This is a genomic window from Halomonas sp. GXIMD04776, assembly GCF_049808615.1.
In the GTDB taxonomy this organism is placed as follows: Bacteria; Pseudomonadota; Gammaproteobacteria; order Pseudomonadales; family Halomonadaceae; genus Modicisalibacter.
The window spans coordinates 1-57,047 of the sequence record NZ_JBNCAN010000026.1 but is presented as its reverse complement, the minus strand read 5'-3'; the positions used below and the strand labels follow the sequence as shown (position 1 = coordinate 57,047).

The following is a 57,047-nucleotide window of genomic DNA, read 5'->3' as shown; positions in this document are numbered from 1 at the left end:
CCTGAATTCTTGCCCGGCTGTCGTCGTGCACGTTTGATCGAACATGACGAGAATCATCTCATCGGTGAGCTGACACTGGGCAAGGCCGGTGTTGAGCAGAGTTTTACCACGCGCAACGATCTCTACGAGCCGGAGCGCATCGAGCTCTCTTTGGTCAATGGCCCGTTCAAGCATCTACGCGGGCGCTGGCTGTTCGTGCCCATGGGGCAACAGGCCTGCAAGGTCAGTCTCGAGATGAGCTTCGAGTTCTCCAATCGCTTATTGGGGATGGCGTTCGGCAAGCTTTTCAGTCAGATGGCCAAACAGCAGGTCGAAGCCTTTACCCGACGTGCCGATGTCGTCTATGGCCGATGATGGCTCCGCCTCCAGTGTTCCTGGCTGCAGCGAGACGCTAACCGTGGAGGTGGCTTTCGCCCTTCCTGAATACCAAAAGATCGTTACCCTTGCCGTTCCACACGGCACCACCGCTCGGGAAGCGGTAACACAGGCGCAAATGGAACAGTATTTTCCTGCACTGCCTCAAGAGACATTCAGCCAGGGCGCGTTGGGCGTTTTCGGCAAACGGTTACGTGACCCCGGCCGGTATGTGCTGCGGGCCGGTGATCGCATCGAAATTTACCGGCCGTTACGCATCGACCCCAAACAGGCTCGAATGAAGCGTGCGACACGACACGCCTCTGGCTCAACACGATGAGGAAAAGCTAGATTCGCTCTCCTCGTCTACCGGGCTCTTCGCCCGGATCGGTTGTCGGTGACATGTTGGGTAGCGGTTCGGCACCGGCAGGCTCGGCTCCTGGCCCTGGATCGAGATCCGGCGACATCTCCATGTCCGCGTTCATATCCCCTGATGTTTTGATGTCCACCAAGCGATCATTGGCGAAGGTCAGCGTCACTCGGCGCTGCTTTACGCCGGCATAGGCCTCATCCAGGCGGGACACGTACTCCCATTGATTCTGGTCAAAGGGTGTTCGTAGAAGCGGCATACCCATGACATAGACGACCTGTTCGCGGGTCATGCCAGGCTCGAGTTGCTGAACCATGTCCTGGGTGAATAGATTGCCCTGAGGCAAATCGCGTTTGTAGACACTGAAGTAGTTGCAGCCACTCATCAGAGCGAGGGCCGTGGAAAAGGCGACTATTTTGATAAGGTTTTGCATTTGGTTCCATTCTTCACTATCGTTTCTTGGGCCGATCATACCCGACACATCACTACACTGCGAAGAGCTATCATGGCCGACCAGAACCACGAACTACGCAGGGCAGGACTCAAGGTCACGTTGCCTCGTGTCAAGATCCTGCAAATCCTCGAGAGTTCCCCGGGTGACCACCTTAGCGCCGAAGATGTATACAAGGCGTTGCTGGATGCCGGTGAAGACGTGGGTCTGGCGACCGTCTATCGCGTGCTGACGCAGTTCGAGTCCGCCGGGTTGGTGGTGCGCCACAACTTCGATGGTGGGCATGCGGTCTTCGAAATGTCTCATGATGAACACCATGACCACATGGTCTGCCTGGAAAGTGGTCAAATCATCGAGTTCTTCGATGAGCAGATCGAGCGGCGTCAGCAGGAAATCGTCGATGAGCATGGCTATGAACTCGTTGATCATGCTCTGGTGCTCTATGTGCGTCCCAAGGGGTCGAGAGCCACGCGCCAGGAAGGTATCAAGAAGTCTTAGAAACTCTCCATGATCTACTGCGCTTGGCAATACAGCGTTGAAATTTGACTCTGAACGCTCATTTACACCAGTAAACTCTGTTTCTCCGGCAAATTTTGCCTTGTCTTGCCTTCGCTCGTTACGGTCCTGAATAGTTTCTTGTTATTTTTCGCCTCGAATATCGAAACGCCAGTCCCGACCGGGGCTGGCGTTTCAGTTTGTGGGTATCAATTTTGCGGGCATCAATGGTGAGCGTGCTGACTGGCGTCCAGCATTTCCCGGGCATGGGCCAGAGTACGATCCGAGAGATGCACGCCCCCCAGCATACGCGCCAGTTCCTTGACACGACCCGCCTCGTCGAGGGTGGCCATCTGCGTCAGAGTCATGTCCTCCGTGGCTTGTTTCTCGATATGCAGATGTTGATGCGCCTGAGCGGCCACCTGAGGAAGATGGGTCACGGTCATGACCTGACCGGACTGGCCTAAGCGGCGCAAGAGCTGACCCACGATCTCGGCGGTCGCGCCAGACACCCCTACATCCACTTCGTCAAAGACCAGTGTCGCGATGGTGCTATGGCTGGCAGCGACTACCTGTATCGCCAGGCTGATGCGCGACAGCTCCCCGCCGGAGGCGACCTTGGACAACGGTCGGGCCGGCTGGCCGGGGTTGGCGCTGATCAAGAAGCGTACCGTATCCAGGCCGCTGGGCTGTGGTGTGTCGTGGGACGTTACGTCGATGTCGAAATGTGCTTTGCCCATGGCCAAAAAGCCCAGTTGATCCTGAACTTCCTTGCCGAAGGCGATGGCTGCCTGACGCCGTTTTTCACTGATGGCCCGGGCCTTGGAGCGATAGGCATCCCGGTTGGCTTCGATCTCGGTGGTCAAGGCGTCTAGGTCATGCTCGTTGCCTTCCAGGGAATCGAGTTCGCTGCGCAGACGCTGCTGCAGTTCGACCAACTCCTCGGGCATGACATGGTGCTTGCGTGCGATGCGGTGCACTTCTCCGAGACGCGTTTCGACCTGGGCCAGGCGCTCGGGATCGAGTTCGGTATGATCGATGAAGTGGTGCAGTTCTCGAGCGGCCTCTTCGATCTGGATCTGTGCATCGTTGAGCATGCTGCGAGCCTCGGCCAATGGCCCGTGCTCCGCGCCTGGTAAGCCTTCAATGCGTGCCAGAGCCTGATGAAGTAGCGTCAATGCGCCACCTTCGTCGTGATCGCAGCAGTCTACGGCGAGCCGGGTTTCGCGCAGGGTCTCCTCGGCGTGGGCCAGAACTGCCTGCTCCTGTTCCAGGGTCCCGAGTTCATCCTCGGCAAGTGCCAGTTGATCCAGCTCCTCGACCTGGTAGCGCAGCAGCTGGCGACGAGCCTGAATCTCGTCGCCACTGTCGGCCAGGCGCTTTAACCGGCGCCTCAATTCTTGCCAATGACGGAAGATGGCGCCGAGCTCGGCAACGGCTTCACCTTGGTTGGCGAAATCATCGAGCAGGCGCAGGTGAGTCTCTTCCTGCAGTAGGGCCTGGTGGGCATGCTGACCATGAATCTCGATCAGATGTTCGCCCAGGGACTTGAGATCCCCCACCGTGCAGGGCTGGCCGTTGATCCAGGCCTTGGAACGACCATTGGCGGCAAGAGCCCGGCGCAGCAGACAGTCGTCTGCAGGTAGTTCCCGCGCTTCAAGCCAGGCCTTGGCGGCGGGCAGTCTGTCAATATCGAAACGTGCACTGAGATCGGCGCGTTTGGTGCCATGACGCACGCTGCACGCATCGGCACGCTCTCCCAGACACAGCCCCAGTGCGCCGAGCAGGATCGATTTCCCGGCGCCGGTTTCGCCGGTGATGGCGGTCATGCCGTCGTGCAGATCGAGATCGAGACGCTCGACAATGGCAAAATCGCGGATTGCAAGCTGTACGAGCATGGTCACCTCCGTGAAATGGGCGAGAACGCGCTCAGGTGATATCTGTGTGTTTATACAGTATCCGTTATCCTTTCTTCAATCCTTCGTTGTCAACGCAGGATTCCAACGCAACGTCATGCCTTGAGATTGCCTGTGTTACCCCCATATAGGGTGCAAATCATCCACCCTTACGGCCGAGGGGCCGTTCAGTGATGTCAGGAGAGCGACATGGCCAAAGATCCACAGACGCCAATCGATGAGGAAATGCAACGTGCCGAGCGGGATGCCGAGCCGCAGGACGATCCCATCGAAGGACAACTCGATGATGCCGATGCCGGCGAGGAGGTTCTGGCGGAAGAGGAAACGCTGAGTGGCGCCGAGTTCATCGAGGACCCCGAGGCCGATGCCTTGGCGGCAAGGGTTGAGGAACTCGAACAATCCCTCGCCGAGGCCAAGGATCAGGCAATGCGAGCCGCGGCGGAGTCTCAGAATGTGCGTCGCCGTGCCGAGCAGGACGTGGATAAGGCACGCAAGTTCGCGCTGGAAAAGTTCGTCAAGGAACTGCTGCCGGTGGTCGACAGCCTTGAAAAGGCACTCGAGGCCATGGGTGACGATGCCAGCGAGGCGCACCGGGAAGGAGTCTCGATGACGCTGAAGCTACAGCTCGATGTTCTGGCCAAGTTCGGCGTCGAGGCCGTCGATCCGCAGGGCGAGCCTTTCGATCCGCAGTATCACGAGGCCATGACCATGGTACCCAACGGTGATCTTGAGCCCAACACCGTAATGGAGGTGATCCAGAAAGGCTATGTGCTCAATGGGCGCTTGGTCCGTCCAGCCATGGTGGTGGTCAGCAAGCCCGTGAAATAAATGATTTGACGATCAATACGATCTTGCCCCTTGAAAGGTGCGTTCGAGCCCCCCAGATAGACGACAAAGCAGGTTGGCAAGACATTACAGATCGCCACAAGCCATAAATAGTCAAGCAACGATTTTTAGAGGTATTGATATGGGACGCATAATTGGTATCGATCTTGGGACGACTAACTCCTGTGTTGCCGTACTGGACGGTGACAAGCCTAAGGTTATTGAAAACGCTGAAGGTGCGCGCACCACACCCTCCATCATCGCCTACACCGACGATGGGGAGACGCTGGTAGGCCAGGCGGCCAAGCGTCAGGCAGTCACTAACCCGACGAACACGCTGTATGCTATCAAGCGCCTGATCGGCCGTCGTTTCCAGGACGATGTCGTGCAAAAGGACATCAAGATGGTGCCCTACACCATCGCCAGCGCCGACAACGGCGATGCCTGGGTCGAGGTCAAGGGCAAGAAGATGGCACCGCCGCAGGTCAGCGCGGAAGTGCTCAAGAAAATGAAGAAGACCGCCGAGGATTACCTGGGTGAAACCGTCACCGAGGCAGTCATCACCGTGCCGGCCTACTTCAATGACTCTCAGCGCCAGGCCACCAAGGATGCCGGTCGCATCGCCGGTCTCGAGGTCAAGCGTATCATCAACGAACCGACGGCAGCGGCGCTGGCCTACGGCATGGACAAGTCTCGCGGCGACAAGACCATCGCCGTCTACGACTTGGGCGGTGGTACCTTCGATATCTCCATTATCGAAGTCGCCGACGTCGATGGCGAAACCCAGTTCGAGGTGTTGGCCACCAATGGCGATACCTTCCTGGGTGGTGAAGACTTCGATCTCATGCTGATCAACTATCTGGTGGATCAGTTCAAGTCCGACAGCGGCATCGACCTGTCCGGTGACAACCTGGCCATGCAGCGCCTCAAGGAAGCCGCCGAGAAGGCCAAGATCGAGCTGTCCAGCGCCCAGCAGACCGACGTCAACCTGCCCTACATCACGGCGGACAACACCGGTCCCAAGCACCTGAACGTCAAGATCACGCGCGCCAAGCTCGAGGCGCTGGTCGAGGATCTGGTCAAGCGCTCGTTGGGGCCGTGCAAGACCGCCCTGGCCGATGCCGGTCTTTCCAACTCCGACATCGATGACGTCATCCTGGTCGGTGGCCAGACGCGCATGCCGATGGTGCAGTCCAAGGTGGCCGAGTTCTTCGGCAAGGAAGCGCGCAAGGATGTTAACCCGGATGAAGCCGTGGCCGTGGGTGCCGCTATTCAGGGCGGTGTGCTGGGTGGCGACGTCAAGGATGTGCTGCTGCTCGACGTCACCCCGCTGACGTTGGGTATCGAAACCCTGGGTGGCGTGATGACGCCGCTGATCGAGAAGAACACTACCATCCCGACCAAGAAGACCCAGACCTTCTCGACCGCGGATGACAATCAGACGGCCGTGACCATTCACGTACTGCAGGGCGAACGCAAGCAGTCCGGGCAGAACAAGTCGCTGGGTCGCTTCGATCTTGCCGACATTCCGCCGGCGCCGCGCGGGGTGCCGCAGATCGAGGTCGCCTTCGATCTCGACGCCAACGGCATCCTCAATGTGTCCGCCAAGGACAAGGCCACCGGCAAGGAGCAGTCCATCGTCATCAAGGCCTCCAGCGGCCTGACCGACGAAGAGATCGAACAGATGGTCCAGGATGCCGAGGCGCATGCCGATGAGGACAAGAAGTTCGAGGAGCTGGTGCAGTTGCGCAACCAGGCGGATGGCATGATCCATGCGGCGCGCAAGACCCTCGACGAGGCCGGTGACAAGGCTACCGACGAGGATAAGCAGAAGATCGAGACTGCCATCTCCGAGCTGGAAGAAGCGCTCAAGGGCGATGATCAGCAGGCCATCCAGACCAAGCTGGATGCGCTGACAGAAGCCTCTGGCAGCCTGGCCCAGAAGATGTACGCCGAGCAGGCCGAGACCGCTCAAGGTGGCGACGAACAGGCCGCGGGCACCAAGCAGGAAGACGATGTGGTTGACGCCGAGTATGAAGAAGTCAACGACGACCAGAAGAAACAGTAACCACGACGTCTGACACGGACGGCGGCGGCGCGGGGGCATGACTCCCGCGTTGTCGTTTCCGTCGATTCGACACGGAGGCGGACGGATCCATGTCCAAGCGTGACTACTACGAAGTGCTGGGTATCAAGCGCGAAGCCGATCAGAAAGAGATCAAGAAGGCGTATCGGCGCTTGGCCCAGAAGTACCATCCGGATCGTAATCCGGATGACGGCTCCGCGGCAGAGAAGTTCCGCGAGGTGTCCGAGGCCTATGAAGTCCTCGCCGACGACGAGAAGCGTGCAGCTTATGATCAGTTCGGTCATGCCGGTGTCGACGGCCAGGCCGGCGGCTTCGGTGGCGGTGGTTTCGGCGGCGCCGGAGCCGGTGGCTTCAGCGACATCTTTGGTGATGTCTTTGGCGACATCTTCGGCGGTGGAGGTGGACGACGTAATCCCAATGCACCGCAGCGGGGTTCCGATCTACGCTACAATCTCGAGCTCGATCTCGAGGACGCCGTCGCCGGCACCACCGTGGACATTCGCGTGCCGCGACATGTCCCCTGTGGACACTGTGACGGCGGTGGTGCCGAGCCGGGCTCCAGCAAGGAAACCTGCCCGACCTGTCATGGCATGGGCCAGGTGCGTATGCAGCAAGGCTTCTTCGCCGTGCAGCAGACTTGCCCGACCTGTCATGGTGGCGGTGAGTCGATCAAGGTGCCGTGCCGCGAATGCCATGGCGAAGGCCGGGTACGCGAGACCCGTACGCTGTCGGTGAAGATTCCTTCCGGTGTGGATACCGGCGATCGCATCCGTCTCAATAACGAAGGTGAAAGCGGCATGAACGGTGGCCCTCCGGGCGATCTTTATGTTCAGGTCGCCATCAAGCCGCACCCGATCTTCGAACGCGATGGCCGTCATCTGCATTGCGAGATGCCGATCAACTTCATCGATGCGGCGCTGGGCGGCGAGGTGGAAGTGCCGACCCTGGAAGGCCGGGTCAAGCTCAAGATTCCCGCCGAGACCCAGACCGGCAAGCTGTTCCGGCTGCGTGGCAAGGGAGTCAAGCCGGTGCGTGGCGGACCGCCAGGTGATTTGCTGTGCAAGGTGGTGCTCGAGACCCCCGTGCATCTGACCGAGCATCAGAAGGACCTGCTGCGCCAATTCCAGGATAGTCTGGGCAATAGCAACCACCATTCGCCGAAGAAGGATGGCTGGTTCGATGGCGTGAAGCGCTTCTTTGAGGACATGAAGTCGTAGAACACGACCACCCTCGAACGATCAAAGCCTCACCGTTTTCCGAACGGTGAGGCTTTTTGATCATGCGTCGTGGTTGGCGTATTGATGCTGCGTCTGTTTGCCTCGCCAGCGCGTCAGGCCCCAGATCAATGCCGCTTGCACGATCAACCCGATTCCCAGCAACAGAAAAGGTGAGTCGAGCACCAGCGTCAGGCAGTACAGCGTGGCCGCAATGGATGCGGGAACGATGGCATAGGGGATTTGCGTGCGCACGTGAGCGATATGGTCGGAGCCGGCAAAGATCGACGACATGACCGTGGTATCCGAGATGGGCGAGCAATGATCGCCAAAAATGGCACCGGAGAAAATCGCGCCGATGACGATCTGTACCATTGTCATATCGCCCATGGTATAGGCCAGCGGTACGCCTACCGGGGTGAGGATGGCCATGGTGCCCCAGGAGCTACCGGTGGCGAACGAGATCACCATGGCGATGGCAAAGATGAGGATCGGCAATAGCGCCGGGGATAGCCAGTCGCGAGTGGCTTCGACGATGTGCTCGCCGGCGTTCATGGCGTCGGTGACGGTACCGATGGTCCAGGCGAGAATGATGATCACCAGGGCCGGAAGCATGATGCGAAAACCCGCCAGCAGGGTGTTTTCGCATTCTTCCAGCGACATGCGTTGCCATAGGGCGATGCCCAGTCCCGTCATGGTCATGGCAAAAGCGGCCCAGGTCAGGGCAACGGCCACATCGGTGTCGGCGATGGCGTCCATCAACGGTTTGCCTTCTTCCATGCCGCCTCCGGTATACCAGAGTGCCCAGCCGCTCACCCCGATCAATACCACCAGCGGCAGCAGGAAGTGCCATAAATGGCCGTCCTGGGTATGCGGTTCGCCGAGCTCTCCCTCGACGCTCAACAGTGGCGTGTCACCGGGCGCTACCAGCTCACCGCTTTCCTGGGCACGCCGTTCTGCCTTGCGCATGGGACCGAAATCACCCATCAAGATGATCATCGGCACCGAGGCCAGGCATAACAAGGCGTAGAAATTCCACGGGATGGATTGCAAGAAGACCCAATAAGGCTTCTCCGTCGTCAGGCTCAACGATACGAAGGCCGCGGCGATCAGCGAGACCTGGTACCCGATCCAGTCGGATATAGGGCCCAGGGTCGCCATGGGCGATGAGGTGGAATCCAGCACCCAGGCCAACTTTTCCCGGGAGACTTTCTGGCGCGCGGTGAGATCGCGGGACGCGTTACCCACGATTACCGAATTCACGTAGTCGTTGAAGAAGATGAGGATGCCCAGCGCCCAGGTCAGAAGCAGCGAGCCCCTGGATGTCGAGACTCGATTACCCAGCCAGCGAGCGACGGCATGAGAACCGCCAATCTTGAACATGAAGGCAGCGCCGGCACCGAGCAGCGAGGTCAATACCAGAAAGCGGGCATTCCATTCATCGGTCATGACCTCGGCGAACCAGGTAAAGGTCTGGCCGATGGCCGCTATCGGGTTGCCGGTGACGAACCAGCCGCCGATCCAGATGCTCAAGAATAGCGACAGATTGACACGCCGCGTCACTAGCGCGAATACCACCGCGGTCAACGGCGGTACCAGGGCGATCAAGGCTTCCATGGAATACTCCTTGTCATTGTTGTGATAACGCTGCTGTAGCCGCTCACCAGGCCTAAATGGTGGCTCCAAAACGGCATGGGGGATGAGCAAGGCGTACTATGCTTGGCGAGCGTCATGTTACATGCCTTAGACTGTAGGCTATTTATTGCCATCCGAGCTAACGCTCGGGTAGATCGCTACTCAAGAGAGGTCGGGAATGTCACGCGAGACCATTGTTCTAGGTGCCGGCATGGTCGGTGTCTGCATCGCTTATCATCTGGCCAAGCGGGGACGCTCGGTGGTGCTGGTGGATCGCAAGGCACCGGGGCAAGAAACTTCCTTCGGCAATGCCGGCTTGATACAGCGCGAAGCGGTACAGCCCCATCCTTTCCCTCGAGATCTGCCGAGTCTGTGGCGTTTGCTTCCTAACCGCAGCATCGATATTCGTTACCGTCTGCGCGGCATGCTGGCTGCTGCCGGGCCGCTGATGCAGTACTGGCGTTATTCCGCGCCCAGCAGTTATGCGCGTATCGTGCCGGAATATGCGTCCTTGATCATGCACTGCACCGACGAGCACGCCAAGATGATCGAGGCGGCCGGGGCCGAAGCACTGATCAAAAAGGACGGCTGGTTCGAAGGATTTCGTACGCGCCAGGTGTTGGATGAGCAGCAGGCGGTTGCCAGCGAGATGAGAGAGCGGTTTGGGGTAGAGTTCCAGACGCTCGATCAGACGGTGCTCAAGGCCGAGGAGCCCTTTGTTTCCAATGCGCTGGCTGGAGCCATTCATTGGACCAACGCCTGGTCGGTGATCGATCCCGGTGCCTTGGTACAGGCCTATGCCCAGGCGTTTGAGGCGCTGGGCGGGCGCATCGAACAGGCCGAGGCGAAAAGCTTTTCCCAGACCGGTGCCAGTTGGAACCTGGCAACCAGCAAGGGCAATCTGGAAGCGGAAGAGCTGGTGGTAGCGATGGGGCCCTGGTCGGCCAAATGGCTGCAACAGCTGGATTATCGGCTGCCGCTGTTCCCCATGCGTGGTTACCATATGCACTATACCGTGCGCGATGATGCCAAGCTCAATCACTGGCTGATGGACTTTGAAACCGGGTATCTGTTGACGCCGATGCGCGCTGGTATTCGCCTGACCACTGGTGCGGAAATGGACATTCTGGAAGCACCGCCGCATTCGGGCCAGCTAAAGGATGCGGAGGCCGAGGCCCGTAAGATATTTCCCTTGGGTGAGCGATTGGATGATGCACCCTGGAAAGGAGCGCGCCCCTGCATGCCGGACATGAAGCCGGTCATCGGGCCCGCGCCGAACCACTCTGGGCTGTGGTTCGCTTTCGGTCACGGCCATCAGGGTTTTACCCTGGGGCCGACCACTGGGCGTCTACTGGGGGAGATGATGGACGATGAGACGCCTCTGGTCGATATGCAGCCGTTTCGCGCCGATCGCTTCAATTGATACAGGGCGTCAATCATCCTCGGGGGAAGGCAGCTCGAAACAGCTCAGTAGCGTTTCCTGCACTAGGCGGAAGTTGTCGTCACTGACCATGAGATAGCGATTGCCGCCAAGGTGGGTCAGCCCTTCGAAGTTGTCCAGCCGCCAGCCATCACCGCTGGAAAGCTGTGCCAGGGTGTTCACTTCGATCTGGGCATTGCTGCCCAGTTGTACGCGACGCAGGCTGATGACCAACGGCGCCGGTGGCGCGAAGGCGCGCTCCAGGGCCAAGAGATCGTTGCCGTAGGTTTCAAGGGCGGTGAGGGCATTGCCGATTGGCTCGAGTAGCGGATACGTCCACTCGGCGCCGGTATCCAGGGAGAATAGCCGAGTGGTGCCGTCGCGGGTGCCGGTAGGCGCACGTTCCAGCCCAACGATCACTCCCTCGCGAGGGTGGTGACCCATGGCTTCGGCGCCGGTGTCAGATCTGGCATCGCGCAGCCCCTTGGGCTTGAGTGGCTTGCCCACGGACTTGCCATTGGGATAGAAGCGCTGAAAGCGATGGTCGCGTTCGAAGCCGATCAACAGCATGGTATCGCCGCGAACGCCATTGTCGCCGCGCTCTGCGATCATGGATTCCGCATCGGCTGCATCCTCGTTCAACGCCCGTCCTTGCCGGTCGCGCAGCACGTAAGTCTTGAGGGGGTCGAGCCCGATCAGTTCGCCGGCCGAGAAACGCAGCCGTACCCGATGCAGCCAGCCACGATCCGAAATCATGTAAAGCAGAGATTCATCTTCGTCCCAGGCCAAGTCGGAAAGCCCACCCACGGGTGAGTCGTCCTGCCATTTTCCGGGTAATCTTAGCGTGCCACACCAGGTGAGGTTATCCGGGACATTGGTGGTGTTTTCTGTCATCAACCGAGTTTGACGCGCTTCCCGGGCGCAACCACTGGCCAATGCCAGACAGATGAACAGGCTCGGTACGATCAGCAGGCGGAACATGAGCTCTCCTTGGCGACATGGGTTCCTTTCAAAAGCCTACGCCATTGTCGTGCCGGCTGCATAACAGACGAATCTGAAGCGCTTTGCTATGCTGGCGCCAATGTCGATCATCAAGCAGGAGCGCGCATGTCTTCCAACACACCCCGCATCGCCATCGTCGGCGTGGCCGGCCGTATGGGTCGTACCCTGGTCGCCGCCGTGGAACAGGATGCTCAGGCTCGGCTTGCCGCCGGAATCGTCGCGCCGGGAAGCTCGCTGAAGGAGGCGGATGTCGGCGAGCTGGCTGGATTGGGTAAACTAGGCATCCAGGCCGTGGACTCACTGACAAGCGTGGTGGATGAGTTCGACGTGCTGATCGATTTTACCACGCCTCGCGTTACCCTCGACAATCTGGCGTTCTGTGCCGAGCATGGTAAACGCATGGTGATCGGCACCACCGGCCTTGGCGACGACGAGCTGATCGAACTGGACGGTCATTGCGATCGGGTGCCCCTGGTGTTTGCCCCCAACATGAGTGTCGGGGTGAACCTGACTCTCAAGCTCCTGAAAACTGCGGCCCAGGCGCTGGGTGATGAAGGCTATGATATCGAGGTGATCGAGGCGCACCATCGCCACAAGGTCGATGCGCCCTCCGGTACCGCTCTGAAGATGGGCGAGGTGGTCGCCGACTCCCTGAACCGTAACCTCAAGGAGCACGGTGTCTTCGAGCGCGTCGGCCAGTGTGGTCCTCGTTCTGATAAGGAGATCGGCTTTGCCACGGTGCGCGCCGGGGATATTGTCGGTGAGCACACGGTGCTGTTCGCCACCGAGGGCGAGCGCATCGAGATTACCCACAAGGCGTCGAGCCGCATGACCTTCGCCAAGGGGGCGGTGCGCGCGGCGCGCTGGGTGAGCGAACAGCCGGCAGGGCGCTACGACATGCAGGATGTGCTGGGTTTGACGTGACAGAAGAGTTCGCTGAGGGAGGAGGGTAGTACCCACCCGCTGAATCCTGTAGTATTTCGCCAATTTGGCCGGACAACCGGGAGTCGGCAGCGCTTTTGAGGAGCCGGCTTTTGAGGAGTTAATAGGGCCATGGTGCCGAGCGAATACAATCAAGCGGGATGAAACCAGTCTGCATCGGGTTTCGTCCCGCTTTTTTACGACCTGAATGCCTTGGCGAGGCCCTGGCCAAAGGCCCAACGGGATCAAATAAAGTGGAGGACGTTGCGTTGAACAGACCCGCGATACTGGCCCTGGAAGATGGCAGCGTATTTCATGGCAGCGCCATTGGCGCCGATGGGCAAGCCACGGGTGAGGTGGTGTTCAATACCGCCATGACCGGTTATCAGGAGATCCTCACCGACCCTTCCTACACCCGCCAGATCGTTACCCTGACCTATCCCCATATCGGCAATACCGGTGTGAATCGCGAGGATGTCGAGTCCGATCACATTCGTGCCGCCGGGCTGGTGATTCGTGACTTACCCTTGATGGCCAGCAACTTTCGTAGCCAGCAGCGCCTGGACGACTATCTGCGAGAACATGGTGTGCTGGGAATCGCCGATATCGATACCCGTCGCCTGACTCGCATCCTGCGCGACAAGGGCGCTCAAAACGGCGCCATCCTGGCCGGGCCAGATGCCGAGGGCGACGATGCGGTCGAGCGAGCTCTTGCAGCGGCCCGCGCATTCCCGGGCCTGGCCGGCATGGATCTGGCCAAGGTCGTCTCTTGTGAAGCGTCCTATGAGTGGAGCCAAGGCGACTGGACGCTGGGCAAGGGGTATGCGGAGGCTGCGACAAGCGATTCCTTCTATCATGTCGTCGCCTTCGATTACGGCATCAAGCACAATATCCTGCGTCTGCTGGTATCGCGCGGCTGCCGCCTGACGGTGGTGCCGGCGCAAACATCGGCTGCCGAGGTCCTGGCGCTGCGACCGGATGGCATCTTTCTCTCCAACGGTCCCGGTGATCCGGAGCCCTGCGACTACGCCATCACGGCGATTCGTGAAATGCTCGAGAGCGGCATTCCACTGTTCGGCATCTGCCTGGGGCATCAGTTGTTGGCGCTAGCCTCCGGGGGACGTACGGTGAAGATGAACCACGGTCATCATGGTGCCAACCATCCGGTACAGGATCTCGACAGCGGTCAGGTGATGATCACCAGCCAGAATCATGGCTTTGCCGTCGATGAAACCAGCCTGCCGCCCACATTGCGCACCACCCATCGTTCGCTGTTCGACGGTACCCTGCAGGGTATCGAGCGCACCGACTGCCCGGCCTTCAGTTTCCAGGGGCACCCGGAGGCGAGTCCTGGGCCGCGAGATATGGCACCGCTATTCGATCGTTTCGTTGCCATGCTGAGCGCGCGTCGATAATCCCATCGAACCTGCTCGCACCATCGCTAGTCACCTTATTCAGTGGGAACCGTCATGCCCAAACGTACCGACATACAAAGCATTCTGATCATCGGCGCCGGCCCCATCGTCATCGGGCAAGCCTGCGAGTTCGACTATTCCGGCGCCCAGGCCTGCAAGGCCCTGCGCGAGGAAGGCTACCGGGTCATTCTGGTCAACTCCAATCCGGCCACCATCATGACCGATCCTGTGATGGCAGATGCCACCTACATCGAGCCGATCACCTGGCAGGTGGTGGAAAAGATCATCGAGGCCGAGCGGCCCGACGCCATTTTGCCCACCATGGGCGGCCAGACCGCGCTGAACTGTGCGCTGAATCTCGAAAAGCATGGTGTGCTGACCAAGTACGGTGTGGAGATGATCGGCGCCGACGCGGACGCCATCAACAAGGCCGAGGATCGAGACCTGTTCGATAAGGCGATGAGGAATATCGGTCTGGAGTGCCCGAAGGCCAAGGTCGCCCATACCATGGAGGAAGCCTGGGAGATTCAGGGTGAGCTGGGCTTTCCGGTGATCATCCGCCCCTCCTACACCATGGGCGGCTCCGGCGGTGGTGTCGCCTACAACAAGGAAGAGTTCGAGGAGATCTGTGGGCGCGGCTTCGAGCTTTCCAGCAATCATGAACTCCTGATCGACGAGTCGCTGCTGGGCTGGAAGGAGTACGAGATGGAGGTCGTTCGGGATAAAAACGACAACTGCATCATCGTTTGCGCCATCGAGAACTTCGATCCCATGGGCGTTCATACCGGTGACTCCATCACCGTGGCGCCGGCCCAGACGCTGACCGACAAGGAATACCAGATCATGCGCGACGCCTCTCTGGCGGTGCTGCGCGAGATCGGCGTCGAGACCGGTGGGTCCAACGTGCAGTTCGGCGTCGACCCCGACACCGGACGCATGGTGGTCATCGAGATGAACCCTCGTGTATCGCGCTCCTCGGCGCTTGCCTCCAAGGCCACCGGCTTTCCGATCGCCAAGATTGCCGCCAAGCTGGCGGTGGGCTATACCCTGGACGAGCTGCAGAACGACATCACCGGCGGCAAGACCCCCGCGTCCTTCGAGCCGTCCATCGATTACGTGGTCACCAAGATTCCGCGCTTCACCTTCGAGAAGTTTCCCCAGGCCAACGATCGACTGACCACCCAGATGAAGTCGGTGGGCGAGGTGATGGCCATCGGACGGACCTTTCAGGAATCCTTGCAGAAAGCGCTGCGCGGCATGGAGGCCGGCAACGACGGCCTAGACCCCAAGATCACTGAGTTCAACGAGGCCAGCTTGGGGCTGATCAAGGGCGAGCTGCAGGCTGCCGGCGCCGAACGTATCTTCTTCATCGCCGATGCGCTACGCGCCGACATGAGCGTGGATGAAATATTCGCCCTGACCAACATCGATCGCTGGTACCTGGTGCAAATCGAGGAGCTGGTGCGTATCGAGCAGGATCTTGCCCAGCGCTCCTTGGGCGAGCTAGATGCGCGTGCGTTATTCGCCTTGAAGCGTAAGGGCTTCGGTGATGCTCGACTGGCCCGACTGCTGGGGGTTTCCGAGCAGGAGTTTCGCCACACGCGTCAGAAGCACGGCATTCGTCCAGTCTACAAGCGCGTCGATACCTGCGCTGCCGAGTTCGTCTCGCACACCGCCTACATGTACTCCACCTATGAAGAGGAGTGCGAAGCCGATGTCAGCGACCGCCAGAAGATCATGGTGCTGGGCGGCGGGCCCAACCGCATCGGCCAGGGTATCGAGTTCGATTACTGCTGCGTGCATGCGGCCCTGGCGATGCGCGAGGATGGTTACGAGACCATCATGGTCAACTGCAACCCGGAGACCGTGTCCACCGATTACGACACCTCTGATCGTCTCTATTTCGAGCCGGTGACCCTGGAGGACGTGCTGGAGATCGCCGACAAGGAACAACCCGTCGGCGTGATCGTGCAGTTCGGCGGCCAGACACCGCTGAAGCTGGCCCGGGATCTGGAGGCTGCCGGAGTGCCAATCATCGGCACCACCCCGGACGCCATCGACCGGGCAGAAGATCGCGAACGCTTCCAGCAGATGATCGACAAGCTGGGGCTGAAGCAGCCACCCAATGCCACCGCGCGCAGCTTCGAGGAGGCCTTTGCCAAAGCCGAGACGATCGGCTATCCGCTGGTGGTGCGTCCCTCCTATGTGTTGGGCGGGCGAGCCATGGAGATCGTTTACGATGCCTCGGAACTCGAGGGCTACATGACCCATGCGGTCAAGGTCTCCAACGACTCGCCGGTGCTACTCGATCATTTCCTCAATGCCGCGATCGAGATCGACATCGACGCCGTCTCCGACGGCCAGCAGGTGGTGATCGGCGGCATCATGCAGCACATCGAGCAGGCCGGGGTGCATTCCGGCGACTCTGCCTGCTCGCTGCCACCATACTCGCTGCCCGCGGAGGTTCAGGACGCGATGCGCGATCAGGTCAAGCGCATGGCGCTCGAGCTCAACGTGGTCGGGCTGATGAACGTGCAGCTGGCCTGGCAAGATGATGAGATCTATGTGATCGAGGTCAATCCCCGTGCTTCTCGCACCGTGCCCTTCGTTTCCAAGTGTATCGGCACGTCGCTGGCACAGATCGCTGCCCGCTGCATGGCGGGCACGACCCTTGCCGACCAGGGATTCACCCGAGAGCTGATTCCAAACTACTACAGCGTCAAGGAAGCGGTATTCCCGTTCAACAAGTTCCCCAGTGTCGATCCCATCCTGTCACCGGAGATGAAATCCACCGGTGAAGTGATGGGCAGCGGCGCCACCTTCGCCGAAGCCTTCTACAAAGCCCAGTTGGGTGGCGGCGATGCGATTCCACCGCTGACCGGCGAACGCCAGGCGTTCCTGTCCGTGCGCGAACCGGACAAGGCCAGTATTATCGAGGTGGCAGAATCTTTGCTAGCATTAGGCTTTACCCTTTGCGCCACCCGCGGTACCGCCCGCGCCCTTGAAGCCGCCGGACTCCCCGTGGAGACGGTCAACAAGGTCTTCGAAGGGCGTCCGCATATCGTCGATCTTCTCAAGAACGATGAGGTGGCCTATATCGTCAACACAACCGAAGGCCGTCAGGCAATCAGCGATTCTTCGGTGATTCGCCGCACCGCCCTATCTCGCAAGGTGCCTTACGCAACGACGCTGGCAGGCGCGCGTGCCGTTTGCATGGCGCTCGAATATGGCAATGAAATAACGGTGCGGCGACTTCAGGAACTGCATGCAGGAGCAACATCATGAACAAGGTCCCGATGACCGTGCTGGGTGAACAGCGTCTGCGGGAAGAACTGAGTCGGCTCAAGAGTGAAGCGCGTCCCCGGGTGATCAATGCCATCGCCGAGGCGCGGGAGCATGGCGACCTGAAAGAGAACGCCGAATATCATGCTGCTCGCGAAGAGCAGGGCTTCATCGAAGGTCGTATCACGGAAATCGAATCGAAGCTGTCTGCGTCCCAGGTCATCGATGTGACCAAGATGCCCAAGACCGGCAAGGTCATCTTCGGCGTCACCGTAGAACTGATCAATCTCGACAACGATGAAGAGGTGCGTTACCAGATCGTCGGCGAAGACGAGGCCGACATCAAATCGGGCAAGATCTCGGTCACCTCGCCCATCGCCCGGGCACTTATCGGCAAGGAGGAGGGCGACGTAGTGCTGGTGCGTACGCCAGGAGGCGAGGTGGAGTACGAGATTGGCGACGTAGAGTACGTTTGAATGGGAGTAACGGTTGCGTCCCGGTCAATGCGCTACCAAGGGCGTCGTGGACGTATCCGTCGAGGTGGCGATCGTTCAATGGCGACCGTGGTGCTGCTTGGCTCGGGCGATGTTGGAGAGCTTGGGATTGGCCTTGGGATTATGGCGATAAAGCAACGCCATCTTGCCAATGGTTTGCACGACGTCGGCTGAGGTACCCTGAGCAATGGCGTCGATCAACTGTTGACGAGTATCGCGCTCGGCCAACGCCAGCTTGATCTTGATCAGCTCGTGATCCTTCAGGGCACGTTCCAGCTCGGCAATCACATTCTCGTTGAGACCATTCTCGGCAACCGTGACCACGGGGTCGAGATGATGGCCGATGCCGCGCATTGCTTTCTTTTGTGCCTGTGACAAGCTCATGATATCGTGCCTTGAGTTCGTAAGTGCGTGGTGCAGGAATAGATCCGTTGAGTGACGGCATGTCGCAATATGGTACGGTGAAAGCCATGTCCTGCAAAGCAGCAAAGCCTCCCCGAAATATAATGGACAAGAGAGTGGACCTTGTCAGGGAGCACTGCAGAACCATCACCCTTTTATTTTCTTGATGCTCCAGGTGGTCCAGTGACGCGCTCCATTTCCAAGACGTCCAAGAGCAGTGCTGGCTGGCTCAAGGAGCATTTCGATGACCCCTACGTTCAGCGTGCCCGGCAAGAGGGGTATCGCTCTCGAGCAAGCTACAAGCTACTCGAGATCGATGAGCGGGATCGGCTTTTCAGAGCGGGCATGACAGTGATCGATCTGGGGGCGGCGCCGGGCGGCTGGAGCCAGGTAGCGGCAGATAAGGTAGGCGCACAAGGCCGAGTGATCGCCTCGGACATTCTTGAGATGGACGCCTTGGCCGGAGTTGATTTCGTGCAGGGTGATTTCACTGAGGATCATGCGCTGGCGGCCATCTTGGATGTGCTCGATGGACGTCCGGTGGATTTGCTCATTTCCGATATGGCGCCCAACATGAGCGGTATGGCAGCGATCGATCAGCCTCAGGCAATGTATCTTGCAGAACTGGCGTTGGATTTAGTGCGACAAGTCCTTTCACCTGGCGGAAACCTGCTGATCAAGGTGTTCCAAGGCGAGGGGTTCGACGATTACCTGAAGACGCTACGACATGATTTTGCCAAGGTGGTCACGCGTAAACCGGATTCTTCTCGGGCGCGATCGCGGGAAGTCTATCTTCTAGCGAAAGGTTACAAGGGCTGAGCTTGCAATCACGATTGAACGACCCCATCTGACATGGTGTCGTAATGTTTGTAACGTTTGGCAGACGAATTGATGCAACGAGGGTATTGCCTTGAATGACATGGCGAAGAACCTGATTCTGTGGTTGGTCATTGCAGCGGTGTTGCTGACAGTGTTCAACAATTTCAGTGTCGACACCGCACCGCAGACGATGAACTATTCCCAGTTCGTTCAGCAGGTGCAGAACGGGCAGGTACGGTCGGTCACCATCGATGGCTATACGGTGACCGGGGAGCGTGAGGACGGTTCGCAATTTCAGACCATCCGACCAGCCGCTCAGGATCCCAAGCTGATGGACGACCTATTGGCCAATGACGTCAATGTGGTCGGCAAGAAGCCCGAGGAGCAGAGTCTCTGGACGCGCCTGTTGATTGCCAGTTTCCCGATTCTGATCATCCTGGCCATTTTCCTGTTCTTCATGCGTCAGATGCAGGGGGGTGGTGCCGGCAAGGGTGGTCCAATGAGCTTTGGCAAGTCCAAGGCCAAGCTCCTGACCCAGGATCAGATCAAGACGACCTTCACAGACGTTGCAGGGTGTGACGAGGCCAAGGAAGAAGTCGAAGAGTTGGTGGACTTTCTCAAGGACCCCAGCAAGTTTCAGCGTCTAGGCGGCCAAATACCTCGGGGCGTTCTGATGGTGGGTCCGCCAGGTACCGGTAAGACATTGTTGGCCAAGGCTATTTCTGGCGAGGCCAAGGTGCCTTTCTTCACGATTTCGGGCTCGGATTTCGTCGAGATGTTCGTGGGCGTCGGTGCTTCGCGGGTGCGCGACATGTTTGAGCAGGCCAAGAAGCAGGCGCCCTGCATCATCTTCATCGACGAGATCGACGCCGTGGGTCGCCATCGTGGCTCCGGCATGGGCGGCGGTCATGATGAGCGCGAACAGACCCTTAACCAGTTGCTGGTCGAAATGGATGGCTTCGAGGCTAACGATGGCATCATCGTGATTGCCGCGACCAACCGCCCCGATGTGCTCGATCCGGCCTTGCTGCGTCCTGGCCGCTTCGATCGTCAGGTCACCGTGCCGCTGCCCGATATTCGCGGTCGCGAGCATATTCTCGGCGTTCACCTGCGCAAGGTGCCGCTGGGTGAAGACGTCAAGCCGAGCGTCATTGCGCGCGGCACGCCGGGCTTCTCCGGGGCGGACCTGGCCAACCTGGTCAACGAGGCCGCTCTATTTGCGGCACGGCGCAACCGTCGCCTGGTGGGCATGGAAGAGCTCGAGCTGGCCAAGGACAAGATCATGATGGGCGCCGAGCGCAAGTCCATGGTCATGACCGAAAAGGAAAAGCTCAACACGGCCTACCATGAGTCGGGACATGCCATTATCGGTCTCTTGATGCCGGAGCATGATCCGGTCTACAAGGTCACCATCATTCCTCGTGGGCGCGCACTGGGCGTCACCATGTTCCTGCCGGAGGAGGACCGTTACAGTCTTTCGCGCCAGCAAATCATCAGCCAGATCTGCTCGTTGTTCGGAGGACGTATCGCCGAGGAAATGACGCTGGGGCCGAACGGTGTGACTACCGGCGCTTCCAACGACATCAAGCGTGCCACTGAACTCGCCCACAGCATGGTGGCCAAGTGGGGACTATCTTCCGAAATGGGGCCGCTGATGTACGATGAAGATGAATCGCATCAGTTCCTGGGTGGCCCGGGCGGTAACAGCGGCAAGTTCAATTCCCCGGAGACCACGACCAAGCTCGACAAGGAAGTGCGCCGCATCATCGATGAGTGCTATGCCCAGGCCAAGCAGCTTCTCGAGGACAATCGCGACAAGCTCGACACCATGGCCGAAGCCTTGATGCAGTATGAAACCATCGATGCACAGCAGCTCAAGGATATCATCGAAGGACGCAAGCCGCGTCCGCCCAAGGATTGGGATGGTGGCGATTCGGGCAGCGGTTCCGCTGTTGCCGACGATAAATCGCCGGCCGCGGGCTCTCAAGACAACGATCCCGATGCCGATAGTGACGAAGAAGACGGGCCACGGCGGCGTCCCTCCGATCCTCTGGGCGGTCCCGCCGGCCACTGACATTCTTTTCAGTCGCCGATGAACACGGAAGGCGCCTCTGGGCGCCTTTCGTCATATTCGACATGCCCTGTCTGGAATCGCGTAATGACAACAACTGCCAATATCTTGCACTGTGGGCGTCATCGTCTTGATCTCTCCTATCCCCGAGTGATGGGTATCCTCAATGTCACTCCCGACTCCTTTTCCGACGGTGGGTGCCACGTTGCTCTTGATGACGCCCTGCACCACGCAGAGAAGATGCTGGCCGAGGGCGCCGCGGTTATCGACGTGGGCGGGGAGTCCACTCGACCGGGGGCTTCGCCCGTATCGGTTCAGCAGGAAATGGACCGAGTGATGCCTGTCGTTGAGCGCCTTGTAGGCGAACTGGACGCGCTGGTATCCGTGGATACCAGCACTCCGGAGGTAATGCAGGAAGTGTCTGCCCAGGGGGCGGGAATGATCAATGATGTGCGCGCACTGCGGCGCCCGGGCGCGCTCGCGGCGGCTGCGCACTGTGGCTTGCCGGTATGCCTGATGCACATGCTGGGCGAGCCGGCTGACATGCAGCAAGCCCCGCATTACGATGAGCCGGTAGAGCAGGCGGTGCTGCACTTTCTCGCGGAACGCGTGGCGGTTTGTGAGGCCGCGGGGGTACGCCGCGAGCGATTGCTGCTGGATCCCGGGTTCGGTTTCGCCAAGACGGTCGAGCACAATCTTCGACTGCTCAATCGCATGGCGACATTGAAGGAGCTTGGATTACCGTTGATGGTCGGGATGTCGCGCAAGAGTATGATAGGCAAGGTTCTTGGACGAGCCGTCGAAGAGCGTTTGCCGGGGGGGCTGGCGCTGACATCGCTGGCAGTCGAACGCGGCGCGAGGCTGCTGCGTGTGCATGATGTCGGTCCTAGTGTGGACGCAATCAATATGACCTGGAACGTGCTACAGGAAGGCACTGAGCTATGACAAGACGTTATTTTGGTACCGATGGTATTCGTGGCACTGTCGGTGAGTATCCGATCACCGCGGATTTCATGCTTAAGCTGGGCTGGGCCATGGGGCGCGTGCTGAATAAGCAAAACGGTCGTGCCAAGGTGCTGATCGGCAAGGACACACGTATCTCGGGCTATATGTTCGAGTCGGCCCTCGAGGCCGGTTTGTCTGCAGCCGGGGTGGATGTCTCATTGCTGGGGCCGATGCCCACGCCGGGGATCGCCTATCTGACGCGCACGCTGCGGGCTGATGCCGGCATCGTGATTTCGGCCTCGCACAACGCTTTTCAGGATAACGGCATCAAGTTCTTTTCTGCCGAGGGTACCAAGCTGCCGGATGAGGTAGAGGCGCGCATCGAGGAAGAGATCGAGAAGCCCTTGGAAACCGTGCCGGCAGATCGTTTGGGTAAGGCTACTCGCATCGACGATGCTGCCGGTCGTTACATCGAGTTCTGCAAATCCACCGTTCCGCATCGCTTGACCCTGCACGGGCTAAAGATCGTGCTGGACTGTGCTCATGGTGCGACTTATCACATCGCCCCCAGCGTCTTTCGCGAACTGGGTGCCAAGGTTAGTCTGCTGGGTGCGGACCCTGATGGCTTGAACATCAATCAGCAAGTAGGCTCCACCTATCCCGCGTCGCTGCGCGCGGCAGTCATCGAGCGTGGTGCCGATCTAGGAATCGCCTTCGATGGCGATGGTGATCGTGTAGTGCTGGTCGATGCCGATGGTCAGGAAATCGATGGCGACGATATCATCTACATGATTGCCAAGGATCGCCACGACCGTGGCGAGTTGGATGGGGGCGTCGTAGGCACACTGATGAGTAACTTCGGCCTGGCCGCCGCCCTGGAGGCGTTGGATGTCCCTTTTGAGCGCGCCAAGGTCGGCGATCGCTATGTGATGGAGCGACTCGCGGCCAATGACTGGCATCTGGGAGGAGAGTCGTCAGGGCATATCGTCTGTGGTCACGTTCAGACCACCGGGGATGGTATCGTATCGGCCCTGCAGGTGTTGGCGATCATGGTCAACCGGAATTGCTCTCTAGCGCAGCTCAGGGGTTTCGAGAAGGCGCCCCAGGCGCTGATCAATGTGCGTCTGACCCCGGGAACCGACAAGAAGGCGCTGCTCGAGAGCGATCGCCTGCGCGAGACGGTTGCAGACGTCGAGGCGGAGCTTGGCGATGAGGGGCGAGTGCTGTTGCGGGCATCAGGTACCGAGCCATTAATCCGGGTGATGGTCGAGGGGCGTCCTCATCTTGATGTCGTGGCCTTGGCGCGGCGTATCGCGACGGATGTCGAGACGCTGATGGCGTAAACACGAGCGGCGTCGGTTGTCTTGATTGGATGACTCCTATACCATTTCGCACCACTTCGAGAAAGGGGGCGCCCATGCGCATGCCGTTGATTGCCGGCAATTGGAAAATGAACGGTTCGTTGGCACTAGTCGATGAGTTCGGCCAACGCTGTGCCAATGTCGATATGCCGCCTTCAGTAGAAGTGGTTGTATTACCCCCAGCACCCTATCTGGCGGCGGCTCAGGCAGCGTTCGAAAAGACCGCGCTGCAAGTAGGAGCGCAAACGCTGAATCCCGAGCCGGGAGGCGCTTACACCGGTGAGGTCAGCGCCGCGATGCTGGCAGAGTTCGGAGTGGGTTATGTGCTGGTCGGTCACTCGGAGCGGCGCTCGCTCTATCACGAAGATGATGAGGCGGTGTCGGCACGGGCGCGGGCGGCCCTTGATGCAGGATTGAGCCCGATCTTGTGTGTGGGCGAAACGCTCGAAGAGCGTGACGCCGGGGATAGCGAAGCAGTGGTATTGAGCCAGGTAAAGGCCGTATTCGATACGCTCGATGCCCGGCAACGTGAACGCATGGTCATTGCCTATGAGCCGGTATGGGCGATCGGTACCGGAAGAACTGCCACGCCAGAGCAGGCACAGGCGGTTCACGCGGCCATTCGTGCTTGTCTTGTCGATTATGACAAGGGGCTGGCCACGGTGCTGCGTCTACTTTATGGCGGCAGCATGAAGCGCGAAAATGCCGCTGAGCTGCTTGCCCAGCCGGACATTGACGGCGGCCTGATAGGGGGCGCCTCGCTCAAGGTCGACGATTTTCTAGCCATTTGTCAGTCAGCAGGTTAAATAATGCAAGTTGCCATTCTCATCATCCATGTGATGATTGCCCTCGCCTTGGTTGCCCTCATTCTGTTGCAACAGGGCAAGGGAGCCGACGCTGGTGCGTCTTTCGGTGGTGGTGCTTCTCAGACCGTCTTTGGTTCCCGGGGCAGTGGAAGCTTTCTAGCCAAGCTGACGGGTGTGTTGGCGGCAGCCTTTTTTGCCACTTCGCTGGCACTTGCATATTTTGCCTCTCAGGCAGGAGAGGCGCCGGAGCAAGGTATCCCGGATGCGGAGCTGATCGAGCAACGCAATGCCGCCCCCACGCTTGACGATGGACCCCAAAATACGGATAATGCTGCGCCAGCGCTAGGGGATGGCCAAGAGCAGTAATGTTCCTGTCACGCCCTTAGTGTCGGACGAAAAGCATATCGTCCGATTCGTTCACCCCCTGTTGCCGAAGTGGTGGAATTGGTAGACACGCTATCTTGAGGGGGTAGTGACCTTATGGTCGTGGGGGTTCAAGTCCCCCCTTCGGCACCAAATAGTGTTCGTCTTTGTTTCAGGGGCGGAATGGCATATGCTTGATTGATTCCATCAAGCGATCGCCCTTCCTTGACCGAGGGGTGAGCAAGTTTTTATACTTGTTAGCCTATGTTGCGGGGTGGAGCAGTCTGGTAGCTCGTCGGGCTCATAACCCGAAGGTCGTCGGTTCAAATCCGGCCCCCGCTACCAAGTTTCTTGTGCAAGGCCCCTTCTTTTGAAGGGGCTTTTTGTTAGTGGTTTGCTTCTCGAGGCTAACATCAGTCAGCCACCTAGCTTTCCTTTCACTCCTGGTCAGGTGCCTGATGCAACTGTTGTAGGAGCTTTTGTTTGTGGCAATCAAAGATGCCGTGCTGAAGGCGCTCATTGAACCGACGATAACGGCCATGGGTTTTGAGCTCTGGGGCGTCGAGCGCACTGCTCAAGGCAAACACTCACGTGTGGTGGTGTACATCGACAGTCCTCAGGGAGTCACCGTCGACCATTGCGCGGACGTGAGCCGTCAAGTCAGTGCGATTCTGGATGTCGAGGATCCCATTCCCGGTCAGTATCGGCTGGAAGTGTCGTCTCCCGGGATGGATCGTCCACTGTTCACCCTTGAGCAGTTCGAGCGCTACAAGGGCAACAATGTGGCGTTGCGCCTGCGGGCGCCCTATGACGGCCGGCGCAAGTTCAAGGGGTTGCTGGCAGGTATCGAGAATGACGAGGTATTGCTGCATCTCGAGGGAGAAGAGTACTGCTTTCCCATTGACGGGATCGAGCAGGCGCGGATTGTTCCGCAGTTCGATACCTGAGGACTGGTTTTCTGGCGAGGCTTTAGCATGAGTAAAGAGATTCTGCTGGTTGTTGATGCGATCTCGAATGAGAAGGGCGTGCCCCGCGACGTCATCTTCGAGGCAGTCGAGGCGGCGCTGGCAAGTGCATCACGCAAGCGCTTTGAAGGTGAGGAAGCAAGCGTCCGAGTCAAGATCGATCGCATGACGGGTGACTATGAAACGTTTCGTCGTTGGGTGGTCATCGAGGACGACGAGTTCGAGAACCCCGATGCCGAAATCAAGCAGTCCTATGCAGAGCGCCGTGATCCTCCTCTGACCTTGGGCGATGTGGTAGAAGAGCGCATCGAGAACGCCGAGTTCGGGCGCATCGCCGCTCAGACCGCCAAACAGGTCATCGTACAGAAGGTGCGCGAGGCAGAGCGCGCTCAAGTCGTGCGTCAATACGCCGAGCGTGAAGGCGAGCCGGTGGCGGGCATCGTCAAGAAGACCACCCGGGACGGACTGATCATCGATTTGGGCGACAACGCCGAAGCTTTTCTGCCGCGTAGCGAGATGATCCCGGGCGAGCGCTATCGTATGAACGAGCGTGTGCGCGCCCTGCTATGGAAGGTCGAGCCGGAAGCCCGCGGTGCCCAATTGATTCTTACCCGGACGCGTCCAGACCTGATTATCGAACTGTTCAAGATCGAAGTGCCTGAGATCGCCGAGCAGCTCATCGAAATCAAGGGCGCAGCCCGGGATCCGGGGTCTCGGGCCAAGATCGCGGTCAAGACCAACGATCGACGCATTGATCCGGTGGGTGCTTGTGTGGGGATGCGAGGCTCCCGGGTCCAGGCGGTTTCCAACGAGCTGCAGAATGAGCGCGTGGATATCATCCTGTGGGATGATAATCCCGCTCAATTGGTCATCAACGCCATGGCGCCGGCGGAAGTAGCCTCAATCCTCGTCGACGAAGATGCGCATTCCATGGATGTTGCTGTCGCTGAAGACAATCTGGCGCAGGCCATCGGTCGCAGCGGGCAGAACGTACGTCTGGCCAGTGAGTTGACCGGCTGGGCGCTCAATGTGATGACCGAAGACGAAGCCGAAGGCAAGCGTGAACAGGAGGTCGACAGTCTGGTCGAGTACTTCATCAATCATCTGGAGATCGATGAAGAGCTGGCACGCATACTGGTTGAAGAGGGCTTTACCTCTCTAGAAGAGTTGGCTTATGTGCCTCTCGAGGAAATGCTGGAAATAGAAGAATTCGATGAAGACCTGGTAGAAGAACTACGCTCGCGAGCCAAGGACGAGCTGCTGAATCTGGCGATTGCTTCCGAAGAGGTTCTCGACGGCGCTCAACCTGCCGACGATCTGCTGGAAATGGAAGGGATGGATCGCCACCTGGCCTTTATTCTGGCCAGCCGCGGTATCGTCACGATGGAAGACCTTGCCGAGCAGGCCGTGGATGATCTGAAGGACATCGAGGGCATTGACGAAGAGCGCGCCGCGTCACTGATAATGACCGCCCGTGCGCCCTGGTTCGCAAGCGAAAGTAACTAGGTCACGGGCTCAGGAGGGTCGTAATGTCAGAAATGACAGTGAAGGATTTTGCAGTCAAGGTGGGTCGAGATACGTCCCGTCTACTGGAGCAGATGAAGGAAGCCGGTCTTCCGCATCAGGGCGAGAGTGATGCCGTGTCCGAAGAGGACAAGCAACGTCTGCTGGACCATTTGACCAAGAGTCATGGTGGCGGTCCCGGAGCCAAGAACCGCATCACTTTGACACGCAAGACGAAGAGCCGGATCAAGACTGGTGAAGGGCGCGGTAAGACCATCGAAGTTCAGGTGCGCAAGAAACGTACTTACGTCAAGCGTGCGGAAGAAGAGGTCGCCGAGCAGCCTGCCGAGCAGGAGCAGGGACCGCGTCAACTGGTCGGTGACATGGCGAATGCGAGTCAGGCTCGCGCTGCCGAGGCCGAGCAGGCGGAACGCGCTCAGATGGAGCAGGCAGAAGAAGCCAAGACTCCCGCTGCTCAGGAGGCGCCGGCTACGCCCGCTCCCCAAGAGACTGCCTCACAGGCTCCCTCACAGGATGAGGCACCTGTGCAAGCGCCTCAGTACGACATTCCCAGTGAACCGGTGCTTCCTGACAGTGATGACGAGCCGGTGGTCGAGGCGCCGCCCAAGGAGCCGCGCAGCGATAACCGTCGTGCACAGAAGAAGGCACCGGCCAAGAAGGGGCGCGATACCAGCCGTGATGAAGATCGCGAGGAGCGCAGCGAACGCCGTCGTGGAAGTGGCAAGAAGGTCAAGCGTGCCGAGCGTCGCGGTAGCCGCCGTAGCAGTGGCCAGAGCGGCGGCAAACACTCTTTCCAGAAGCCGACCCAGCCGATCGTGCGCGAGGTAGCAATCCCCGAGTCGATCAGTGTTGCGGAACTGGCGGACAAGATGGCGATCAAGGCCAACGAAGTCATCAAGGCCATGTTCACCATGGGGGCGGCAGTTACCATCAACCAGACCATCGACCAGGACACTGCGGCGATCGTCGTCGAGGAAATGGGGCATACGCCCAAGCTGGTCAAGGACGACGCGCTGGAGACCGAGGTGCTCGAGGGTATCTCCTACGAAGGTGACGAGATTACACGCTCACCCGTGGTCACGGTCATGGGGCACGTCGATCACGGCAAGACGTCGCTGCTCGACTTCATTCGCCGTACCAAGGTGGCGACTGGTGAGGCCGGCGGCATTACCCAGCACATCGGCGCCTATCATGTCGAAGACAAGCATGGCGGTGTCACCTTCCTGGATACGCCGGGTCACGCGGCCTTTACCGCCATGCGTGCTCGCGGTGCGCAGGCAACCGACGTGGTCATCCTGGTGGTTGCGGCGGACGATGGTGTGATGCCGCAGACCGTCGAGGCGATTGAACACGCCAAGGCGGCTGAGGTACCGCTGGTCGTCGCGGTCAACAAGATCGACAAGCCGGGCGCCGATCCGGATCGGGTCAAGAACGAGCTGTCCCAGCGCGGCGTCATCTCCGAAGAGTGGGGGGGCGATACGCAGTTCGTGCACGTCTCTGCCAAGACCGGCGAAGGCATCGACGCCTTGCTGGAGGCCGTACTGTTGGTCTCCGAGGTCCTGGAGCTCAAGGCCGTGCCGGAAGCGCCGGGCAAAGGTGTCGTGGTCGAATCGCGTCTCGACAAGGGGCGTGGTCCCGTGGCCACCGTGTTGGTGCAGAACGGTACCTTGCGGCGTGGCGATATCGTACTGGCCGGGCTGCATTACGGTCGTGTACGGGCGTTGACCAATGAACTCGGCCAGCAGGTCGAGTCAGTGGGGCCGGCCATGCCGGTGGAAATTCAGGGCCTCGACGGCACGCCGGAAGCCGGTGAAGACTTCATGGTACTGGCCGACGACAAGAAGGCGCGAGAGATCGCCAACTTCCGTCAGGGCAAGTATCGCGAAGTGCGTCTGGCACGCCAGCAGAAGGCCAAGCTGGAGAACATGTTCAGCCAGATGGGGCAGGACGAGGTGGCCAAGGTCAACATCGTGCTCAAGGCCGACGTACAAGGCTCGCTGGAGGCGATTCGTGGGGCTCTCGAAGAGCTCTCCACCGACGAAGTTCAGGTGGCTGTGGTCTCCTCCGGGGTCGGCGGTATCACCGGTACCGATGCCAACTTGGCGTTGGCGAGTGATGCCATCGTGGTCGGCTTCAACGTGCGTGCCGATGCCGCCGCCCGAGAAATCATCGAGCGCGAGGGGCTGGATCTACGTTATTACAGCGTCATCTACCAGCTCATCGATGAGGTCAAGCAGGCCATGAGCGGCATGTTGGCACCGGAATGGCGCGAGGATATCGTCGGTATCGCCGAGGTGCGCGATGTGTTCAAGGCACCCAAGATCGGTGCTGTGGCGGGCTGTATGGTCGTTGAAGGCACCGTGCATCGCCACAAGAAGATCCGCGTACTGCGCGAGAACGTGGTCATCTATGAAGGCGAGCTGGAATCGCTGCGGCGCTTCAAGGACGATGTCAACGAGGTGCGCAACGGCATGGAGTGCGGCATCGGCGTCAAGAATTACAACGACGTCCAGGTCGGCGACAAAATCGAGGTCTTCGATCAGGTGAAGGTCGAGCGCAGCCTATAAGGTCGCGAAGGGGAATAAATGCGCGAATTCAAGCGTACCGATCGGGTGGCCGACCAGCTTCAGCAGGAGCTGGCGGTGCTCATCCAGCGCGAGGTCAAGGACCCGCGCCTGGGTATGGTGACCGTGAGTGGGGTCGAGGTCAGTCGTGATCTTGGTTACGCCGAGGTGTACATCACTCTGTTGGGTGACAACGATCCTGGGCGCGTTCAGGAAAACCTGGCGGTACTCAAACATGCCGCCGGTTTCCTGCGCAGTCAGATCGCTCGACGCATCAAACTACGTCATGTCCCGGAACTGCGTTTTCATTACGATGAAAGCGTGGTGCGCGGCCACGCGCTTTCCTCATTGATCGATCAGGCCGTCGAGTCGGATCGTGTTCACCACGAAGATGATGCCCAGAGTCGTGAACGACCGCCGGGAGAAGAGAAGCACTGATGGCGCGTCGTCGTCGCGGACTATCGGTAGATGGCGTGCTGTTGCTTGATAAGCCCCAAGGGATGTCGAGCAATCAGGCGCTGCAGCGGGCTCGTCGATTGTTTCAGGCGCAAAAGGCGGGACACACCGGGACGCTGGATCCGATGGCCACGGGGCTCCTGCCGGTGTGCTTCGGTGAAGCGACCAAGTTCTCATCCTATCTGCTGGATGCGGACAAATGTTATCGAGCCTATGTGCGTCTCGGCGAGATCACCGATACCGGTGATGCGGATGGTGAGGTGATCGAGCGCCATCCAATCGTACCGCTCACCGAAGACGATATCGAAAAAGCACTGTCGGCATTTCGTGGTGAAATCGATCAAATACCGCCCATGTATTCGGCCCTCAAGCACCAAGGGCGGCCTCTGTATGAACTGGCACGTCAAGGCAAGACGATTGCGCGTGCGCCGCGCCGCGTGACGGTTTATGATATGCGGCTTCTCGCGCGCGATGCCACGGGTTTCGAGCTTGAAGTGGCTTGCAGCAAGGGCACCTACATACGGACTCTGGCCGAGGATATCGGCCAAGCGCTAGGGTGTGGCGCGCATATCACCGCGCTACGGCGATTGCGAACAGGGCCCTTCGACGCCGACGATATGGTCTCGTTGGAGGTGCTGGAGTCAACGAGTGATTCAGCAGGGCGTGAAGAGTGGTTGCTGAAAATGGACGCCTTGGTGGAACACTTGCCAAGGTTGGACGTCGAAGATGGCGCGGCGAGGCGTTTGATGCTGGGTCAACGGGTACAAATGAGCACCGAAGGACTGTCGACAAATAGCCTGGCGCGCTTGTATCGTGACGACACCTTTTTGGGGTTGGTCACAATCCTCGTGGCGGGAGAGGTAACCCCCCGTCGACTGGTGGCTACCACGCAATGAGCGCGAGTAGCCTTGTTGCTAACCGATAGCGACGCCTCATGGAGACTGCAAATATGCGTGGTCTCCGACATTTATCATCTCAGGCATATTGCTTACTGGAGACACAGATGGCATTGACCACTGAAAAGAAGGCTGAAATCGTCAACGAATACGGCCGTGGTGAGAACGATACCGGATCCCCGGAAGTGCAGGTAGCACTGCTGAGCGCCAACATCGATGGCCTGCAGTCCCATTTCAAGTCCAACAAGCAGGATCATCATTCCCGTCGTGGTCTGATCCGCATGGTCAATCAGCGCCGTAAGCTGCTTGACTACCTCAAGCGCAAGGATCTGGAGCGTTATCAGACATTGATCCAGCGTCTGGGCCTGCGTCGCTGAGGAAAAGGGAATTCTTTTTCCTGCGCAAGCAAGAGATACAACGAAACGGGTGGCCCGAGGGCTGCCCGTTTCGCGTTTTTGAACGGCGGATGATTAACCCGTGCTCCCATTGGACTGCTAGAATAGTCGCCGAGTCAAAACGACCCACATGAAATCGACAAGGTAAAGGACGTCACCGTGAATCCGGTCAAGAAAACATTTCAGTACGGTCAAAGCACCGTCACACTCGAAACAGGACGTATCGCCCGTCAGGCCACCGGCGCCGTGCAGGTCACCATGGACGACACCGTGGTGCTGTGTACTGTGGTTGCGCGTAAGGACACCAAGCCGGGCCAGGATTTTTTCCCACTCTCCGTGCACTACCAGGAAAAGACCTACGCGGTAGGCAAGATTCCAGGTGGCTTCTTCAAGCGCGAAGGCCGTCCGACCGAAAAGGAAACGTTGACCTCGCGACTGATCGACCGCCCGATTCGTCCGCTGTTCCCCAAGGGCTTCATGAATGAAGTCCAGGTCATCTGCAACGTGCTGTCCGCCGATCGCAATCAGGACCCGGATATCGCTGCGATGATTGGTACTTCTGCGGCGCTGGCGATTTCCGGCGTGCCTTTCAATGGACCGATCGGGGCCGCTCGGGTGGCCTTCAGCGAGGAGCGGGGCTACTTCCTCAACCCCAGCGTCGAAGAGCTGACGACCTCCGAACTCAACATGGTTGTTGCCGGCACCGAGAAGGCCGTGCTGATGGTCGAATCCGAGGCCAAGGAGTTGCTCGAGGACGAAATGCTCGGCGCGGTGCTCTTCGCCCACCAGGAAATGCAGGTGGCCATCCAGGCGGTCAATGAGTTCGTTGGCGAGGCAGGCAAGCCCAAGTGGGAATGGCAAGCGACGCCGGAAAATACCTCGCTTAAGGACGCCCTGGCAAGCGGCTTTGAGGCGAAGATCGGTGATGCCTATCGGGTGACTGACAAGATGGCGCGTCAGGATGCCTTGTCAGCCCTAAAGGCCGAGGCGGTCGAACAACTGGCGAGTGGTGACGATGCCCGGTTCAGTGCCGATGAAGTAAGCGGCGCCTTCGCCGGCCTCGAGAAGCGCGTAGTGCGCAGTCGGGTGATCGATGGCGAGCCGCGCATCGACGGTCGCGATCACAAGACCGTACGCCCTCTGGACATTCAGGTCGGTGTGCTGCCGCGTACCCATGGCTCGGCACTGTTCACTCGTGGCGAGACCCAGGCGATGGTTATCGCCACCCTGGGGACGCTGCGCGATGCTCAGTTGATCGAATCCCTGGAAGGCGAACGCAAGGATCGTTTTCTACTGCATTACAACTTTCCTCCTTACTGCGTAGGCGAAGCTGGTTTCATGGGTGGCCCTAAGCGGCGCGAGATCGGTCATGGTCGTCTGGCACGCCGCGGTGTGCAGGCCATGCTGCCCAGTGATGAAGAGTTTCCTTATACCATCCGGGTAGTGTCCGAAATTACCGAATCCAACGGCTCCAGTTCCATGGCCTCGGTCTGTGGTACCTCACTGGCCTTGATGGACGCCGGCGTACCGCTCAAGGCGCCGGTGGCGGGTATTGCCATGGGCTTGGTCAAGGATGGCGAAAAGTTTGCCGTGCTGACCGACATCCTGGGTGACGAGGATCACCTCGGCGACATGGATTTCAAGGTTGCCGGTTCCGCCAAGGGCGTCACTGCGCTGCAGATGGATATCAAGATCGAGGGCATCAATGAGGAAATCATGGAGACGGCGCTGCAGCAGGCTCATGAGGCGCGCCAGAATATCCTCGGTCAGATGAATCAGGTGATTGGTCAGAGCCGCACGGAAGTGTCCGAAAACGCACCGTCCATGGCCACCATCAAGATCGACCCGGACAAGATTCGTGATGTCATCGGCAAGGGTGGCGCGACTATCCGGAAGATCTGTGATGATACCGGCGCTTCGATCGACCTCGACGACGATGGCACCGTGCGTATCTACGCCGATGACAAGGCAGCGGCCAAGCAGGCCATCGATATCGTGCTCGGTATTACCGCCGAAGCCGAGATCGGCAAGCTCTACCGGGGCAAGGTGGTGCGTATTGCCGACTTCGGTGCCTTCGTCAATTTCATGCCCGGCACCGACGGGTTGGTTCACATCTCGCAGATCGTGCCGGAACGTGTCAATGACGTGCGCGACTTTCTCAATGAAGGCGATGAGGTCACGGTCAAGGTGCTGGACATCGACAACCGCAACCGTGTGAAGCTGTCGATCAAGGAGATCGGCGCCGAAGAAAAGGCCGCCTTCGAGGCCGAGCTAGCCGAGTAACACCTAGGCGACTTTCAAGCGGTAAAAGAAACGCCCCGGCAGTGAACTGCCGGGGCGTCTTTATTGAACCTCTTTCAAACCGTTATCTTTCGATGGCGAGGGCGACACCTTGTCCGCCACCGATACACAGCGTCGCTAGGCCTTTCTTGGCATCTCGAGCGATCATCTCGTGCAAAAGGGTGACCAGCACTCGACAGCCCGAGGCTCCGATAGGGTGGCCGAGGGCAATGGCACCGCCATTGACGTTGATCTTGCTGGTATCCCAGCCCAATTCCTTGTTCACCGCCAGTGCTTGAGCCGCGAAGGCTTCATTGGCTTCGACCAGATCGAGTTCATCCATGCTCCAGCCGGCCTTCTCGAGACAGCGACGCGTGGCAGGCGCCGGACCGATGCCCATGATTGACGGGTCAACACCCGCATTGGCGTAGGCCTTGATGCGTGCTAGGGGCTCAAGACCCAATTCCCGCGCTTTGGACTCGGAACACAGCATGGCAACGGCGGCCCCATCATTGATTCCCGAGGCGTTGCCGGCAGTCACGGCACCATCTTTCTTGAAGGCAGGCTTCATGCCCCCGAGCTTCTCGGCGGTGATGCCGGCGCGGGGCCCTTCATCCTTGTCGAAGACGATAGGATCGCCCTTGCGCTGAGGTATCTCGATCGGCACGATCTGACTGTCGAAGCGTCCGGAGTCGATGGCGGCGGCAGCATTCTGCTGGGAAGTGGCCGCGAATTCGTCCATCTGCTCCCGGGTAATGCCGTACTTTTCACCCAGGTTCTCGGCGGTGATGCCCATGTGATAATCGTTGAAGGCATCCCAGAGGCCGTCGTACACCATGGTGTCGAGTGCCTTCCAGTCACCCATGCGCTGTCCGGTACGGGAGTTGGGCAAGGCATGAGGAGATAACGACATGTTTTCCTGACCTCCGGCCAGAATCAATTCCGCATCGCCACAACGAATGGCTTGAGTGGCCAGATGCAGTGCCTTGAGACCGGAGCCGCAGACTTTGTTGATGGTCATGGCAGGTACGGCGTCCGGTAGGCCGGCGAGAATAGAGGTCTGGCGGGCCGGGTTCTGCCCACAAGCCGCTGTCAATACTTGACCGAGCAGCACCTCGTCGACCTGATCGGGAGAGACGCCGGTATTAGCAAGAATATCCTTGATGACACGAGCCCCTAGCTCCTTGGCAGGAATCGTGGAGAGCGAACCGCCAAAGGTACCGATGGCGGTGCGGCGAGCGGCGACAATAACCACATCTTGCATGTGAAACTCCTTTTGTTCGAGCGAATAGTCCCGTTACCAGCATAGGAGACCCATGGGCACCGCCGCAATCGCTAATACGTGCCATGACCAAGGAATCAGTCTGATTCAGCATTTCTTGATGCGACTTTCAGTCAATTAGCCGATAGCGAGACGGGGATGTTATCGATCAGCCGTGTTGGCCCCAGGTGAGCGGCTGCGAGCAGGATGGCGTGCTGTGTCGTATCGTTCACCGGGCCAAGATCATCGGCACGACGCAATTCGAGATAATCCGGTTTGAAATTTGCTGCTGTAAGCCTTGTTAGCGCCTCGCGCAGCACGTCGTCCGGCGGCACGCCATCCTCGAGTGCGTCCCGGGCACGACATAGAGCGTCATATAGCATGGGTGCCTGAGCACGCTGAGCGGCATCGAGATAGCCATTGCGCGATGACAATGCCAAGCCATCATCATTACGAATGGTGGGGGTGCCGATGATCTCGATGGGCAAATGCAGATCGGCGGTCAGCTTGCGAATCACGGCCAGCTGCTGATAGTCCTTCTCGCCGAAACAGGCGATATCCGGTTGCACCAGATTGAATAATAGCGTGACTACCGTCGCGACGCCTTCAAAATGGCCGGGGCGGCTGGCACCACAAAGACCCTCCGACACCACGGGCACGCGCACCTTGGTGTGGGCATCGAGGCCCTGGGGGTAGAGCATGTCATTGGCGGGTGTAAACAGCAGATCGCAGCCGGCCGCCTCCAGCTTGCTCTGGTCTTCAACAAGGGTGCGCGGGTAAGCGTCCAGGTCTTCGCCTGCACCGAATTGCATAGGATTGACGAAAATCGTTGCCACTACAATGTCGGCGTGCCGTCGAGCCACTTCAATCAAGGCAATATGACCTGCATGCAGATTGCCCATGGTGGGCACTAGAGCGATTTTGGCACCTTGCTGCCGATGAGGGGTTAATGTTTGGCGCAACGTCTCGATGGTGGTCAGGATCTGCATCAGAAGCTGTGCTCTTCGCTGGGGAAACGGCGTGCTTTTACAGCCTCATGATAAGCGCGGAAAGCGGCCTCGATCGAGTCGGACTCGGTCAGGAAGTTCTTGGCGAAGCGAGGGGGACGAGTGCTGACACCCAGGACATCATGCATTACCAAGATTTGTCCATCGACCTCGGCGCCCGCGCCGATACCGATCACCGGTACATCCAAGGTGTCGCGCATCATGCGACCCAGGTGCGCGGGTACGCATTCGAGCAAAATGATCGAGGCACCGGCATCGACCAGTACTTGGGCATCGGCCACCATCCGCTCGGCTTGAGTGCTATCCCGGCCCTGTACTCTGTAGCCGCCGAACTGATGCACCGATTGAGGGGTCAGCCCCATGTGCGCACAGACCGGGACGCCTCGACGTGTCAACTCGCGAATGCCCTCGGCAAGCCAGGCTTCTCCTTCGATCTTGACCATCTCGGCACCGGCACGCATCAAGGCACCGGCATCTTGTAGCAGGCGCTCCTGGCTTGCGTTGCTCATGAAGGGCAGATCGGCCATCAACAGGCTCTTTTCCTTGCCGCGAGCGACGCAGCGCGTGTGGTAGCAAATATCCTCCAGGGTGACCGGCAGGGTGGTGGAGTGCCCTTGTAACACCATCCCCAGGGAATCACCGACCAACAACACTTCGATGCCCGCTTGGCTCGCAATGCGCGCAAAGGAAGCATCATAAGCGGTCAAACAGCTGAATGTTTCACCGGCGTGCTTGATGGCGTGTAGCGTGCGCGTGGTGATGGTCTTCATGGCGTGCAGTCTCGTCTCTGGTGGCATGCGAAAGCGTAGATGGCATGCGAGAACAGTGCAGTGAAAAAGGAGTCGTTATACCGGGTGCGTCAGGTTGTTACCCGCATTTGTTACTTTATGCCCTATGGTAGCGTGAAAGGGTAACAAATATCTTGCAACCCTACCTTCGAGATGACAAACGTTTTAGATCATGACCTTCCATTTGTAGCAGAAGATTCTTCAGTTGTGTGGTGCCGATCATCGACTCAGGCGCAATCTCGGCCAGAGGAAATAGCACGAAGGCTCGCTCATGCATGGCAGGATGGGGAATCTTCAAGCGTGGTAGGTCAAGGCTCAGATCATCGAACAAGAGCAGATCCATATCCAATGTGCGAGGGCCCCAGCGGCGCAGGCGGCGGCGGCGATGCTGTTGTTCCAAGGCTTGCAACTGATCAAGCAAGGCTAAGGGAGACAGTCGGGTCGACACCCAGGCGACCGCATTGATGAAATCGGGTTGATCCTGGGGGCCTACCGGTTTGCTGGCGTAGCAGGCCGAAGCGGCCAGCAACCCTGTAACGGGAAGGCGATCGAGCGCGATGATAGCCTGTTCGACACGCTGGCGCGGTCCATCCAGGTTGCTGCCCAGACCGATATATGCGTGGTGTGACAACTCATTCATGGCCCGAAGACGAAGATCCCTGAGGCTTATTGTTACGTCGGCGCTTACGAGGCCGGCGTTTGCGCCCATCACCAGTGCTGGCGGGATCGGCGTCGATCTTGTTCAGCATGCGTCGCTGTTCGTGCTCGTCACCATTCTGAAAGGCTTCCCACCAGGCACCCAGTCCCGATGGGATCTCGCCGGCGGCTTCGCGTAGCAGCAGGAAGTCGTAGGCGGCGCGAAAGCGGGGATGCTCGAGCGTCTGGAAGGTGCGCTTGCCGCGACGCTTGGGAAGTCGCTGCTGCAGATCCCAGATATCGCGCATCGGCAGGCTGAAGCGTTTGGGAATGGAGATATGCTGCAGCTGACGCGACACCGCTTGTTGAGAGGCCGTCTGCTGCGCGGGGATTGGCGCCAGACCGTCAACCTGCAACTGCTGTCGGCGTTGCTGTACGCCGGGCCAAAGCAAGGCAGCAAAGAGAAATGCCGGTGTTACCGGCCTCTCGTGCTGAATACGGGCATCGGTATTGGCCAGCGCCTGAATGATCAGCGGCTCCGCCCAGGACAGTTCTTCCATGGCTTCTTCCGCTTCCGGGAAGAGCATGGCGAACAGTCCGTAATGGCGCAGCAGGTGGAAAGTAGCGACGGCCTGGCCCGATAGGAACAGCTTGAGTATTTCCTCGAACAATCTGGCCGGGGGAATCTGCAAGAGCAGAGGTGCCATGTCCCGGATGGGCGCCTCGGTTGCGGGGGCGAGGGTGAAGTCCAGTTTGGCGGCGAAGCGGACGGCGCGCAGCATGCGCACGGGGTCTTCACGATAGCGCGTTTCAGGATCGCCAATCAGGCGTAGAACACGCGCATGGATGTCGTCGACGCCACCGGCCCAGTCGTGCAATGAAAAATCGGCAATGCTGTAATACAGTGCATTGATGGTGAAGTCGCGGCGCAGCGCATCCTCTTCGATGTTGCCCCACACATTGTCACGCAACAGCAGGCCGTGCTCTGATTGCTGAGCCAGATGTGCACCATGATCATCGTTGGGACGGCCTCGGAAAGTGGTCACCTCGATGATTTCGCGGCCGAAGCGCACATGCACGATACGAAAGCGTCGCCCGATGATGCGCGAGTTACGAAATAGATCGCGTAGCTCTTCCGGTGTGGCGTTGGTCGCAACGTCGAAGTCCTTGGGCGATTTGCCAAGAAGAGCATCGCGTAGACAGCCACCGACCAGGTAGGCATCGAAGCCAGCATTATGCAGTCGATAAAGCACCTTCAGGGCGCTCTCGCTGAACAGTTGACGTGAGATGGGATGTTCTTCGCGAGGGATGACGTGTGGCCGAGTAGCATGGCTAGCGCCATCTTGATTGCCGAACAGGGTCTTCAAACGTTCACCGGGGCGTTGGAGAAAGCGAGTAAATCCTTTAAACATGCAGCGATAGTGACTCGCAGTAGATGAAACGGCCAGTTTAGCCGAGCGTAGAGGGCTTGCAAAGCATTCGGCTACGGTCTTGGGGAACATAGATCCTCGACCTGACATGGTCAGGCGGAGATGGCGTGCCAATCACACACAGAATGGGCACGTAGAAAGGGGAGGCCGGTGGGCCTCCCCTAGAAGCAAGTTGCTCAGCATCCGTGCTGTTGGTTCTTTTTCGTGATGGCGCATCGCCTTGAATACGCACCACGGTCACAAATGAAATCTATCAGGTAAGCAGTGTTCTTGTTATTGGATCCCGATGGCGACCGTCTCGTATTCAAAACAATAATCCAACCACGACGGTAGAGAGTCTACCTTCCTTCGGTGTCTTGTGATTATTTCCGAAGGCGTACCTCTGACAGACGGCTATTGTTGTTGAGTCCGCTCTCGGTACATCGCGTGCCGATAAAAAATATCGGACAACCAATTTTTATTGTGCTTATCGGACTGACGAGCATTGCTTGACGATAGTTATTGTTGGGTCAAAACAAGCGAGTCTTCTATCGACGATTGTTCTTGTTGAGGCATCGCTAGCGGCATTCTCTGTATTACTTGTTATTGTTACAGCGACCACTTGCATTGATCAGCCTTTGTTTCTTGTTTTTGTTGCTATTGTTAGAGCACGCGGTGTGCCATTGATTTTTTTCTCTTTAAATAACATATGGTTATGCTGATGAGTGGGAGGCGACCAGGATGGCAATACGTATGTGTTACCGGAAATGGTGCGTGGTGTGGCGACAAATGGGTGAGATGGTAACAAAAGGGGCATTTTTATCTTAGATAAAGCGAGAATTATTTTCTTGTTATCTAATTTGTCCTGTTAGACGATAGTCGTTCTTTTCGACTTAGGTCTTAATTGGTGCGCGCTCTTGGGCTCTTTCGACGCGGGATACCCAGGCGCTGACGCCGCTCCCACAGACATTTGCGGCTGACACCGAGTTTCTGCGCCAGTTCGGTTTCGCTCATTTGATCCTGATGTTCGAGCACGAAGTGCTGAAAGTAGTCCTCCAGCGAAAGATCCGCTTCCTCTTCTCCAGGGTCGCTGCGGATAGTGGCCTGCGCCGGCTTGCTTGCATTGGGTAGGGGGCTTGGCGCTGCCAGCCCTAGATCATCGGGATGGATGAGATGGCTTTCCGCCAATATCACGCCCCGCTCCAGGGCATTTTCCAGTTCGCGGACATTACCCGGCCAAGGGTAGTCACGGATATCGCGCCGCGCCGTGCGCGAGAGCTTCAAGCCCTCACGAGCGTGTCGCCGGCAGGCGTTCTCTAGAAGGATATCGGTGATCTTCAATATGTCATCTTCACGCTCACGCAGCGGCGGAAGATCGATCTGCATCACGTTGAGGCGGTAATACAGATCGAGTCGGAATTCCCCATTTCGCGATAGCGCGTGCAGGTCGCGATGCGTAGCGGCGATCAAACGGACATCGACATGGCGGGTCTCCACCGAGCCCACCTTACGTATCTCGCCTTCCTGCAGTACACGCAGCAGGCGCGCCTGAGCATCCAGGGGTAACTCGCCGATTTCATCGAGAAACAACGTGCCGCCATCCGCAGCTTCCACCAAGCCGGTTCGTGCCGCGCTAGCCCCCGTAAATGCTCCTTTCTCATGGCCGAACAGTTCGGATTCGATCAAGGTTTCGGGGATCGCTGCACAGTTGACACAGATCAGCGGCGCCTTGGCACGACGACTCTGCCGGTGCAGGGCGCGCGCTACCAATTCTTTACCGGTCCCCGATTCACCCTGAATCAGCACCGTGACATCGGCAGGGGCCGTCTTGCGGATACGATTGTAGACGACCTGCATGGCTGGGCAATCGCCAACCATTTCTTGAGGCGCCGCAGCCTCGGAAGCGGAAGTGGCCTCAATAGATGGTGCATGGCGATGCAGTGTATGGGCAACGGTCTTGATGAGTTCATCGTGATCGAAGGGCTTGGCGATGTAGTCGACCGCTCCCTGTTTGAGTGCTTCCACGGCGGATCGCATGCTGGCATAGCTGGTCATGATCAGCACCGGCACGAGGTCGGCGGCATCGATGAGATCGGTGCCTGGGGGACCAGGCAGACGCAGGTCACTGATGATCAGATCGAAACGTTTCGGATCGAGGGACATGGCTTCCTCCACCGAGCCCGCCTCGCTGATCTGGTAATCATGACGTTCCAATAGGCGGCGTAGCGCAGTGCGAATGATGGCTTCGTCTTCAACGATCAGAATTCTGCTCATCGGTGTGTGATTCATCCTGTTGTGGTTGAGGTAACCAAAGTGTGATACGGGTGCCACGGGGCTGACCCAGGGGAGGCGAGTCGATCTGGATGTCGCCATGGTGCTCGCGAATGATGCTATAGACCAGCGGCAAACCGAGTCCTGTCCCCTCGCCGGGTGCCTTGGTCGTGATAAAGGGCTCGAAAAGATGAGCGCGGATCGATTCATCGATGCCATGCCCCTCATCGGTGACGCTCAGTCGGACCCGTTCGTCTTGAGTGGTGGCGTCAAGCGTCACACACCCTCCCGGTTGGCTGGCATCCCGAGCATTGCCGATCAAATTGACCAGTACCTGGATCAGGCGCTGCTTATCTCCCAGGGCCTGTAAACCCGTCGGGCAGCGGTTGTCATAGGTGATATCCTCGCCCGAGCGAGCCAGACGGATCAAGTGCAGTGCCTCATCGATGAGCGAGCGCAATTCGACCGCCACCAGATGAGTGTTCTGGATATGGCGACCGCCATGGGCAAAGCCCACCAGGGAGCCAACGATGCGCGATACGCGCTCCGTCAATTGTTGGATCTGTTCGGCCGTTTGCACTATGCGGGGATCATCGCTGTCGTAGCGTAGATTTTGAGCCAGTGACGAAATGCCGGTGATCGGATTGCCGATTTCATGCGCGACGCCGGCCGCCAGGCGGCCGATGGAGGCCAAGCGCTCGCTGTGCACCAGTTCGTCCTCGAGCCATTTCAGTTCGCTATGATCTTCGACAAGGATCACCATGGCGCCCCGGTCGCCCTCTTCGGGCTTCAGCAGCGCTCGATGCAGCGTTAGGTGGCGTATCTGGGAGGCCAGTGTCACGGCTTGCTTGTAGAGATAATCCCGCGGCTCATCGCAGATGCGTTTGAGAAGGCCGGCCCAGGGAGCGGGCAGTCCGTCGCGATGAGCGCCGATAACACTGTTGCCGTCGATCCCTGAGAGTTGTGCCAGCGCATCGTTCCACATCAGCAGTTCACCCTCATCATCGAAGACGCACAAGCCGATGGGGAGTTGCGCCAGCGTGCGTCGATGATGACGGCGCAATCCGTCGAGCTCGCGTGCAAGGCCGGTGAAGCGGGTACGATATGCCTCCAGACGACTCTCGACGAAATGGATGTCATCGGTTGCCCGTCCTCCGTCCTCATGTCGATAAGGGAGGAAGCGGTCGACGATATCCTGCGCCACCGAGGGGCCCATCAATCCCGACAGATTGGCCTGGATGCGATCCCGCAGTCGACGCAGGGCGTAGGGCCGGCTGTCCTGAGCGGAGAGCTTTAACGCCGTCGAGGCGCTTTCCACCTCTCGTCTGGCCACTTCCGGGCCCAGGGCGTCCGCCAGCAAATGTTTGAATTCTTCCACGTTACGCGCCATCAGCGGCAGGCGTTTCGGGCGGATCACCGCTTCCACCGAGCAGGCCTCCGCAGCGGCGCGCTCCCCCGGTGAGGTCCGTGTGATCAAAGACACCAGGATAAAGATCAGAATATTGGCGTTGAGCGCAACCAGGGTAACGACATACCAGGCCGGTTCGTCCAGGAGCCAGTTCACGCTGGAGGGCAGCAGCTTCATCGGTGTAAATCCGCTGAGCAGGGGCAACCACAATCCTGATAGCCAAATTGTGCAGCCAGTGATGAGCCCGCAGAGCATGCCCTTGCGATTGGCGCCGGGCCAGTAAAGAAGCGCGAGTAGGCCGGGAAGACACTGCGTCACGCCTACGAAGGCGGCTAGGCCCAGATCGGCAAGATCGTGGCGCTGCCCCACGCTGTAATAGAACAGCCAAGCGCCGAGAATTACGGTGATGATCAGGGTGCGGCGCAGCCAGAGTAGGCGGCGGTAGAGGTTTTCTCGTTTGTCGGGAGGGCGGGCGATCAGAACCAAATGATTCAAGGCCATGCCGGCCAGGGCGAGCGCCACGATGATTAGTGTGCCACTGGCAGCGGCCAGACCGGCAATGAAGACCAGACCGTCGACCCAGGGATTGGTGGATAGTTCGAAGGCCAGGTAAGCGGCGCCTGGCATCGCTGTGTCGATGCCCAGACGCTGTGCTGCCCATAGTATCAAAGGAATCGGCAACGCCATCAGCAGCAGATAGAGCGGAAAGCTCCAGCCGGCCTGCAACAATGCACGGCGCGAGGGTGTCTCGGTGAAGGTCATGTGAAACATGTGCGGCATGAGGAAGGCCGCGGCAAAAAACAGCAGCAGCAGGGTACGCCACTGGCCGGTATCGAGACGAGTGATCTTGTCCTGCAGGGCTAGGCCAGGACCTTCGAGCCAATTCTGCAGATCACCGGGACCGTCGAAGATTCCGTAGAGGGCTACCGTGCCCAGCAGCAGCAGGGCGGCCAGCTTGACCAATGATTCCAGGGCGATGACGGCCAGCAAACTATCGTGGCGTACCGGCAAATGGCTGTGACGAGCGCCGAACATGATAGCCAGTAAGGCGATGGGAATGCAGAAGAGCAGCGCCAACAAGGAGGGCGAGTCGGTGCCGGTCAACCGATGAAGCGCATCGCCAAGCGTCTTCAATTGCAGCGCCAAGAGCGGCATCACCGCCATCAGGGTAATCAGAGTGATCAGGGTGCCGACCCAACGGCTGCGAAAGCGAAAGGCAAATAGATCAGCAAGTGACGTCAACTGATAGGTTCGCGCCATACGTTGGATGGGTACCAGCATCACCGGCACCAACAGGAAGGCGCCGGAAACGCCCAGGTAGTAGGCCAGATAGCCATAGCCGACCCGTGAGGCCAGCTCAACACTGCCATAGATGGCCCAGGCACTGGCATAGACGCCCAGCGACAATGAATAGACTGCGGGATGGCGTACAAGACGTTGCGGCACCCATCCTTTTTCTACCGCCAAGGCGCCCAGGAAGAGCAACGACAGGTAACCTGCGCCGAGGACAAGAATGCCGAGAAGGCTAGCGCTCATCGAGTTTTCTCTTCTGCTCCAGCCACACCCCGAGTGCGATGAGTCCGCCCCAGATAAGGAACGGACGATACCAGGCGACGCCAGGCACGGCCCAGCCGCTCATCAAGACGGGCGACAGCAGATAGCCACCAAAAACCAGGAACAGCATGATGCGATAGATATACATGGGGGCAACCTGTTCGAGTTCTCCTTGGCAAATTGCATGCAAAGCGCTCAATCCTGAAGCGCGTCAACTCTCTAGGCTGACAGAACGAGGCAACGCACGATACATCCGCGGTTGCAGTCGATCACTGTTCCAGGCGGCAATGGCTGCCGTGAGCTGTTCGGTGACAGGGGCTCTTTTCAGGAAGGGCGCTGGCGTTTGATCGAGGATTATCAGTGCTTCATGCAGCAGCCGCCGAACCGACGCATCGTCGGTAGGCAAGGCTGGCGCCAGATTCTGCTTGGAAAGCTTCTGGCCATTATCGGCGGCGATGAGTGGCAGATGAAGATAACGGGGTTGCGGCAGGCTCAGTGCTCGCTGCAACTGGCATTGCCAGGGGGTGTTGTCGAGTAGATCGGTACCCCTCACGATCTGATTGATATGCTGGTCGCCGTCATCCACGACGACCGCCAGCTGGTAAGCCCATAAACCATCCTTACGCTTGAGCACGACGTCGCCGAGCTCCGCCGGGTCGATGCACTGGCGCTCGAACAGACGGTCGTACCAGACGATGGGTCGTTCGCCCAGGTCGCTACGCAGACGCCAGGCAAGGGGGCGATCGGGATGACGCACACCATTGCGACACCAGCCGGGATATACGGCGTATTCGCGCCATTCCTTGCGCGAACAACTGCAGGGATAGGCCAGGCCATGCTTGGCCAGTTGCTCCAACGCAGCCTGGTAAGCCTCATGTCGGGTGCTCTGATAGCGAACCTCTTCGTCCCAGTGCAATCCAAACGCTTCGAGTTGACGTAGTATCGCGGTGTCCGTGCCGGGCGGGCAGCGGGGTGGATCGACATCCTCGATACGCACGAGCCAGGTACCCTTGGCCTGGCGCGCGTCAAGATAGCTCGCCAGGGCCGTTACCAGAGAGCCAAAATGCAATGGGCCGGAAGGGGTTGGGGCAAAGCGGCCGCGATAGCCAGGCATGAGCGATTCCCTTGAAACGCAAATGGGCGCCCGATGGCGCCCATTGTGAACGGGACGGTATCAGCCGCCGAGCTGCTTTTCCTTGAGCTCCGCTAGGGTCTTGCAGTCCACACAAAGCGTGGCGGTAGGCCGTGCTTCCAGGCGGCGGATGCCGATCTCGACGCCACATGCCTCGCAGAAGCCGTAATCGTCATCGTCGATATTATCGATCGTTTCGTTGATCTTCTTGAGCAACTTGCGCTCACGATCGCGGGTCCGCAGTTCCAGGCTGAAGCCTTCTTCCTGAGTCGCGCGGTCCGCGGGGTCGGCATAGTTGTTGGCGTCTTCCTGAAGGTGGCGCACGGTGCGATCCACTTCTTCCATCAGCTCCATCTTCCAGCCAAGCAGAATCTGGCGAAAATGCTCCAGCTGCTTTTCATTCATGTACTCTTCATCCGGCGCCGGCTCGTACGGGATGAATTTTTTCGGCGCTTCCGTTTTCTTTTCCGCTACTGGCATGGGGCTGCCTCATTACTCAAGTGACTTGGGCCGATGCCCGGCCGGTCAAGTTGCATTCATTATCGTTTCGCAACCTGCGGGGGCGGAGTATACCCACCCGAAGCCTTGCTTATTTAGCGAAAAAGCCGGTGTTTTGCAACCACTCAATGTCTTTATCGCTGATGATCTTGAGATGAATCGGCTAATATGGCCTGTTGGGACGCTAACGGTGGCATCGATCAATAGCAAGGAGTCTTCATGCGCACGAGCGCTTCATTGGCATGTGATGGTGGACGATGAAGTATTCTTCTCTGATACCGGGCACTCTACTTCGTCGTTATAAGCGCTTTCTTGCGGATATCGAATTGACTAGCGGGGAGGTCGTAGTGGCGCACTGTCCCAATACAGGTTCGATGCGCTCGACCAATGTCCCTGGATGCCGTGTATGGTTGTCACCCAGTACCAATCCCACCAGAAAGCTGGCCTGGACCTGGGAATTGATCGAGCTGCCCCAGCCGGATGGCTCGATGGCCTTGGCGTCGGTGCATACCGGACGCGCCAACGCTATCGTCGAAGAGGCGCTCCGGGCGCAGCATATTCCTGAATTACGCGGTCATACATCGCTGCGTCGTGAGGCGTCGGCAGGCGGTGGCCGATTGGACTTCTGTCTGGAAGAGGCGGCAGGCGGTACCGCCTTTATCGAAGTCAAGCAGGTCACTCTCAAGGAGGTCGATGGCCACGGCTATTTCCCAGCGTCCGTGACGGTGCGAGGGGCACGGCACCTCGAAACGCTGGGGCAGCTTGTCGCGGCGGGCCAGCGGGCGCTTTTGCTATTCTGCGTGGCGCATACCGGGATCAAGGATGTGGCCCCGGCAGAACATATCGATCCGCTCTACGCCAAGACGCTGCGTCGTGTCGTTAATGAGGGGGTCGAGGTGCTGGCCTATGGCTGCAAAGTCGATTGTATCGCCGGCAAGCCCCAGGACATATATCTTGATCGGCCCTTGCCGCTATCACTGCAGCGCCGTTTGGAACAGCACCATGCAACGGATTGACGGCGGTTTCGGGGCAGTCGAGTTCATCGGTGATCGAACGGAGCTTTGGTGATCGACCGGGTTTGATCACTTGCTCAATCGGATAAGGAAAGAACATGCAGCGACGGGAGTGTCTCAAGATGTTGTTCGCCTTGGTCGCGAGCACGGGATTACCCAGCATCGTCCAGGGCAATACGGTTTCTAGTATCAACCGTATTCGTGATCTGCGTCGTGGCGAATGGCTCAGCAGCGGCGATTTGCTGACACGTCTGATCGAAAGCCAGGCGCTGGTGATCGGTGAGACGCATGACAACCCGGAGCATCACCGCCTGGAGCGCTGGCTGATTACGCAACTGGCGGCCAGGCAGATGCTGGGCGGAGTCGCCCTGGAGATGCTCGACAGCGAGCAGCAGGCGCTGCTCGAACAGATTCCAGATGATGCGCGGCGCGTTCTGTCCGATACCGAGTGGCAAGACGCCTTGGACTGGCAGCGAGGCTGGGAATGGTCCGCCTATGGGCCAACGCTCAAGTTGGCGCTGAAACTGGGTGTGCCGGTACGCTCAGCCAATCTGCCTGCCGCTGAGCTGCACGAAATCGTCAAGCTGAACCTGGCGCCGGAGTTGCCCCTGGTGGTGGCTCGAAAACAGCGGCGCGCATTGATCGAGGGGCACTGTGGCATGCTGCCTGACAACATGCTCGATGGCATGTTGGCTGCCCAGGTGGCTCGAGATCAGGCCATGGCGGCGGCGCTCGACGCCTTGCCACCAACCTCAGTGCTGGTGTGCGGTAATGGTCATGCCCGGCGGGATGTCGGCGTGGCGCTGCATACGAAACAGACGCCGCTGTGCCTGGGGTTGGTAGAGCTACCACCCGGGCAGGCCTGGACCTCGGCATTGCCGGAGAGTATCGACGCCGGACCTCCCTTCGATCTGGTCTGGTTTACCAGTGCGGTGGCCAATCGCGATGATCCCTGTATCGCCCTGAGAGAGCGCTTCTCACAATAGATCAGCTACTCGATGAAGAAGCGCTGCATGAAGGCGATCTCGGCGGGTTCCTGATTGCGATCGTAGCCTACCTCGAGGTTGAAGCGCATAGGCTCATCCTCCTGAATGCGGAACACTGCCAGCTGATAGATAGCACCGTCTTCGCGTACGGTGCGAAAGGACAATGGCTGAGATTGTCCCGCTAGATTGCCGACTTTGCCCTCTACGTTGGCCTGCACCGGTCGGGCAGTGCCATCGGGTTGATCTTCGAGAACACTGACGCTGAGCAGGGCCATCACTTTGCTGCGCTGAATGTCGTAGGCGGCGGCCACTTCCTGTGTCAGGAAGCTGGTGTTGACGGCGCTGTAATGAATTCGGTAATCGCCGACACGTTCGAGTTGTTCCGCGCTGGCTAATGGACTCATTACCATGGAGAGCCAGACCAGCGTCATCGTTTCCAAGACCCTTCTCATGAGATGTCCTCCCGGTATCGTTTGTTATTCATGCCCCTGACCGCGGCTGACGCGAAAAATGGCGGTTTCACCGAACAGGTTGGGCCACCAGCGCGAACTCCAATGGCCTTCATGGTCGCCATTGCCGACCGCGCGATCACTGATGATCAGACCCTTTTGTCGGCACAGATGTTCAAAATCATTGAAGGTGGACAAGTGAATATTCGGCGTATCGTACCAGGCGTGGGGCAACGATTTGGATACCGGCATATAGCCCTTGATGCCGAGATGAACCCGGTGACGCCAGTAAGCGAAATTGGGGAAGGTGATGATGCATTCGCTGGCGACCCGTAGCATCTCGTCGAGCATGCGATCCGGACGCCGCAGAGCCTGAAGAGCCTGGGTCATGATGATCACGTCGTAGGCATCGTCATCGAAGTTGGCGAGACCCTGGTTGAGATCCTGCTCGACGACATTGACGCCTTTCTCGAGACAGGCGGTGATCCCGTCCGGATCGATTTCGAGTCCGTAACCCGTCACATCTCTATTCCGTGCCAAGGCGTCGAGCAGCGTGCCGTCACCGCAGGCCAGATCGAGCACCCGTGCACCTTGCGGTATCCAGTCATAAATCAGTTTGAGATCCGCTCGCATCAGTCGCCCTCCAGGCCAAGTTCGCGGGAGACCCGCTTCATGAAGCCCCCAAATACGGCTTGATAGCGAGGATCGGGCAGCAAGAAGGCATCGTGTCCATGGGGTGACTTGATCTCGACGTAGCTCACTGGCTTGCCTGCACGGATCAGAGCATTCACCAGTTCCCGCGAACGTGCCGGGGCAAAACGCCAGTCGGTAGAAAAGCTCACCACCAGGAAGGGACAGTTGGCCGGTGCCAAGGCGGCGGCCAGATCGCCGGCGCAGGCCGCTGCCGGATCAAAGTAATCCAGTGCCTTGGTCATCAGCAGGTAGGTATTGGCATCGAAGACAGTGGAGAACATATCACCCTGATAGCGTAGATAGGACTCCACCTGAAACTCGACGTCGTAACCGAAGTTGAGAGCATCGCTGCGCAGGTCGCGACCAAACTTGGTACCCATGGAGTGTTCGGACAAGTAGGTGATGTGACCGACCATGCGCGCCAGCTTCAAGCCGCGCTTGGGCAAGGTGTCATGTTCGGCGTACCAGCCGTCATGAAAGTCGGGATCCGAGCGAATGGCTTGACGCGCCACTTCATTGAAGGCGATGTTCTGTGCTGAAAGCCGTGACGTGGCGGCGATGACCACGGCGTTGGCGATGCGCTCGGGATAACTCAGTGTCCACTGCAACACCTGCATGCCGCCCAGGCTGCCACCAACGACCGCCGCAAAACGCTCAATGCCCAGACGATCGGCCAGGCGCGCCTGGCTGTAGACCCAGTCGCTTACCGTCATCAGCGGGAACGTTGGACCCCAGGGTCGGCCTGTGTCGGGATTGATGCTGCAGGGGCCGGTGCTGCCATGACACCCGCCCAAGTTGTTCAGCGCGATAACGAAAAAGCGGCGAGTGTCGATGGTCTTGCCGGGACCGATATGCGCATCCCACCAGCCCGGCTTGGCATCCTCCTTGCTGTGATAGCCCGCCGCATGATGATTGCCGGACAGGGCATGACAAATCAGTACCGCATTGCTGCGCTCGGCGTTGAGTTCCCCGTAGGTTTCGTACACCAGGTCATAGGTTGCCAGTGTCTTGCCGCAGGCAAGTGGAAGCGGCTCGTCGAAACGAGCCGTCTGGGGCGTCACTAAACCGACGGAGTCAGCGGGAAGCGTGATGGACATCGTGGCTCGCTTTCAAAGACCGATCTTTCAAAGGCCGACCAAGGCACCGGAAACGCCCGCCGCCCGGGTCAGGGATCCGACCACGACACCATCGATCAGATTGATGGCGATGAACACCACGATGGGGGACAGATCGATCATCCCGAGTGGCGGTATGACCTTGCGTACCGGCGCCATGATCGGCTCGACCAGTTGGAAGATCAGGATGGCGCCGGGGTGACTCGCCTGCGGAGCGACCCAGCTCAGGATGATCATACCGATCAGCGCGAAGAAGTAGATCTTGAGGATTGCGCTAGCTACCGCAGCCACCGCGGCAATCGCGACACCGGCGATAGGTGGCATGCCGTAACCGGCTATCTGCATGATGGCGATGATGCTGATCGCCTTGATAATGAAGCCGGCCCCGAGCGTCGCCAGATCGAAACGTCCGATCGGCCGTAAAAAACCTTGCAGTGGGCGAACCACCGGTTGGGTCACCTTCACGACGGATTGGCTGAGGGGATTGTAATAATCGGCACGCGACGCCTGTAGCAGGAAGCGCAGCATCAGCATGAACAGGTAGATGTTGATCAGAGTATTGACCAGCATCAGGCCGGCGCTTCCCAGTTGGCTGCCCATAGGGCTCCTCCATATGAATTAAACTTTTAACGTTTCTTGCCGATTTCTTCGGATAGTTCTTCGGACAATTCTCGAGCGCGCGTTGCACAGGCCTGAGTAGCATCGTCGAACAGCTGGCGCAAGCCGCTATCCTCGAGGCTATGGATGGCGCGTTCGGTGGTACCACCGGGCGACATGACGTTGCGCTTGAGCTGGGCCGGATCGTATTCGCTCTGCTGAGCCATCTTGGCGGCACCGAAGCCGGTCTGCAACGCCAGGCGGCGTGCGCTCTCCGCCGGCAAGCCTAGACGCTTGCCGGCATCGATCAGCGCTTCGAACACCAGGAAGAAATAGGCGGGACCGCTACCGGAAATGGCGGTGACGGCCTCCAGTAGCGTCTCGTCGTCGACCCACTCGACCAGACCCACGGCTTCCAGCAATGTAGTGGTCAGCTGGCGCTGATCTTCGCTGACTTGGGCGTTGGCGTACAGCCCTGACGCACCGGCGCCTACCAACGAGGGGGTGTTGGGCATACAGCGAATGATGGGCAAACCCCCGCCCAGCCACCCGTCCAGGGTGGCGGCGGTGAGGCCGGCGGCCACGGAGACGATCAGAGGTTGCCGGGCCTGGATGCTATCGCGCAGATCGGAGCAAACGTCGCGCATGATGTTGGGTTTGACGGCAAGTACGACAACATCGGCCTCGCTGACGGCGGCATTGTTGTCGCCGCTGGTATTGATGCCGTAGCGATCGCGCAACTGTGTGAGGGCGCTGTCCTCCGGTGAGGTGGCAGTAATCATGTCGGCCGGGTAGCCGCCATCGATCATGCCGCCAAAGATGGCGCTGGCCATGTTGCCGGCACCAATAAAAGTGACCTTGCTTGTCATGATGAGATCTCCACGGTGGGGCGGGAAGAGTGAACGATACAGCATCAGCGATGAGGTTCACGAGCACCGAATATAGCGGTGCCCAGGCGAACCAGGGTAGCGCCTTCGAGGATAGCGGCTTCCAGGTCATCGCTCATGCCCATGGAAAGTGTATCCAGAGGGGCGTTGGGCAGGCGCTGCTGCAGTTTTTCCTGGAGACGACGCAGTTGAGCCAACGGTTGGCGTTGGCTAGCCAGGTCGGCGGCAGGTGCCGGAATGGCCATAAGGCCCCGCAGCCGCAGATTGGGAAGTGTGGCGACCTCATCGGCTAGCGCTTCGAGCGCTTCTGGTGCAATACCGGTCTTGCTGGGTTCCGCGCTGATGTTGACCTGCAAGCAGATGTTCAGCGGGCCCAGAGAGACGGGACGTTGCTCGGCTAGGCGGCGGGCGATCTTGGCCCGATCGACACTGTGCACCCAGGAGAAGTGCTCGGCCACGGCACGGGTCTTGTTCGACTGTAGAGGACCGATGAAATGCCAGACAAGATTTTGCAGGTCGGTGAGTTCGGCCTGTTTGTCGAGCGCTTCCTGGAGATAGTTCTCGCCGAATTCGCGTTGGCCGCTGGCATGGGCCTGGCGAATCAGCGTTGCGGGCTTGGTCTTGCTCACGGCGAGTAAGCGTGCGGCCTGTGAGGGACGCCCCGCATTTTCGAGTGCCTTGGCAAGCCGTTGCCGGGCGCGTTTAAGTGAATCGTCGACCGAAGCGTCTGACATGCCAGGCCCAACCTCATAGAAAAGAATAGGGGAATAGTGTGGATATTACCGAATTGCTGGCGTTTTCGGCAAAGCAGAACGCCTCTGACCTGCATCTTTCGGCAGGACTGCCGCCGATGATCCGCGTCGATGGCGATATTCGTCGGCTGAATGTACCGGCGATGCAGGATCGAGAAATTCGTACTCTAGTCTATGACATCATGGGCGATGTTCAGCGTCGTGATTTCGAGGAGTCTCTGGAAACCGATTTTTCTTTCGAGGTCCCAGGTGTATCGCGTTTTCGCGTCAACGTCTTCCACCATGGGCGAGGCGTTGGTGCGGTCTTTCGCGTCGTACCTTCCGAGGTGTTGAGCATGGAGGCGTTGGGATTGGGCGAGGTGTTTCGACGCCTGGCCTTGTTACCCCGCGGGCTGGTATTGGTCACGGGGCCTACCGGCTCGGGTAAGTCCACGACCCTGGCGGCAATGGTCGACTATATCAACGAAACCCGCTACGACCATATTCTCACCATCGAGGACCCGGTGGAATTCGTGCATGTCAGCAAGCGTTGCCTGATCAATCAGCGTGAGGTGCACCGCGACACCCGTGGTTTCAGCGAGGCGTTGAGATCGGCTCTGCGCGAGGACCCGGATGTGATTCTGCTCGGTGAAATGCGCGATCTGGAAACGATTCGTCTGGCATTGACGGCTGCCGAAACCGGGCATCTGGTATTCGGTACCCTGCATACTACCTCGGCGGCCAAGACCATCGATCGTATCATCGATGTCTTCCCGGGGGACGAAAAGGCCATGGTGCGCTCGATGCTCTCCGAGTCCTTGCAAGGCGTCGTTGCTCAGACGCTGCTCAAGCGTCATGGGGGAGGACGTGTTGCGGCACATGAGATTCTTGTGGCCAACGCCGCAGTGCGCAACCTGATCCGTGAAGACAAGGTGGCACAGATCTATTCCGCTATCCAGACCGGTGGCGGACAAGGTATGCAGACCCTGGATGCCTCCTTGGCAAGGCTGGTCAGCCAAAATTTGGTAAGCCGTCAGGAAGCCCAGGCAAAGGCTAAAAGCATGCTGCCGGAAGTAAGCGCTTAAACGCGCGCAATATTGGCCGATAAAAACTAAGCATCAGAGGAGGCCCAGGGTATGACACCGGCAGAATGGCTAGAGCAATTATTGAAAATCATGGTCGAGAAACAGGCCTCGGACTTGCTGATATCGACCAGTGCGCCGCCGAGTTTGAAGATCGGCGGCAAGTTGATGGCGTTGGGCGAGCAGGCATTGACGGTAGAGCAGGTCAGCGAGCTGGTGCTCGCGACATTGCCGAAAAGCCACCATAAGCGCTTTGAAGCCGAACGCGAAGCCAACTTTGCGTTGAGTCTGACGGGAGAAGGACGTTTTCGCGTCAGCGCTTTCTATCAGCGTAGCCAGATGGCCATGGTCGTACGCCGCATCGCCTATGACATTCCTCATATCGATGAGTTGTCATTACCCCCTGTCGTCGCCGAATTGGCTGCTGTAAAGCGTGGCCTAATACTGGTGGTGGGGGGGACAGGAACGGGCAAGTCCACGACTCTGGCGTCGATGATCCAACACCGGAACGAAACCCACGGCGGTCATATCATCTGCATAGAAGACCCGATCGAGTACATACATCCGCATCATCGCGCCATCGTCAATCAGCGTGAAGTTGGGATCGATACCGAGTCGTTCGAAGTGGCGCTCAAAAACACCTTGCGCCAGGCGCCGGATGTCATTCTGATCGGCGAGATACGCACTCGTGAAACCATGGAGCATGCACTGACCTTTGCCGAGACAGGTCATCTTTGTCTGGCGACACTGCACGCCAACAATGCCAATCAGGCCCTGGATCGCATCATCAACTTCTTTCCCGCCGAGCGCCACGACCAGGCTTGGCTCGATTTGTCCTTGAATCTCAAGGCCGTTATTGCCCAGCAGCTCGTTCCGGATACTGACGGTCGGACGCGACATGCAGCGGTAGAGCTCATGCTGCGCACTCCGTTGATCAGCGACCTTATTCGCAAAGGGGACATTGTCGGTATCAAGGATGTCATGGCGCGCTCACGGGATCATGGCATGCAGACTTTCGATCAGGCCCTTTACGAGCTGTATCGCGACGGCAAGGTCAGTGAAGATGTCGCGCTGGTGCATGCCGACTCAACCAACGACCTGCGCATGATGATCAAATACGGCGAGGAGACGCGCAAAGGGCTGGATGCCGCGGTCGATGCCTCCTGCAAGCTTTCGCTGCGTGACGACGACTACTAGGCGCTGTACACGCCGCCCAGCACCCGTGGGCCGCGTGCGCCCGTCACCGTGGGGAGATTGCCGGGTAGATTTTCTATCCGCCGCCAGGCAAGCCAGCCAAAGGCGCCCGCTTCCAGCCAGTCTGGTGACCAGCCGAAGTGCTCGCAGGGTGTCAATGTCGCATGAGGCAGGCGCCGCTCGAGTCGCTTGAGAAGATCGACATTATGAGCGCCGCCGCCACAAGGGATGAGTGTCAGCGCGCCTTCAGCGTCCTGCTGCCGTCGCGCCTGCTCGATTCCTGATGCGATACTGGCCGCAGTCAGTTCCGCCAGGGTCGCTTGTACATCTTGGGGTGATTCTCGACCTGTCAGCCGAGCCGCAAGCCAATCCCTGTTGAAATACTCTCGTCCGGTGCTCTTGGGCGGTGTTCGTCTAAAGAAGTCGTCATCGAGCAGGCGTTCGAGCAATGCCTCATCGACCTGGCCACTGGCGGCCCATCGGCCATCGTGATCGAACCGCTCCTGTCGATGGTAGGCATGCCATTCGTCGAGCAAAGCGTTGGCGGGCCCCGTATCGAAACCGATGACCGGCTCCTTGGATGCATTCGGTGGCAGCAGCGTCAGGTTGGCGAAGCCGCCCATGTTAAGAATGACGCGCCACTCATCCTCGGCAGAGAACAGCGCCGCATGGAAAGCGGGTGCCAGGGGGGCAGCCTGACCACCCGCAGCCAGGTCACGCCGCCGGAAGTCGGCGACGACACGGCAGCCGGTCAATTCGGCCAGCAAGCTGGGGTTATCCAATTGAAGGGTGTAGGGCGTGCTGTCGGCTTCGAACCCGCTCTCTATTTCATGACCATAAGGCGCATGCTCAATGGTCTGCCCATGACTGCCGATGGCAGTGATCTCGTACAACGAAATGTCATTTTCATTAAGCAACTGAACGACGGCCTCGCCCTGTAACCGGCAGAAGTCCGTTTCGGCGGCTGCCAAGTCCTGAAAAGCAACGCTACGTGCCTGACATAACGACAATAGCCGTTGGCGCAATCTTTCAGGCATGTCGATGCCCTTTGCTGCCAGCAATTCGGGGCGTCCCTCGCCACAGCGCACCAAGGCGGCGTCGATGCCGTCGAGGCTCGTGCCGGACATCAGGCCGATAAACAGGGGCATCCTTTTTCTCCTATGTCGTCTGGGTGCTCAACCGCCACGTCGAGACATGCTAACATTCAGCTCCATTTGCACAGACAATCGTTTTTAGTGGAGAGGGAGTCGATGACCGACGTTGCCGATACGCTGGCGTTACTCAAGCGAGGCGCTCACGAGATACTGCTTGAAGAAGAGCTTGAAAAAAAGCTCGCTTCGGGGCGCAAATTACGCATCAAGGCCGGTTTCGACCCCACTGCCCCCGATCTCCATCTCGGGCATAGCGTATTGCTGACCAAGATGCGTCAGTTTCAGGATTTAGGGCATGAGGTCATCTTCCTGATCGGCGACTTTACCGGGCGTATTGGTGATCCTTCAGGCAAGAACGTCACTCGCAAGCCGCTCACTGAGGAGGAAGTCAAGGCCAATGCCGAGACCTATCGTGAGCAGGTTTTCAAGATCCTCGATCGTGACAAGACCGAGGTGCGCTTCAACGCCGAGTGGTTCACCTCTTTAAGTGCCGCCGATATGATCGAGTTGGCCGGGCAGAGCACCGTGGCGCGCATGCTCGAGCGTGACGATTTCGAGAAGCGCTACCGGTCTGGGCAATCCATCTCCATTCACGAGTTTCTCTATCCCTTGGTGCAAGGTTACGATTCGGTAGCCCTGAAAGCAGATGTCGAGCTGGGGGGCACGGACCAGAAGTTCAATCTTTTGATGGGGCGCGAGATTCAAAAGCATTTCGGGCAGGAGCCCCAGGTGGTCATCACCATGCCGCTGCTCGAAGGGCTCGACGGCGTGCAGAAGATGTCCAAGTCGCTAGGTAATTATGTGGGCCTCGATGAGCCGCCGGGGGTCATGTTCAACAAGCTGGTATCCATGCCGGACAGCCTGATGTGGCGTTATTACGAGTTGCTGTCGCTCAAGAGTAACAGCGAAATTGAAGGCATCCGCAGCGACATCAATGCTGGTGCCAACCCCCGCGATATCAAGATGGAGCTGGCGCGCGAATTGATTACGCGCTACCACGGCGAGCAGGCCGCTGCCAATGCACATCGCTCTGCCGGTAATCAGTTGGCAGAGGGTGAACTGCCCGATGATATGCCCGAGGTCAGGGTCAACTTCGAAGGTGGAGAGCAAGCACCCATTGCGGCGGTTCTCAATCGAGCCGGTCTGGTCAATAACAGCGCCCAAGCCAAAGATATGCTCGGCAATGGACGGATCAAGGTCGATGGTGACGTCGTCGCTCGCGACCACATGCTTGAAACAGGCAAAAGCTATGTGATTCAGGCCGGCAAGAAGCGCTATGCGCGGGTTACATTAATGTAAGGATCAGGCCTAGGACGTTCGTCGTACTTTTTTTACCGGAAAGGGCTTGTCAGGCCCGGTCGAGATCCGTAAAGTACGCATCCGCTGCTGCCGACGAGGGGATACCCGAGAGGCATCGGCCGGCTCTTTAACAATTGATCAGGTAATTCATGTGGGCGC

The 57,047-nt window shown here is 58.8% G+C and carries 51 protein-coding genes and 2 tRNA genes (1 of these 53 running past the window's edge); 31 read left to right on the top strand and 22 right to left on the bottom strand.

The window, feature by feature from the left end; all coding sequences use genetic code 11:
* Positions 1–354, top strand: partial view of a type II toxin-antitoxin system RatA family toxin gene (locus tag ACPF7Z_RS16355; RefSeq protein WP_425194327.1) — the 3' portion only. It extends 81 nt beyond the left edge of the window; only the last 354 of its 435 coding nucleotides appear in the window; its start codon lies off the left edge, out of view; the stop codon is at positions 352–354.
* A complete protein-coding gene (locus ACPF7Z_RS16350; RefSeq protein WP_425194326.1) occupies positions 344–694 on the top strand; it encodes an RnfH family protein in 351 nt (116 codons plus the stop codon). Before ACPF7Z_RS16355 ends, ACPF7Z_RS16350 begins: the two co-directional genes overlap by 11 nt.
* Positions 695–701: 7 nt before the next feature.
* Here ACPF7Z_RS16350 and ACPF7Z_RS16345 read toward each other — a convergent pair whose 3' ends face one another.
* Complete coding sequence (locus tag ACPF7Z_RS16345; protein WP_425194325.1) at positions 702–1,157, bottom strand: outer membrane protein assembly factor BamE; 456 nt, start codon at positions 1,155–1,157, stop codon at positions 702–704.
* Positions 1,158–1,229: 72 nt separating this feature from the next.
* Here ACPF7Z_RS16345 and fur point away from each other — a divergent pair, with 72 nt between their 5' ends.
* On the top strand, positions 1,230–1,673 hold the full coding sequence (gene fur / locus ACPF7Z_RS16340) for a ferric iron uptake transcriptional regulator (protein WP_425194324.1): 444 nt from the start codon (positions 1,230–1,232) through the stop codon (positions 1,671–1,673).
* A gap of 221 nt (positions 1,674–1,894) precedes the next feature.
* Here fur and recN read toward each other — a convergent pair whose 3' ends face one another.
* The gene (recN, locus tag ACPF7Z_RS16335) at positions 1,895–3,568 is read right to left on the bottom strand and encodes a DNA repair protein RecN (RefSeq protein WP_425194323.1); all 1,674 of its coding nucleotides are present in this window, start codon (positions 3,566–3,568) and stop codon (positions 1,895–1,897) included.
* A gap of 207 nt (positions 3,569–3,775) precedes the next feature.
* Between recN and grpE the strand changes: the two genes are divergently transcribed.
* The 3 genes from grpE (at position 3,776) to dnaJ (ending at position 7,714) form a co-directional block, all read left to right on the top strand.
* Positions 3,776–4,414, top strand: a complete 639-nt coding sequence (gene grpE, locus ACPF7Z_RS16330; RefSeq protein ID WP_425194322.1) for a nucleotide exchange factor GrpE — start codon at positions 3,776–3,778, stop codon at positions 4,412–4,414.
* Positions 4,415–4,553: 139 nt separating this feature from the next.
* Complete coding sequence (dnaK, locus tag ACPF7Z_RS16325) at positions 4,554–6,479, top strand: molecular chaperone DnaK (RefSeq protein ID WP_425194321.1); 1,926 nt, start codon at positions 4,554–4,556, stop codon at positions 6,477–6,479.
* Positions 6,480–6,568: 89 nt separating this feature from the next.
* Positions 6,569–7,714 (top strand): molecular chaperone DnaJ, encoded by a 1,146-nt coding sequence (dnaJ, locus tag ACPF7Z_RS16320; protein WP_425194320.1) that lies wholly within the window; start codon positions 6,569–6,571, stop codon positions 7,712–7,714.
* Positions 7,715–7,774: 60 nt separating this feature from the next.
* Here dnaJ and ACPF7Z_RS16315 read toward each other — a convergent pair whose 3' ends face one another.
* The gene (locus tag ACPF7Z_RS16315) at positions 7,775–9,328 is read right to left on the bottom strand and encodes a Na+/H+ antiporter NhaC family protein (RefSeq protein ID WP_425194319.1); all 1,554 of its coding nucleotides are present in this window, start codon (positions 9,326–9,328) and stop codon (positions 7,775–7,777) included.
* Positions 9,329–9,524: 196 nt separating this feature from the next.
* Here ACPF7Z_RS16315 and ACPF7Z_RS16310 point away from each other — a divergent pair, with 196 nt between their 5' ends.
* Positions 9,525–10,769 carry an NAD(P)/FAD-dependent oxidoreductase gene (locus ACPF7Z_RS16310; RefSeq protein WP_425194318.1) on the top strand — a complete coding sequence of 415 codons (1,245 nt, stop codon included), beginning with the start codon at positions 9,525–9,527 and terminating at the stop codon, positions 10,767–10,769.
* Between the two features lie 9 nt (positions 10,770–10,778).
* On the opposite strand, the gene ACPF7Z_RS16305 is transcribed toward ACPF7Z_RS16310, so the two are convergent.
* On the bottom strand, positions 10,779–11,747 hold the full coding sequence (locus tag ACPF7Z_RS16305; RefSeq protein WP_425194317.1) for an esterase-like activity of phytase family protein: 969 nt from the start codon (positions 11,745–11,747) through the stop codon (positions 10,779–10,781).
* Positions 11,748–11,873: 126 nt separating this feature from the next.
* Here ACPF7Z_RS16305 and dapB point away from each other — a divergent pair, with 126 nt between their 5' ends.
* The 4 genes from dapB (at position 11,874) to greA (ending at position 17,862) form a co-directional block, all read left to right on the top strand.
* Positions 11,874–12,692 carry a 4-hydroxy-tetrahydrodipicolinate reductase gene (gene dapB, locus ACPF7Z_RS16300; RefSeq protein ID WP_425194316.1) on the top strand — a complete coding sequence of 273 codons (819 nt, stop codon included), beginning with the start codon at positions 11,874–11,876 and terminating at the stop codon, positions 12,690–12,692.
* Between the two features lie 266 nt (positions 12,693–12,958).
* On the top strand, positions 12,959–14,104 hold the full coding sequence (gene carA / locus ACPF7Z_RS16295) for a glutamine-hydrolyzing carbamoyl-phosphate synthase small subunit (RefSeq protein ID WP_425194315.1): 1,146 nt from the start codon (positions 12,959–12,961) through the stop codon (positions 14,102–14,104).
* Between the two features lie 54 nt (positions 14,105–14,158).
* Complete coding sequence (gene carB / locus ACPF7Z_RS16290; protein WP_425194314.1) at positions 14,159–17,389, top strand: carbamoyl-phosphate synthase large subunit; 3,231 nt, start codon at positions 14,159–14,161, stop codon at positions 17,387–17,389.
* On the top strand, positions 17,386–17,862 hold the full coding sequence (gene greA / locus ACPF7Z_RS16285) for a transcription elongation factor GreA (protein ID WP_425194313.1): 477 nt from the start codon (positions 17,386–17,388) through the stop codon (positions 17,860–17,862). Before carB ends, greA begins: the two co-directional genes overlap by 4 nt.
* Before the next feature lie 75 nt (positions 17,863–17,937).
* On the opposite strand, the gene yhbY is transcribed toward greA, so the two are convergent.
* Entirely contained in the window at positions 17,938–18,264 is a 327-nt protein-coding gene (gene yhbY, locus ACPF7Z_RS16280; protein WP_425194312.1) for a ribosome assembly RNA-binding protein YhbY, read from the bottom strand.
* Positions 18,265–18,465: 201 nt separating this feature from the next.
* Here yhbY and rlmE point away from each other — a divergent pair, with 201 nt between their 5' ends.
* The 15 genes from rlmE (at position 18,466) to pnp (ending at position 33,730) form a co-directional block, all read left to right on the top strand.
* On the top strand, positions 18,466–19,101 hold the full coding sequence (rlmE, locus tag ACPF7Z_RS16275; RefSeq protein ID WP_425194311.1) for a 23S rRNA (uridine(2552)-2'-O)-methyltransferase RlmE: 636 nt from the start codon (positions 18,466–18,468) through the stop codon (positions 19,099–19,101).
* Between the two features lie 91 nt (positions 19,102–19,192).
* A complete protein-coding gene (ftsH, locus tag ACPF7Z_RS16270; protein ID WP_425194310.1) occupies positions 19,193–21,175 on the top strand; it encodes an ATP-dependent zinc metalloprotease FtsH in 1,983 nt (660 codons plus the stop codon).
* Positions 21,176–21,259: 84 nt separating this feature from the next.
* Positions 21,260–22,117, top strand: coding sequence for a dihydropteroate synthase (gene folP, locus ACPF7Z_RS16265; RefSeq protein WP_425194309.1), 858 nt, complete (start codon positions 21,260–21,262; stop codon positions 22,115–22,117).
* Positions 22,114–23,460 (top strand): phosphoglucosamine mutase, encoded by a 1,347-nt coding sequence (gene glmM, locus ACPF7Z_RS16260; protein WP_425194308.1) that lies wholly within the window; start codon positions 22,114–22,116, stop codon positions 23,458–23,460. Before folP ends, glmM begins: the two co-directional genes overlap by 4 nt.
* 74 nt (positions 23,461–23,534) lie before the next feature.
* Positions 23,535–24,284 (top strand): triose-phosphate isomerase, encoded by a 750-nt coding sequence (tpiA, locus tag ACPF7Z_RS16255; protein WP_425194307.1) that lies wholly within the window; start codon positions 23,535–23,537, stop codon positions 24,282–24,284.
* A 3-nt stretch (positions 24,285–24,287) separates the two neighbouring features.
* Positions 24,288–24,650 carry a preprotein translocase subunit SecG gene (gene secG / locus ACPF7Z_RS16250; protein ID WP_425194306.1) on the top strand — a complete coding sequence of 121 codons (363 nt, stop codon included), beginning with the start codon at positions 24,288–24,290 and terminating at the stop codon, positions 24,648–24,650.
* A gap of 63 nt (positions 24,651–24,713) precedes the next feature.
* Positions 24,714–24,800, top strand: a tRNA-Leu gene (locus ACPF7Z_RS16245).
* Positions 24,801–24,915: 115 nt separating this feature from the next.
* A tRNA-Met gene (locus ACPF7Z_RS16240) sits at positions 24,916–24,992 on the top strand.
* Positions 24,993–25,132: 140 nt separating this feature from the next.
* On the top strand, positions 25,133–25,594 hold the full coding sequence (gene rimP / locus ACPF7Z_RS16235; protein ID WP_425194305.1) for a ribosome maturation factor RimP: 462 nt from the start codon (positions 25,133–25,135) through the stop codon (positions 25,592–25,594).
* 27 nt (positions 25,595–25,621) lie between these two features.
* Complete coding sequence (nusA, locus tag ACPF7Z_RS16230; RefSeq protein WP_425194304.1) at positions 25,622–27,118, top strand: transcription termination factor NusA; 1,497 nt, start codon at positions 25,622–25,624, stop codon at positions 27,116–27,118.
* A gap of 23 nt (positions 27,119–27,141) precedes the next feature.
* On the top strand, positions 27,142–29,703 hold the full coding sequence (gene infB, locus ACPF7Z_RS16225; RefSeq protein ID WP_425194303.1) for a translation initiation factor IF-2: 2,562 nt from the start codon (positions 27,142–27,144) through the stop codon (positions 29,701–29,703).
* A gap of 18 nt (positions 29,704–29,721) precedes the next feature.
* A complete protein-coding gene (rbfA, locus tag ACPF7Z_RS16220) occupies positions 29,722–30,138 on the top strand; it encodes a 30S ribosome-binding factor RbfA (RefSeq protein ID WP_425194302.1) in 417 nt (138 codons plus the stop codon).
* Positions 30,138–31,052, top strand: coding sequence for a tRNA pseudouridine(55) synthase TruB (gene truB, locus ACPF7Z_RS16215; RefSeq protein ID WP_425194301.1), 915 nt, complete (start codon positions 30,138–30,140; stop codon positions 31,050–31,052). Before rbfA ends, truB begins: the two co-directional genes overlap by 1 nt.
* 107 nt (positions 31,053–31,159) lie before the next feature.
* Positions 31,160–31,429 carry a 30S ribosomal protein S15 gene (gene rpsO / locus ACPF7Z_RS16210; protein WP_425194300.1) on the top strand — a complete coding sequence of 90 codons (270 nt, stop codon included), beginning with the start codon at positions 31,160–31,162 and terminating at the stop codon, positions 31,427–31,429.
* Positions 31,430–31,606: 177 nt separating this feature from the next.
* Positions 31,607–33,730: a polyribonucleotide nucleotidyltransferase gene (gene pnp, locus ACPF7Z_RS16205; RefSeq protein ID WP_425194299.1), complete on the top strand. Its 2,124-nt coding sequence runs from the start codon at positions 31,607–31,609 to the stop codon at positions 33,728–33,730.
* Between the two features lie 82 nt (positions 33,731–33,812).
* Here the strand turns inward: pnp and ACPF7Z_RS16200 are convergent, their stop codons facing one another.
* The 10 genes from ACPF7Z_RS16200 to dksA all read right to left on the bottom strand — a co-directional run bounded on the left by ACPF7Z_RS16200 (position 33,813) and on the right by dksA (position 45,673).
* Positions 33,813–34,991 (bottom strand): acetyl-CoA C-acetyltransferase, encoded by a 1,179-nt coding sequence (locus tag ACPF7Z_RS16200; RefSeq protein ID WP_425194298.1) that lies wholly within the window; start codon positions 34,989–34,991, stop codon positions 33,813–33,815.
* 131 nt (positions 34,992–35,122) lie between these two features.
* On the bottom strand, positions 35,123–35,977 hold the full coding sequence (gene panC, locus ACPF7Z_RS16195; protein WP_425194297.1) for a pantoate--beta-alanine ligase: 855 nt from the start codon (positions 35,975–35,977) through the stop codon (positions 35,123–35,125).
* Positions 35,977–36,765 (bottom strand): 3-methyl-2-oxobutanoate hydroxymethyltransferase, encoded by a 789-nt coding sequence (gene panB / locus ACPF7Z_RS16190; protein ID WP_425194296.1) that lies wholly within the window; start codon positions 36,763–36,765, stop codon positions 35,977–35,979. The genes panC and panB overlap by 1 nt, the downstream gene beginning before the upstream one ends.
* 160 nt (positions 36,766–36,925) lie before the next feature.
* Positions 36,926–37,423 (bottom strand): 2-amino-4-hydroxy-6-hydroxymethyldihydropteridine diphosphokinase, encoded by a 498-nt coding sequence (gene folK / locus ACPF7Z_RS16185; protein ID WP_425194295.1) that lies wholly within the window; start codon positions 37,421–37,423, stop codon positions 36,926–36,928.
* Positions 37,416–38,831: a polynucleotide adenylyltransferase PcnB gene (gene pcnB / locus ACPF7Z_RS16180; RefSeq protein ID WP_425194294.1), complete on the bottom strand. Its 1,416-nt coding sequence runs from the start codon at positions 38,829–38,831 to the stop codon at positions 37,416–37,418. The genes folK and pcnB overlap by 8 nt, the downstream gene beginning before the upstream one ends.
* 897 nt (positions 38,832–39,728) lie before the next feature.
* Positions 39,729–41,102, bottom strand: coding sequence for a sigma-54-dependent transcriptional regulator (locus ACPF7Z_RS16175; RefSeq protein WP_425194293.1), 1,374 nt, complete (start codon positions 41,100–41,102; stop codon positions 39,729–39,731).
* Positions 41,080–44,043: an ATP-binding protein gene (locus ACPF7Z_RS16170; protein WP_425194292.1), complete on the bottom strand. Its 2,964-nt coding sequence runs from the start codon at positions 44,041–44,043 to the stop codon at positions 41,080–41,082. The genes ACPF7Z_RS16175 and ACPF7Z_RS16170 overlap by 23 nt, the downstream gene beginning before the upstream one ends.
* Complete coding sequence (locus ACPF7Z_RS16165; RefSeq protein WP_425194336.1) at positions 44,033–44,251, bottom strand: hypothetical protein; 219 nt, start codon at positions 44,249–44,251, stop codon at positions 44,033–44,035. Before ACPF7Z_RS16165 ends, ACPF7Z_RS16170 begins: the two co-directional genes overlap by 11 nt.
* A 21-nt stretch (positions 44,252–44,272) precedes the next feature.
* Entirely contained in the window at positions 44,273–45,175 is a 903-nt protein-coding gene (gene gluQRS / locus ACPF7Z_RS16160; RefSeq protein WP_425194291.1) for a tRNA glutamyl-Q(34) synthetase GluQRS, read from the bottom strand.
* Between the two features lie 60 nt (positions 45,176–45,235).
* Positions 45,236–45,673 carry an RNA polymerase-binding protein DksA gene (gene dksA, locus ACPF7Z_RS16155; protein ID WP_425194290.1) on the bottom strand — a complete coding sequence of 146 codons (438 nt, stop codon included), beginning with the start codon at positions 45,671–45,673 and terminating at the stop codon, positions 45,236–45,238.
* 275 nt (positions 45,674–45,948) lie between these two features.
* On the opposite strand from dksA, the gene sfsA reads away from it, so the two are divergent.
* On the top strand, positions 45,949–46,707 hold the full coding sequence (sfsA, locus tag ACPF7Z_RS16150; RefSeq protein ID WP_425194289.1) for a DNA/RNA nuclease SfsA: 759 nt from the start codon (positions 45,949–45,951) through the stop codon (positions 46,705–46,707).
* 95 nt (positions 46,708–46,802) lie between these two features.
* Positions 46,803–47,690, top strand: coding sequence for a ChaN family lipoprotein (locus ACPF7Z_RS16145; RefSeq protein ID WP_425194288.1), 888 nt, complete (start codon positions 46,803–46,805; stop codon positions 47,688–47,690).
* Between the two features lie 5 nt (positions 47,691–47,695).
* On the opposite strand, the gene ACPF7Z_RS16140 is transcribed toward ACPF7Z_RS16145, so the two are convergent.
* The 6 genes from ACPF7Z_RS16140 to ACPF7Z_RS16115 are packed head-to-tail and all read right to left on the bottom strand — an operon-like array spanning position 47,696 to position 52,165.
* A complete protein-coding gene (locus ACPF7Z_RS16140; protein WP_425194287.1) occupies positions 47,696–48,142 on the bottom strand; it encodes a DUF4426 domain-containing protein in 447 nt (148 codons plus the stop codon).
* 24 nt (positions 48,143–48,166) lie between these two features.
* The gene (metW, locus tag ACPF7Z_RS16135) at positions 48,167–48,772 is read right to left on the bottom strand and encodes a methionine biosynthesis protein MetW (RefSeq protein WP_425194286.1); all 606 of its coding nucleotides are present in this window, start codon (positions 48,770–48,772) and stop codon (positions 48,167–48,169) included.
* On the bottom strand, positions 48,772–49,929 hold the full coding sequence (metX, locus tag ACPF7Z_RS16130) for a homoserine O-succinyltransferase MetX (RefSeq protein WP_425194285.1): 1,158 nt from the start codon (positions 49,927–49,929) through the stop codon (positions 48,772–48,774). Before metX ends, metW begins: the two co-directional genes overlap by 1 nt.
* Positions 49,930–49,956: 27 nt before the next feature.
* Positions 49,957–50,547, bottom strand: a complete 591-nt coding sequence (locus ACPF7Z_RS16125; protein WP_425194284.1) for a YggT family protein — start codon at positions 50,545–50,547, stop codon at positions 49,957–49,959.
* Positions 50,548–50,573: 26 nt separating this feature from the next.
* Positions 50,574–51,413 (bottom strand): pyrroline-5-carboxylate reductase, encoded by an 840-nt coding sequence (proC, locus tag ACPF7Z_RS16120; protein WP_425194283.1) that lies wholly within the window; start codon positions 51,411–51,413, stop codon positions 50,574–50,576.
* Positions 51,414–51,457: 44 nt separating this feature from the next.
* Complete coding sequence (locus ACPF7Z_RS16115) at positions 51,458–52,165, bottom strand: YggS family pyridoxal phosphate-dependent enzyme (protein WP_425194282.1); 708 nt, start codon at positions 52,163–52,165, stop codon at positions 51,458–51,460.
* A 38-nt stretch (positions 52,166–52,203) separates the two neighbouring features.
* Between ACPF7Z_RS16115 and ACPF7Z_RS16110 the strand changes: the two genes are divergently transcribed.
* Positions 52,204–53,247, top strand: a complete 1,044-nt coding sequence (locus ACPF7Z_RS16110; protein WP_425194281.1) for a type IV pilus twitching motility protein PilT — start codon at positions 52,204–52,206, stop codon at positions 53,245–53,247.
* Positions 53,248–53,298: 51 nt separating this feature from the next.
* On the top strand, positions 53,299–54,441 hold the full coding sequence (locus tag ACPF7Z_RS16105) for a PilT/PilU family type 4a pilus ATPase (protein ID WP_425194280.1): 1,143 nt from the start codon (positions 53,299–53,301) through the stop codon (positions 54,439–54,441).
* Here ACPF7Z_RS16105 and ACPF7Z_RS16100 read toward each other — a convergent pair.
* Positions 54,438–55,586, bottom strand: a complete 1,149-nt coding sequence (locus tag ACPF7Z_RS16100; RefSeq protein ID WP_425194279.1) for an anhydro-N-acetylmuramic acid kinase — start codon at positions 55,584–55,586, stop codon at positions 54,438–54,440. The genes ACPF7Z_RS16105 and ACPF7Z_RS16100 overlap by 4 nt on opposite strands.
* Before the next feature lie 102 nt (positions 55,587–55,688).
* On the opposite strand from ACPF7Z_RS16100, the gene tyrS reads away from it, so the two are divergent.
* Positions 55,689–56,888 carry a tyrosine--tRNA ligase gene (tyrS, locus tag ACPF7Z_RS16095; RefSeq protein ID WP_425194278.1) on the top strand — a complete coding sequence of 400 codons (1,200 nt, stop codon included), beginning with the start codon at positions 55,689–55,691 and terminating at the stop codon, positions 56,886–56,888.
* Positions 56,889–57,047: the final 159 nt, after the last annotated feature.

Excerpts from the sequence above, each read along its gene's own strand:
- ACPF7Z_RS16105 (WP_425194280.1), top strand. The coding sequence starts at position 53,299 with ATGACACCGGCAGAATGGCTAGAGCAATTATTGAAAATCATGGTCGAG.
- ACPF7Z_RS16125 (WP_425194284.1), bottom strand. The coding sequence starts at position 50,547 with ATGGGCAGCCAACTGGGAAGCGCCGGCCTGATGCTGGTCAATACTCTG.
- ACPF7Z_RS16350 (WP_425194326.1), top strand. The coding sequence starts at position 344 with ATGGCCGATGATGGCTCCGCCTCCAGTGTTCCTGGCTGCAGCGAGACG.
- ACPF7Z_RS16345 (WP_425194325.1), bottom strand. The coding sequence starts at position 1,157 with ATGCAAAACCTTATCAAAATAGTCGCCTTTTCCACGGCCCTCGCTCTG.
- dapB (WP_425194316.1), top strand. The coding sequence starts at position 11,874 with ATGTCTTCCAACACACCCCGCATCGCCATCGTCGGCGTGGCCGGCCGT.
- metX (WP_425194285.1), bottom strand. The coding sequence starts at position 49,929 with ATGTCCATCACGCTTCCCGCTGACTCCGTCGGTTTAGTGACGCCCCAG.
- gluQRS (WP_425194291.1), bottom strand. The coding sequence starts at position 45,175 with ATGCCTGGCTATCGCGGCCGCTTTGCCCCAACCCCTTCCGGCCCATTG.
- ACPF7Z_RS16310 (WP_425194318.1), top strand. The coding sequence starts at position 9,525 with ATGTCACGCGAGACCATTGTTCTAGGTGCCGGCATGGTCGGTGTCTGC.
- ACPF7Z_RS16315 (WP_425194319.1), bottom strand. The coding sequence starts at position 9,328 with ATGGAAGCCTTGATCGCCCTGGTACCGCCGTTGACCGCGGTGGTATTC.
- dnaJ (WP_425194320.1), top strand. The coding sequence starts at position 6,569 with ATGTCCAAGCGTGACTACTACGAAGTGCTGGGTATCAAGCGCGAAGCC.
- ACPF7Z_RS16170 (WP_425194292.1), bottom strand. The coding sequence starts at position 44,043 with ATGAGCGCTAGCCTTCTCGGCATTCTTGTCCTCGGCGCAGGTTACCTG.
- fur (WP_425194324.1), top strand. The coding sequence starts at position 1,230 with ATGGCCGACCAGAACCACGAACTACGCAGGGCAGGACTCAAGGTCACG.
- ACPF7Z_RS16175 (WP_425194293.1), bottom strand. The coding sequence starts at position 41,102 with ATGAGCAGAATTCTGATCGTTGAAGACGAAGCCATCATTCGCACTGCG.
- ACPF7Z_RS16200 (WP_425194298.1), bottom strand. The coding sequence starts at position 34,991 with ATGCAAGATGTGGTTATTGTCGCCGCTCGCCGCACCGCCATCGGTACC.
- grpE (WP_425194322.1), top strand. The coding sequence starts at position 3,776 with ATGGCCAAAGATCCACAGACGCCAATCGATGAGGAAATGCAACGTGCC.
- ACPF7Z_RS16100 (WP_425194279.1), bottom strand. The coding sequence starts at position 55,586 with ATGCCCCTGTTTATCGGCCTGATGTCCGGCACGAGCCTCGACGGCATC.
- rbfA (WP_425194302.1), top strand. The coding sequence starts at position 29,722 with ATGCGCGAATTCAAGCGTACCGATCGGGTGGCCGACCAGCTTCAGCAG.
- ACPF7Z_RS16115 (WP_425194282.1), bottom strand. The coding sequence starts at position 52,165 with ATGTCAGACGCTTCGGTCGACGATTCACTTAAACGCGCCCGGCAACGG.
- panC (WP_425194297.1), bottom strand. The coding sequence starts at position 35,977 with ATGCAGATCCTGACCACCATCGAGACGTTGCGCCAAACATTAACCCCT.
- ACPF7Z_RS16140 (WP_425194287.1), bottom strand. The coding sequence starts at position 48,142 with ATGAGAAGGGTCTTGGAAACGATGACGCTGGTCTGGCTCTCCATGGTA.
- tyrS (WP_425194278.1), top strand. The coding sequence starts at position 55,689 with ATGACCGACGTTGCCGATACGCTGGCGTTACTCAAGCGAGGCGCTCAC.
- rpsO (WP_425194300.1), top strand. The coding sequence starts at position 31,160 with ATGGCATTGACCACTGAAAAGAAGGCTGAAATCGTCAACGAATACGGC.
- greA (WP_425194313.1), top strand. The coding sequence starts at position 17,386 with ATGAACAAGGTCCCGATGACCGTGCTGGGTGAACAGCGTCTGCGGGAA.
- glmM (WP_425194308.1), top strand. The coding sequence starts at position 22,114 with ATGACAAGACGTTATTTTGGTACCGATGGTATTCGTGGCACTGTCGGT.
- dnaK (WP_425194321.1), top strand. The coding sequence starts at position 4,554 with ATGGGACGCATAATTGGTATCGATCTTGGGACGACTAACTCCTGTGTT.
- pcnB (WP_425194294.1), bottom strand. The coding sequence starts at position 38,831 with ATGTTTAAAGGATTTACTCGCTTTCTCCAACGCCCCGGTGAACGTTTG.
- nusA (WP_425194304.1), top strand. The coding sequence starts at position 25,622 with ATGAGTAAAGAGATTCTGCTGGTTGTTGATGCGATCTCGAATGAGAAG.
- infB (WP_425194303.1), top strand. The coding sequence starts at position 27,142 with ATGTCAGAAATGACAGTGAAGGATTTTGCAGTCAAGGTGGGTCGAGAT.
- ACPF7Z_RS16145 (WP_425194288.1), top strand. The coding sequence starts at position 46,803 with ATGCAGCGACGGGAGTGTCTCAAGATGTTGTTCGCCTTGGTCGCGAGC.
- truB (WP_425194301.1), top strand. The coding sequence starts at position 30,138 with ATGGCGCGTCGTCGTCGCGGACTATCGGTAGATGGCGTGCTGTTGCTT.
- panB (WP_425194296.1), bottom strand. The coding sequence starts at position 36,765 with ATGAAGACCATCACCACGCGCACGCTACACGCCATCAAGCACGCCGGT.
- folP (WP_425194309.1), top strand. The coding sequence starts at position 21,260 with ATGACAACAACTGCCAATATCTTGCACTGTGGGCGTCATCGTCTTGAT.
- recN (WP_425194323.1), bottom strand. The coding sequence starts at position 3,568 with ATGCTCGTACAGCTTGCAATCCGCGATTTTGCCATTGTCGAGCGTCTC.
- ACPF7Z_RS16305 (WP_425194317.1), bottom strand. The coding sequence starts at position 11,747 with ATGTTCCGCCTGCTGATCGTACCGAGCCTGTTCATCTGTCTGGCATTG.
- proC (WP_425194283.1), bottom strand. The coding sequence starts at position 51,413 with ATGACAAGCAAGGTCACTTTTATTGGTGCCGGCAACATGGCCAGCGCC.
- dksA (WP_425194290.1), bottom strand. The coding sequence starts at position 45,673 with ATGCCAGTAGCGGAAAAGAAAACGGAAGCGCCGAAAAAATTCATCCCG.
- tpiA (WP_425194307.1), top strand. The coding sequence starts at position 23,535 with ATGCGCATGCCGTTGATTGCCGGCAATTGGAAAATGAACGGTTCGTTG.
- carB (WP_425194314.1), top strand. The coding sequence starts at position 14,159 with ATGCCCAAACGTACCGACATACAAAGCATTCTGATCATCGGCGCCGGC.
- folK (WP_425194295.1), bottom strand. The coding sequence starts at position 37,423 with ATGAATGAGTTGTCACACCACGCATATATCGGTCTGGGCAGCAACCTG.
- sfsA (WP_425194289.1), top strand. The coding sequence starts at position 45,949 with ATGAAGTATTCTTCTCTGATACCGGGCACTCTACTTCGTCGTTATAAG.
- secG (WP_425194306.1), top strand. The coding sequence starts at position 24,288 with ATGCAAGTTGCCATTCTCATCATCCATGTGATGATTGCCCTCGCCTTG.
- metW (WP_425194286.1), bottom strand. The coding sequence starts at position 48,772 with ATGCGAGCGGATCTCAAACTGATTTATGACTGGATACCGCAAGGTGCA.
- yhbY (WP_425194312.1), bottom strand. The coding sequence starts at position 18,264 with ATGAGCTTGTCACAGGCACAAAAGAAAGCAATGCGCGGCATCGGCCAT.